The organism is Bradyrhizobium sp. FW305-F6, assembly GCF_058782905.1.
Genome location: NZ_JBYSYD010000002.1, coordinates 673,979 through 715,074 on the forward strand (window position 1 = coordinate 673,979; position 41,096 = coordinate 715,074).

Genomic DNA, 41,096 nt, shown 5'->3' on the forward strand with positions numbered 1-41,096 from the left:
CCGGAATGAGCGCGGACTCATCGGTAACAACGGAAGCGGTGATGCCGGTCGTAATAGCCGCGGCAGCCGCGGCGATAATGGCGGTGGGGAATGCCGAGCGCCCCCTCGACCGCGCCGACTGCGCCGCCGACGCCTGCCCCGACCACGCCACCGACTGCGCCGCCCACGGGCCCCCCAATCCGATTACCCTCATAGGCCCCCTCCCGGGCGCCGCGCACGATGCCCTGGGCGTGACCCGCTTGGGGCAGCGACAACAGCGCGAACAAGAGTCCGGCGGTTGCGAACAGCAGGCGGACGGGCAAACCGGCCGGCAGCGCGGCGACATGGACTTTGTTCATCTTCGATTCCAGGGCTGAGGTGCTTGGCGGCATGCGCCGGTGCAGGGTGAACACGCTCAACGTTCGACGCGCCGGAATGGTTGCGCCTTTGCGACCAATTGTCGGAGATGCAAGCGCACGCCCGGCTCGCGAAAATGTCAGCGCCGCCGCACCTTCTCGGCACAAGGCGGGCTTGCTTACATCAGGCGGCGCGTTAACGATGGGTGGCCAGGCCGCTGGAACGAAAGCCGGATTGCAGGCATATTGCACGCCGGGGACGGAGAGCCGCGGTGCCTAGCGTGAACAGGCCGGAGGCCAGGACTCGATGCGTTTCCAGATGCGTACCTTTTTCATCGCTTTCTCCGCAGTGCTGGTTTTGGGCGCGGGCGCCGCGCAGGCCAAGGTCGAGATCACCGTCGACAAGGACAATCAGCAGATGACCGTCGCGGTCGACGGCGTCGCGCGCTATCACTGGCCGGTCTCGACCGGCGTCCCCTCGCGCGAGACCCCGAACGGCGCGTTTCGCGCCTTCCGGATGGAAGAGGACCACTATTCCAAGGAGTTCGACGACGCGCCGATGCCGCACGCGATCTTCTTCACCAAGGTCGGGCACGCCATCCACGGCACGGACTCGGTCGGCCGGCTCGGCTCGCCCGCCTCCCATGGCTGCGTGCGGCTGTCGCGCCAGAATGCCTCGACGCTCTATGCGCTGGTGCAGCAGCAGGGCGTGCTCAACACCACGGTGACGCTGACCGGCTCGGCGCAGGTGGCAATGGCGCGCAATCCGCGCGGCCGCAATGCCAACGCGGTGGCCCGCGCACCGCAGCCGGCCGAAGAGCAATACGCGACCACTGGCGATCCCGTGAACCTGACGCCGCCGGCGCAGCCTGCGCGCCGCTACATGCCGCAGGACGACAACTACATCTATCCGGCCGACGGCAGCGACACCGGCGCGCGCTATCCGGCGCCGCGCTCGGCCGGTCGCCCGCTCTATGACGCGCAGGTCTACCAGCAGCAGCCGCGCGCCTCCTACGACCAGGGCTACGGCCAGCAGGGCTATTATTATCAGCCGCAGCCACGGCAATATTACCAGCCGCGCGGCTATTATTATCAGAACTGACGCGGCCTCCGGCAGCAGCCCGCGCCGGCCGAGACACCATGCCGCCACGTGCCACGATCATTCTGACTGTGCTCTGGGTTCTGATGGCGGGACCGGCGATGGGATCTGACGTGGCCTTCGACCTCGAGGCGCATCGCGGCGGGCGGGCGCTGTTGCCGGAAAACACCCTGACCGCCTTCGCCCACGCGCTGTCGATCGGTGTGGACACGCTGGAGCTCGACGTCGGCGTGACCGCAGACGGCGAAGTCATCGTCTCGCATGAGCGCGGGCTCAATCCCGATCTCACGCGGGATGTGGCCGGCGCCTACATCACCGCGCCCGGCACGCCTTTCGTGAAGCTGCGGCTCGACGAGGTCAGGACCTATGACGTCGGCCGGATCCGCCCCGACAGTGCCTATGCGAGGCAATTCCCGGACCAGCGTGCCGTGCCGGGGACGCGCATTCCCACCTTGCGCGAGCTGTTCGCGCTGGTGCGCAAATCCGGCAACACGCAGGTGCGCTTCAACATCGAGACCAAGATCAATCCGAACCATCCGGATGAGACGCTGGATCCGCAAGGCTTCGTCGCGAAGCTGCTCGGAGTGATCGAGACCGAGGGATTCTCCGGCCGGGTCACGATCCAGTCGTTCGACTGGCGAACCCTGATTCTCGTCCAGCAGCAGGCGCCGAACATCCCGACCGCGTACCTGACGCTCCAGCGCGGTTCGGCTCCGACCGTGGCACGCGACAAGGCGACCAATTGGACGGCAGGTTTCGACCCGGCCGATCACGGCGGCTCGCTGCCTCGCACGATCAAGGCTGCCGGCGGCGCGATCTGGTCGCCCTATTTCGGCGACGTGACCGCAGCACTGGTTTCCGAGGCCCATGCGCTCGGACTGCGCGTCGTGGTGTGGACGGTGAACAAGCGTGAGGACATGGCGCGCATGATCGAACTCGGCGTCGACGGCGTCATCTCGGACAGGCCGGATCTGTTGCGCGAGGTGGCCGGCGCAAAGGGGATTGCGCTGCCGGCGGGGACACCGGTCGAGCCTTAGATCTCGTGTCCCGGACGCGACGCAGCGTGCAACGCTGCTTCGCAGAGCCGGGACCCAGCAGGCCGCGCGATGGGCCCCGGCTCTGCAGCGCACCGCTGAAGGAGCGCTGCGCTGCGTCCGGGGCACGAAACCATCCGAAGCGTCCCCTACTCCCCGTTCTTCCAACGCCGATGCAGCGCGCCGAGGATGTTGGAATAGTCGTCGGTCCAGACCCGCGCCCTGTCGTCGGCTTCGGTCTGTTCCCACTGCTTGGAGGACGCAAGCCGGCCGATGTCGGCGTCCTCGCGCGCAGAGATGACGACGTCCGTCGAGAAGATGTAGTCGGAATCGCGGCCCGAATCCTCGTTGAAGACCCAGCTCTTGAGATCGTTGGCGTCGGCGATGCCGACCACGACGGTCTCGAGATCGAGATGCCGGTTGGAGACGTGCATCACCACGGCGCCGTGCGGCGCAAGCTTGTCCTTGTAGATCTTCATCGCCTCTTCGGTGGCAAGATGGATCGGGATCGCGTCGGACGAATAGGCATCGACAATGACCAGGTCATAGGCGCCGTCGGGCTCCTTGGCGAAGGTGAGGCGCGCATCGCCGATGACGGGCTTCATGTCCGGCATGCAGCTCGAGATGTAGCGGAAATTCCTGGGATCACGCGCCGCATCGACCATGGACTGGTCGATCTCGAAGAAGGTCCAGTCCTCCCCTGGCGCGGCGGCGCAGGCGAGCGTGCCGGAGCCGACGCCGATCGCGGCGACCTTGAGCGGCGCGCCCTTGCGCTCCCGCATCGCGCTGACGGCCTGACCGATGCCGCCGTCCGCGTGATAGTAGGTGATCGGCTCGGGACGGCCGGTCACGGGCGTGCCGTCATTGTTAAGGAAGCGCTCGGCGCCGTGGATGGTGGTGCCGTGCATCAGCACGTGGAAATAGCCGCCGGGCGTCACCACGATCTTGTGCACGCCGAAGAAGCTGCGCACGGTCGTGACGCGGCCCTCGTCGGCGGGATAGACGCGGATCAACACCAGCGCGAGCGCGACGGTGGCGAAGATCTTCCAGCGGTCGGCATTGAGGATGAGGGCGAGCAGGGCGGCGAGCCCGCCGACGGCGCCGGCGACCCAGACGCGATGATCCTCGAGCCAGGTCGAGATGTCGCCCGTCACATAGGACGGCGCGACGAGCGCCACCGCGAGCGCGGCGAGCGCCAGCCAGTACCATCTGACGATGACTGCAAAGCGTTCGGTCGCGGACGGACGGCACAGCGCGGCGAGCGCGATCAGGATCGGATATTCGGCGATCCACGAGAACGTGTAGGGCGCAACCAGCCCCGCGAACAGGCCGCCGACCATGCCGCCGAACGACAGCGCAACATAAAACCCGGTGAGATATTTCGCCGGCGGCCGTGTCCGCGCCAGTTCGCCGTGGCAGGCCATGGCGATGACGAAGAAGCACAATTGATGCCCGCCGAGCGTGAGCAGCAGGTTCTGCTCGCCGCCGAAAGCCAGCAGGCAGACGACACCGGCGATCGCGACCGGCTGGAGCATCAGCATCCATTTGTGCGGCAAGAGCGGACGCGACTGGAACACCACCACCCATGTCAGCAGATACAGCGACAGCGGCAGCACCCACAGCAGCGGCGCTGCCGCGACGTCGGTCGAGATGTGCGCGGTGACGGCGATGAGCAGGCCCGACGGCACTGCGGCGAGGAAGATCCAGCGCAGCCGGGTCAGCAGACCCGGTGCCGGCGCAGTCACCTCCTCGTCCCGCGCATTGGCCATCGCCGGCTTCGGCGAACGCAACAACAGCACGCCGCAAGTACCGATCAGCAGGATCAACAGGCCGTAACCGGCGGCCCAAAACCGGTTCTGCGTCTGCAGCGTGAACATCGGCTCGAGCAGGAACGGATAGGACAGCAGCGCCAGGAAGCTGCCGATGTTGGAGGAGGCATAGAGGAAATAGGGATCGTGCGCAGCGGGATGGCCGGTGCGGACGAACCAGGCCTGCAGCAGCGGATTGTTGGCGGCGAGCGCGAAGAACGGCAGCCCGATCGAGACCACGAACAGGCCGAGCAGCCAGAACGCATAGCCCGAAGCCGGCGGCTCGCCATAGGCCGAGGCGATGCCGAGCGGCAGCGTGGCGAAGGCCGCGAGCAGCAGCAGCAGATGCACCGCCACCGGAACGATCCGATTCCTCGCCTGCATCAGCAAATGCGCATAGGCATAGCCCGCCAGCAGCAGCGACTGGAAAAACACCATGGCCACCGACCACACCGCCGGCGAGCCGCCCAGCCGCGGCAGCACCATCTTCGTGAACAGCGGCTGCACCGAGAACAGCAGCAGCGCGCTGACGAAGATCGCCGCGGTGTAGACCGTCAGCAGCAGCCGGTTGCGCGACGACGAGGGCTGCTCCGTGGCGGCGGGTTGCACGATCGAATCCATGAAAGCTCCGGCTAAAGCGTTTTCCAGCGAAGTCGGCACCGGTTCGCGCCAGGAAACGCATCGGACAATGGCCCCGGCGGGCGCCGGACCGCGCGCAATGGAGCACAAGGCGCCTGAACGGGCAATAAAGTGTGACGTGATGTTGCCGTGGGGAATGCTTGATATAAGGAGGTCGTTCCGGGGCGATGCAAAGCATCGAACCCGGAACCTCGAGATTCTCTGGTGCGGAGCCCGCACCTTAGTTCGCGCTTCGCGCGCCCCGGAATAACAGAACACTGGATCTTGCATTCTTCATGACCGAAACCGACGTCGTCATCATCGGCGCGGGCCACAACGGCCTCACCTGCGCGGCCTATCTCGCGAAAGCGGGCTTGCGGGTGCGCGTGGTCGAACGGCGCAATGTGGTCGGCGGTGCCGCGGTCACCGAGGAGTTTCACCCCGGTTTCCGCAACTCGGTTGCAGCCTACACCGTGAGCCTGCTCAATCCGCAAGTGATCCGCGACCTCGATCTTGCCGGGCAAGGCCTGCGGGTGGTCGAACGCCGCGCCCAGAATTTCCTGCCCGCTCCCGACGGCAACTATCTTCTCACCGGCGAGGGGCGGACGAAGGCGTCGGTCGCGCGGCTCAGCGCGCACGATGCGGAGGCCCTCGACGGCTTCTCGCGCGAACTGGAAGACATCGCCGACGTGCTCAGACAATTCGTGCTGCGCGCGCCGCCGAACCTGCTCGACGGATTTGGCACGAGCGCGATCCGCGAAGCCGTGAACGCGCTGGGAACGGCCAACATCCTGCGCGGCCTCACGCTGGAGAGGAGCCGCAGCCTGCTGGATCTGTTCACCCGTTCCGCAGGCGAGATGCTGGACGAGCGTTTCGAACACGATCTGGTCAAGTCGCTGTTCGGCTTCGATGCCATCGTCGGCAACTATGCCAGCCCCTACGCCGCCGGTTCGGCCTATGTCATGCTGCATCATGCCTTCGGCGAGGTGAACGGCAAGAAGGGCGCCTGGGGCCATGCCGTCGGCGGCATGGGCGCGATCACGCAGGCGATGGCGCGCGCTGCGCGCGATCGGGGTGTGGTGATCGACACCGATGCCGGCGTCCGCGAGGTCATCGTCGAGCGCGACCGCGCGGTCGGCGTGGTTCTGGAGGACGGCACGCCGATCCGCGCGACATACGTGGCGGCCAACGTCAATCCAAAGCTGCTGTATACGCGCCTGATTGCGGCGGATGCGCTGCCAAAGGACTTCCTTGCCCGCATCCGGCATTGGAAGAACGGCTCCGGCACCTTCCGCATGAACGTGGCGCTGGACCGCCTGCCCTCCTTCGCGGCGCTGCCCGGTGATGGCGATCATCTCACCTCAGGCATCATCCTGGCGCCGAGCCTTGCCTACATGGACCGCGCCTATGCCGATGCACGGGCGCAAGGCTGGAGCCGGCAGCCCGTCGTCGAGATGCTGATCCCCTCGACGCTCGACGACACGCTGGCGCCCGCCGGCAAGCATGTCGCGAGCCTGTTCTGCCAGCACGTCGCGCCTGAGCTTTCAGATGGAAGATCGTGGGACGACCACCGCGAGGAGGTCGCCGACCTCATGATCGCGACGGTGGATGACTACGCGCCCGGCTTTGCCGCGAGCGTGCTGGGCCGTCAGATCCTGTCACCGCTCGACCTCGAACGGCAGTTCGGTCTGCTCGGCGGCGACATCTTCCACGGCGCGCTGTCCTTGAACCAACTGTTCTCGGCGCGGCCGATGCTGGGACACGCCGACTATCGGGGTCCGTTGCGGGGCCTCTACCATTGCGGCTCCGGCGCCCATCCCGGCGGCGGCGTCACCGGCGCCCCCGGCCACAATGCGGCGCAGGCGATCCTGAGGGATCACCGCGCGCTGTTCAGAAGCCGTTGATAAGCCTGGGGATGGCCTGTTGACAGGCTGTTGAAAGGTCTGTGGCCGGTTCGGGGGATACGGGCGAATTTGGCAGGGTCGATCGAGGGGAAAAGCCTGTGGAGACCCGCAGGGTAATTCCGGGAAGACCGGTGGGCAGGATGCCTATAGGTAGGCGGACAATCTGTGAATATCCCGGGAGAACGCATCCGCACAAAATGACCGCCCGCAAGGGGAGGTCCCCTCGCGGGCGGTGATCAGGAATAGCCTTCTGAAGAAATTAGCCCCCGCTGGGAAATGGAGGCGGAAATTACTTCAAGGAGGTGCTAATCGACGAGAACTTCTCGTTCAGGGAGGTACCCAGGCCGTTCACCACGGTGATGATCGCCAGGGCGATACCCGCGGCAATCAGGCCATACTCGATCGCGGTTGCACCAGACTCGTCCAACCAGAACTTCTGAACCATGCTCTTCAAGACTCGCCTCCGTTTCAATTTCAAGATGTGTTGGCTTCACTCGACATCCCAAAATGTACGGGGCACAACCTTCAGTCCGGTAAACCCGGGAACCGCAAATTTGCGGAACATTGGGAACAAAAGTTCCAAAAATTGAACTCAACGGAACCCTGAATGCAGCCTTCTCCTACTCATCGCGCGAGCTTTTCGATCGGCGGCGAAGCCGAGGCAAGGCGCGTGGTCGACGTGCTGACCGAGGTGTTTTTCGATGGCGATGCGGCGGTCGCCGCGTTCGAGCGGCCGGACGGACAATGGGACGTCACGCTCCATTTCGCCGCGGCGCCGGATCAGGCCTGGCTGCGCGAACTCGTTGCAATGTCAGCAGGAATTGAGACCGCCGCGGCGCTTGCGTTCGACACGGTCGAGGCCAGGGACTGGGTCAAGGCCAGCCTGGAAGATCTGGTCCCGGTCCCGGCCGGGCGGTTCGTCGTGCACGGCAGCCATGACCGCGCCCGCGTGGCACGTAACAAGCTCAGCATCGAGATCGAGGCGGCACTTGCCTTCGGCACCGGTCACCACGGCACGACCCGCGGCTGTTTACTCCTGCTTGACCATGTCCTGAAGAGTTCCAGTCCGCGGAACCTGCTCGACCTCGGCACCGGAACCGGCGTGCTGGCGATCGCGGCGGCGAAGGCGCTGCATCGCGCGGTGCTCGCCTCCGACATCGATCCACCCTCGGTGCGGGTGGCGGCCGAGAACGCCGCCCTCAACGAAGTCGGCAACCGCGTGCGGGTGATCCGCGCCACCGGCTTTGCCGCTCCGGATTTTGCGCGTGCGCGACCGTTCGACCTGGTGCTCGCCAACATCCTTGCCAATCCGTTGCGGCAACTGGCGAGCCCCATGGCGCGGCATCTTGCGCCGGGCGCCCGTGTCATCCTCTCCGGCCTCTTGACGCACCAGGCGCCCGCCGTGATCGCCGCATACCGCGCGCGCGGGCTCGTACCGGTGAAGCATCTCAAGATCGAGGGATGGAGCAGTCTGTTATTGCGGAAGCTCTCGTAGAGCGCGTGAGCGGAGCGTAACCCGCCTGTTCAGTCACCCCAGGAAGAGACGTGGCGGGTTACGCCATCGGCTAACCCACCCTACCGCGTGATGGGACCGCGCTACTCCGCCGGCTTCTCGTCGCGGCGTGCCGCGCGCTGCCCTTGCAAGGCGCTCTTTGCGCGGCGCTCGGCGATCCGGTCGATCATCTGGCTGATGACGCCGCGCGGCTTCTTCGGTGGCATTGCAGCCGGGCCGCGGCGCGGCGGCGGCGAAATCTTCTCAAACGTGAACGCTGGCATCGTGTGTCCCCTCGCCGTTGAGATGAACCACCTGCTCGAATTTCCCTGCTATCCGGACGAAGCGCAACTGCCGCATCCTTTACTCCACTCAATTCGAATGGAACTATTTCAAGCACAGTCCATGCCAGATGCGGCGCAAATGCGACCAGATTGCGGACCGATCCCCATGATCCTAAAGTGATCCACATGTTCGAAGCACACTTCCAAACATTCGAGGAGCCCGAGGCCGGCGTCGCATTGTCGGCGCGGCTGGCCGCGCTTCGTGAAGAGCTCGCCCGTCGCAAGCTGACCGGCTTCGTCGTTCCGCGCGCCGATCAACAGCAAAATGAATATGTGCCGCCATCGGAAGAGCGACTGGCCTGGCTGACTGGCTTTACCGGCTCGGCGGGATTGGCGGTGGTTCTGTCGCATCAGGCCGCACTGTTCGTCGACGGCCGCTATACGCTGCAGGCCGCCAAGCAGGTCGACGCCAAGGCATGGGCCGTGGAATCCCTGATCGACCCGCCGCCGGAGAGCTGGGTGGCCGCGCATCTGAAGGCCGGCGACCGCCTCGGATTCGATCCGTGGCTGCACACTTTTTCGGCAGCCGAACGCCTGTCCGCGGCCTGCGCCAAGGCCGGCGCCGAGCTGGTCGCCGTCGACGGCAATCCCATCGATGCCATCTGGCAGGACCGGCCGCAGCCGCCGCTCGCCCCCGTCGCCGTGCACGGCCTCCAGAATGCCGGTGTCGCCGAAGCCGAGAAGCTGACGCAGATCCGGGGCGCGATCGCCAAGCTCGGCGCCGATGCGCTGGTGCTGTCGGACAGCCACGCGGTGGCCTGGACCTTCAACATCCGCGGCGCCGACGTCGCCCATACGCCGCTGCCGCTGTCCTATGCGTTGGTGCCCAAGGACGGCCGTCCCACCATCTTCATCGACCATCGCAAGCTCTCCAACCTCACGCGCGACCATCTCGAGCAGTCCGCCGACGTGCGCGAGCCCGATGCGATGGCGCCGACGCTGATGGCGCTGGCCAAGAGCGGCGCGGCCATCGCGCTCGACAACGCCACCGCGGCCGACGCGCTGAGCCGGCTGATCGCGGGCGCCGGCGGCAAGCCGGTGCGCGGCAGCGATCCGGTTGCGCTGCTCAAGGCGGTCAAGAACGCGACCGAGATCAAGGGCACCAAGACGGCGCATGTGCGAGACGCCGTGGCGCTGGCGCGCTTCCTCGCATGGGTCGATCGCGAGGCGCCAAGCGGCAAGCTCACCGAGATCGACGCGGTCGAGGCGCTGGAGACCTTCCGCCGCGACACCGGCGCGCTCAAGGACGTGTCGTTCCCGACCATCTCCGGCACCGGCCCGAACGGCGCCATCGTGCATTACCGCGTCACCCGCAAGAGCAACCGGCGGATCGCGCCCGGCGACCTCCTGCTGATCGATTCCGGCGCGCAATATGAGGACGGCACCACCGACGTCACGCGCACCATGGCGGTCGGAGAGCCCACGGACGAGATGCGCGACCGCTTCACCCGCGTGCTGCGCGGCCATATCGCGATCGCGCGCGCGGTCTTTCCGGACGGCACCACGGGCGCCCAGCTCGACACGCTGGCGCGGCAATATCTGTGGGCCGCGGGCCTCGATTTCGAGCACGGCACCGGCCACGGCGTCGGCAGCTATCTCTCGGTGCACGAAGGACCGGCGCGGATCTCGAAGCTCGGCACCACGCCGCTGAAGCGCGGCATGATCCTCTCCAACGAGCCCGGCTACTACAAGACCGACGGCTTCGGCATCCGTATCGAGAACCTCGAGCTGGTCGTCGAAGCCAGCATCGAGGGCGCCGAGAAGCCGATGAACGCGTTCGAGACGCTGACCCTCGCGCCGATCGACCGCCGGCTGATCGATGTCGCGATGCTGAGCCGCGACGAGCTCGACTGGCTCAATGCGTACCACGCGCGGGTGCGTGCCGAAGTACGGCCGGCCCTCGACGAGGCGACCCGGGCGTGGCTCGATCAGGCCACGGCGGAGCTGAAGGCCTAGTGCGCATGGCGCCACGCGCGCTACGCAACTCTCCTCGCCCCACCGAGCGGTCATGCCCCGCGAAGGCGGGGCATCCAGTACGCCGCGGCTTCTCCGCATAAGCGACTGCTCTGGAATACTGGATTCCCCGCCTTCGCGGGGAATGACACCTATGCTGCCGGACGGGTAGCGCGCCCAATCGGTCGCCATCGCGCCGTTATTATCACCCTCCCGAAATCCGTATAGCCGCATTCCGAAACGCCGATATCCGTCTTGCGCCGGCGCGCTACAGTCGATTCGAACGCGAAAGATGGACACGCATGCACGGCATGATCAGCAAGCCGCCGGGAGCGGCCGGCAACCTCGCGACCTCGCGCGTGGTGTTGCTGCTGCTGGTCGTCATGACCGGGATCGCGCCGATCTCGCTCTACATGCTGGTACCGGCGCTGCCGGTGCTGGCAACGAACTTCGGCAGCGACATCTCGATCGCGCAGATGACGGTGTCGCTCTACATGGTCGGCATCGCGCTGTCGCAGCTGATCATGGGACCGTTGTCGGACCGGTTCGGACGGCGCCCGGTGCTGCTCGGAGGACTGGCACTGATGGTCGTGGCCAGCATTGCCTGCATCTTCGCGCAGACCTTGCCGCAGCTGATTGCCGCGCGCTTCTTCCAGGCCCTCGGCGGCGCATCCGGCATGGTGATCAGCCGCGCCATCATCCGCGACATCTACGAACGCGACCGCGTCGCCTCGATGATCAGCCTCGTGGTCGCGGCCCTGATGATCGGGCAGATGGTCTCGCCGCTCACCGGCGGCCTGATCGAGATCGCCTTCGGCTGGCGCGCGATCTTCTACGCGATGACGATCGCCGCGATCCTCGTCGCCGTCGGCATCGCGGTGGCGCTGCCCGAGACGCGCCGCAGCCGCCCCGCCGGCAGCGGCTTCCGTGGCGACATCGGGGTGCTGATCCGTAACCGCGCCTTCGTCGGCTATGTGATGTGCCAGGTGCTGGCCTCGCAGATCATCTTCACCTTCGCCGGCGGCGGCCCCTACATCGTCGTGACGCAGATGGGCCGGACCACTGCCGAGTACGGCGCCTGGTTCGCGACCACGGGCTTTGCGTTTCTCGTCGGAAATCTGCTCTGCGTGCGCTTCGCGCCGCGGCATTCTTTGGAGAAGCTGATCTGGTTCGGGCTGGGCTTGCAGCTCTGCGGCAGCCTGTTGAACCTAGTCTGGAGCTTCACCGGCTGGAACGAAGCGCCCGCGTGGCTGTTCGGCACGCAGATGATCGTGATGGTCGGCAATGCCTTCGTGATGGCGAACTCCGCCGCCGGCGCCATCAGCATCCGCCCCGAGGCGGCCGGCACCGCGTCGGGCGCGATGGGCTTCCTCCAGCAGGGCATCGGCGCGCTGATGTCGCAGTTCGGCGCCTATCTCGGCGGCCACTCGGCCACCACGCTGCCGCTGACCTCGGCCGTCCTCGCGATCTCGCTGCTCTGCGCCTGCACGATGATCTTCGTCGTCCCTCGGCGCGAGGTGACGGTGAGCGAGACACTGATCGAGAAGGCGGAGGAGGAAGAGGGCGGGATGATGTAGGGGTTCTGCGGCAGTTGTCCCCTCTCCCATTGTGGGAAAGGGTGGCTCGCCGCATAGCCGCGAGACGGGTGAGGGGTCTCTCTCCGCTAGCACGACTCTCGACGCCGTCGCGCGCCGAGACAACCCCTCATCCGGCGCTTCGCGCCACCCTCTCCCACAAGGGGAGAAGGAAAGAAACCCTCACTCCCCGATCAGCTTCAGCCACTCGTCCTCGGTCAGCACCTTGACGCCGTGCTTGTTGGCCTCGGCGAGCTTGGAGCCCGCGCCGGGACCGGCGACAACGAGATCGGTTTTTTTCGACACCGAACCCGAGACTTTCGCACCCAGCCGTTCCGCGGTTGCCTTGGCTTCGTCCCGCGTCATCTTCTCCAGCGAGCCCGTGAACACCACGGTCTTGCCGGCGACCGGCGAATTGCTCTTCGGCTTCTCGGCGTCGATGATCTCGACCTCTTCGGTCAGCCGCTCGACGATGCCGCGATTGTGGCTCTCGCCGAAATAATCGGCGATGCTCTTGATCACGGTGTCGCCGATCTGGTCGAGCGCGTCCATCTCGGCGATTGCCTCCTCGTCGCCCTTGGCGACCTTGAGGCAGGCGTCGTGGAAGGCGTCCCAGGAGCCGTAGCCGCGCGCCAGCGCCAGCGCGGTGGTCTCCCCGACATGGCGCATGCCGAGCGCGTAGATGAAGCGCTCCAGCGCGATTCTGCGCCGGCTCTCGATGGCGCCGAACAAATTGCGCACCGAGGTCGCGCCGTAGCCCTCGACCTCCTCCAGCTTGATCTTGGAATTGCGCTTCTCCAGCGTGAAAATGTCGGCGGGCTCCTTGACCCACCCCTCGTCGAAGAAATACTGCAGCTGCTTCTCTCCGAGCCCATCGATGTCGAAGGCGCGGCGCGAGACGAACAGCTTAAGATGCTCGATCTTCTGATAGGGACAGGCAAACTCGCCGGTGCAGCGGGCGCGCGATCCCTCCTCGCCCGTCGCCGTCTCCTCGCGCACCACGTCGGTGTGCAGCGGACACGGGCACTTCTTGGGGAGGTGAAATTCCTTGGCGGTCTTCGGCCGCTTGTCCAAGACGACGTCGACGACCTGCGGGATGACGTCGCCGGCACGCTGGATCACCACGGTGTCACCGATCCTGATGTCGCGGCCATCGCGCAAGCTCTCGCCCTTGTTGCCGATGCCCTTGATGTAGTCCTCGTTGTGCAGCGTCACGTTCTGCACGATCACGCCGCCGACGCCGACCGGCTCGAGCTTGCCGACCGGCGTGAACGAGCCGGTGCGGCCGACCTGGATCTCGATGTCGCGCAGCACCGTCATGGCGCGCTCGGCGGGAAATTTGTGCGCGATGCCCCAGCGCGGCGTGCGCGAGACGAAGCCGAGCCGCTCCTGCCAGTCGATGCGGTCGACCTTGTAGACGACGCCGTCGATGTCGTAGTCGAGCCGCGCGCGCTGCTCCTCGATCGCATGGTGGAAGGCGAGTAGCTCCTCGACGGAATGACAGAGCCTGGTCAGCGGATTGGTCTTGAAGCCGCAGCGCTCGAACCAATGGATCATGCCAGTCTGCGTCTCTTCCGGCATCGCACTCATCTCGCCCCAGGCGTAGGCGAAGAAACCGAGCGGGCGCGAGGCAGTGATGGTGGGATCCTTTTGCCGGAGCGAGCCCGCGGCCGAGTTGCGCGGATTGGCGAAGATGGTGTCGCCTGCCGCCTTCTGCCGCTCGTTGAGCGCGAGGAAGGCCTTCTTGGTCATGTAGACCTCGCCGCGGACCTCGCAGATATCAGGGACGTTGCGGCCCTTCAGCTTCTGCGGCACGTCTTCGAGCGTGCGGATATTGGCGGTGACATCCTCGCCGACCGCACCGTCGCCGCGCGTCGCGGCGGTGACCAATTCGCCGCCCTCGTAGCGCAGCGACATCGAGAGGCCGTCGATCTTCGGCTCGGCGGAGAAGTCGATCTTGTCGTCGTCGAGCTTCAGGAATCGCACGATGCGGCCGACGAAGTCGCGCACGTCCTCCTCGGCGAAGGCGTTGTCGAGCGACAGCATGGGAACGGCATGCCGGACCTTCCTGAAGCGGCCCGACGGCGCCGCGCCGACCTTCTGCGAAGGCGAGTCCGCGGTGACGAATTCGGGAAAGCGCTTCTCGATCGCGTTGAAGCGCTGCCGCAGCGCGTCGTATTCGGCATCCGTGACGGTGGGCGCGTCCTCCTGATAGTAGCGCTCGTTGTGCCCCTCGATCTCGAGCGCGAGCCGCATGTGCTCCACCTTGGCCTGCGCCTTGGTGAGATCGGCGACGTCGCGAAGCGGTGCTGCTTTGGATTTTGCTGCTCTGGCCATTATACTTAAGGTTGCGATTGTCGTTCCGGGATGGTCCGAAGGACCAGACCCGGAACCTCGAGATTCCGGGTGCGCAATTCGTGCGCCCCGGAATGACGTGATCGTGGGAGGGGCTGTGGCGTACTACGTCTATATCCTAGCAAGCCGGCGCGACGGGGCAATCTATGTCGGGATCACCAACGATCTTGTGCGTCGCGTCCACGAGCATCGAATCAAGGCGGTCCAGGGATTCACAGCCAGATACAACATCGCGCAACTGGTCTGGTTCGAGATCTATGATGACCCTGTCTCGGCAATCTCTCGCGAGAAGGAGCTCAAGAAGTGGAAGCGGGCTTGGAAAACCCAGCTGATCGAGAAGGACAATCCGAACTGGAATGATCTCTACGAGTCGATCTGCAGATGAGGAGTCATTCCGGGGCGGCTCGAAGAGCCGAACCCGGAATCTCGAGATTCCGGGTTCGATGCTTCGCATCGCCCCGGAATGACGGCGGATTTAACTAAGCCGTCGCCGCCTTCAGCAGCCTGTCCGCCGCCGCCCTCGCCTCGGCCGTGATCTCGGCGCCGGCGAGCATCCTCGCGATTTCCTCGCGGCGGTGGTCGGCGGCGAGTGCGTTGACGCGGGTGGCGACGCGCTTGCCCTTGTCGAGGGCGTCCTTGGAGATCAAGAGGTGCTGGTCGGCGCGGGCGGCGACCTGCGGGGCGTGGGTCACGGCCATGACCTGGACCTTGCCGGCCAGCCGCGCCAGGCGCCCGCCGATGGCATCCGCGACCGCACCGCCGACGCCGGTGTCGATCTCGTCGAAGACGAGCGTCGGCGCCGAGCCGCGATCGGACAACACGACCTTGAGCGCGAGCAGGAAGCGCGACAGCTCGCCACCGGAGGCGACCTTCATCAGGGGGCCCGGCTTGGTGCCCGGATTGGTCTGCACCCAGAACTCGACGCGATCGAAGCCTTGCGGACCGGGCGCGGCCTCGTCGGTTTCGACCTGGGTCATGAATTTCGCGCGTTCGAGCTTGAGCGGGGCGAGCTCGGCATTGACGGCCTTGTTGAGCTTCTCCGCCGATTTCTGCCGCACCAGCGACAGCTTCTTGGCGGCCGCGGCGTAACGACTGTCCGCCTCGATCGCGGCCTGCTCCAGCTTCTTCAGGCGCGAGGCGCCGGCGTCGATCAGGACGACGTCGGCCGCATATTTGGCGGCGAGCGCGGCGAGCCCGTCGACCGGGGTCGAATATTTGCGCGAGGCGGCGCGAAGGGCGAACAGCCTCTCCTCGATGCGTTCGAGCTCGGCCGGATCGAAATCGGTGGCGGCCAGCGCTGCCTGGAGATGTTGATCGGCCTCCTCCAGCGCATTGATGGCCGCGTCGATCGCCTTCACCGCCGGCTCCACCAGCGCCGGCGAATTGACGCCGCGGCGCTCCAGCCGGCGCACCGCCGCCGACAGCGTGGCGACCGGCGAATGATGGCCGCCGACCGCCTCCTGCGCCTCGCGCAGGTCGGAGGCGATCTTCTCGCCCTGCATCATGGTGGTGCGGCGCGCGGCCAGCGCAGTCTCCTCGCCGTCCTTGGGCGCGAGCTGCTTCAGCTCGTCGGAGGCGTGGCGCAGATAATCCGCCTCGCGCGCCGCGCTCTCCATGGCGGCGCGATGCTCCTCCAGGGCGGTGTTGGCGGTGCGGCGCGCGTCCCAGAGCGCCTCGACCGCCGCGACGTCCTTCTCGAGGCCGGCAAACGCGTCGAGCAGGCGGCGGTGGGTGGCGGCATCGACCAGCGCGCGCTCGTCATGCTGGCCGTGGATCTCGACCAGGGCGGCGCCGACCGCCTTCAGCGTCTGCACGCTGATGGACTGGTCGTTGATGAAGGCGCGGGTGCGGCCGTCGGCGAGCTGCACGCGGCGCAGAATCATCTCACCGGTATCGTCGAGGCCGTTCTCGGCCAGGATCTTCGCCGCAGGGTGATTCTTCGGGATATCGAACACGGCAGTAACCTGCCCCTGCTCCGCGCCGTGGCGCACGAGGCCGGCGTCGCCGCGGCCGCCGAGCGCCAGCGCAAAGGCATCGAGCAGGATGGATTTGCCCGCACCGGTCTCGCCGGTCAAAACCGCGAGGCCGGAGGCGAATTCGATATCGAGCCGTTCGATCAGGACGATGTCACGGATCGACAGACGCGCCAGCATGGGACCCTATTTCCTAGCCGAGACCCATTCTCTTGAAGGTCTTGCTGATCCAGGACCCCTGATTCTCGCTCGGCTCGAGACCGCCGGATTTTACAAGATTATAGGCGTCCTTGTACCAGCGGCTGTCAGGAAAATTGTGGCCAAGCACGGCCGCGGCGGTCTGCGCCTCCCCGACGATGCCGATCGCCATATAGGCCTCGGTCAGCCGGTAGAGCGCCTCCTCGACATGGCGCGTGGTCTGGTACTGGGTGACCACGGTCTTGTAGCGGTTGATTGCCGCCGTGTAGTCGCGCTTCTGCGCGTAGTAGCGGCCGACATTCATTTCCTTGCCGGCGAGCTGGTCGCGCGCGCCCTCGATCTTGGCCTTGGCGGAGGTCGCGTATTCGGAGGTCGGATATTTGCGCACCACCTCTTCCAGCGCGGCGATCGCCTTCTCGGTGCGGGTCTGGTCGCGGCTGATGTCCGGGATCTGGTCGTAGTGGGAGGCCGCGATCAGGTATTGCGCATAGGCGGCGTCCGGGCTGCCGGGATGCAGCGTGACATAGCGAGTGGCGGCGCCGATGCAGCCGTCATAGTCGCCGCCCTGATAGGACGCATAGGCCGACATCAGCAGCGATTTACGGGCCCAGTCGGAATAAGGATGCTGGCGGTCGACCTCTTCGAACTTCTTGGTCGCCGCCTTCATGTCCTTCTTCTCGTTCATGAGGTACAGGCCCTCATTGTAGATCTTGTCGGCGGGCTCCTCGACGAACGTGTCGTCCTTGGCGGTGAACTTGTCCCACAGCGCGCCGGTGCCGCAGCCGGCGAGCGGCAGCGCGAGCATGATGAAGGTGGCGGCCTGAAGCAGCCCGCGGGCTCGCAGCCAGACCGAGAAATATCCGCGCGTCATACGCTGTGCCGACATGAGTTTACGCCCTGACGCCCTGTGATCGGTGTCCGCCAGCCCATGACCCGGTCATGGGCGCGAAAGGTAACCGTGGTGCCTGCCATGCGACCACGCCGATGGATCCGAAAAACGATCGTTAACAACCGGATAGGCAGGCATTTCGCCCGGATTAAGGCGAAACCGCCGCAATCCTAGTCGATCATGGTTACCAGGAGTTTCCCGGGGGAAGCCGCCGACCAGAATGCCGAGGGGCAACAGGTGTCTTCAGGACACATCCGGCCCGAACGCCGCGGCGACCCGGCCGCCGACGATGCCACGGCCGACCTCGCCCACGGGACGCGTCGTGCGGCGGGCGGCCTCGCCCTCCACCACCCGCCAGGCTGTACGGTCGGCGAGCAGCGCGGTCAGGACGGCATGGTTCAGCTTGTGGCCGCCGCGCACCGAGCGATAGACGCCAAGCAGCGGCAGGCCGGCCAGCGCGAGGTCGCCGATCACGTCCAGCACCTTGTGGCGGGCGCATTCATCGGCGTAGCGCAGGCCCTCGGTGTTGAGCAGCCGCTCGTCGTCGAACACGACGGTGTTGTCGAAGGAGGCGCCGAGGGCATAGCCCGCGCTCCAGAGCCGGGCGACATCGCTCATCAGACCGAACGTCCGGGCCCGGCCGACTTCGCGGCGGAAACCTTCCGGGTTGAGGTCGAAGGCGTAAGCCTGCTGGCCGATGACGGGATTGGTGAAATCGATCTCGACCTCGACGCGGAACCCATTGGCGTGGGGCCTGATCTCGCCGAAGGAGTCGCCGATCTTGACCGAGATCGGCTTCAAGACCTGGATGAAGCGGCGCTGCGCTGATTGGGTCACGATGCCGGCCTGGTCGATCGCGGCAATGAAAGCCGCGGCGCTGCCGTCCATGATCGGGACTTCGGGACCGTCGACCTCGATGGTGGCATTGTCGACGCCCATGCCTCGCAGTGCAGCAAGGACGTGCTCGGCGGTGGAGACCAGGGGACCGTTGCGATCGCCGAGGACGGTGGCAAAGTCGGTCGCAATCACCTGCTCGGCGGTCGCCTGGACCTCGCGGTCACTTCCCTCAAGTCCAGTCCGGACAAACACAAGACCCGCGTCGATAGGCGCAGGCCCCAGCGTGAGAGTGACGGGAAGACCGGAATGAACGCCCACACCTGCCACAGAGGCTTGCGCACGAAGCGTTGTTTGCCGGCTAAATTTCATCAGGAACCCGCCCCGCTACGACCCAATGCGACTTATACGAGACCCACCCGGCCGGCCAGCGCCGACGCTCTGCGAATCTGCGTATCCCCAAGTCACGGCAAACCATAGTTGCTGCCTGAAACAGCGCCAACTCACGGTTTTTTACCGATTGTTACCCCAAACCCGCCGTATTCGCGCCAAGGCTTAACCAAATTGCGCCGACGTTGGGGACCATTGCCGGCAGTTTTAGTGAACCACCGAATGCGTAATTAATGATTTAAAATCAGTTGCTTGGCAGCGCAATTCGGGCATGCACGGGACAAAAGGAAAGGTCCCGGCAAGCTTCCCGCCGGGACCTTTTTCGGTCTGCCTTATCGTAACAATTCTCAGGTTGCCTGCCGCCGCAGGAACGCCGGGATATCAAGATGGTCGTCACCCTGTGGCGCCGGCGCAACAGGCGCCGGGCGGCCATGCATGTCGAGCCCCTGCGGCGCGGGACGGCGGGCGTATTCTGATACCGGATCACTGGACGCGATCTGCTGCGCCACGGTCTTCTGGGGCCGGCGTTCGGGGAGCGGCGGCATGGCGGGACCGGCGGTGCGGGCCGCAACCGGCGGCTCGCTTTCCTCGTCGCGACGGCCGAGGCCGACATTGGCGAGGCGCTGCAGCAGCGACAGGCGGGTCTTCTGCGGGGTCTCGTCCTCGACCTCGCCCCGAGCCTGCCGAATCTCGGCCTGGGCCGGCATCGGCAGCTCCTCGATTCGCGGCATCCGCGGCCCACGGGCCGGACGCTCGGCCTGCGGCGGGATGAAGGTTTCCGGCGTCATCGGCTCCTGCACCGCCACCGGGGCCATGTCAGGCTCCGGGAATAGGGTCGGCTTCTGCGCGATCGGGCGCACGGTGACGTCGCCATAGGTCTGCGTTGGCGCGGGGGCCTGCGGGACGTCGGCAACGGCGGCGGCGATGGCGGCAAGCGCAGCGCGCTCGACGTTCGGACGCGGCGCGCTAGCCGCCGGAGCCGCGGCGGCAGGGGCCTGCCCCTCCAGCTTCTGGGCGCGTTCGGCCAGACGCTGGTTGTCGGCACGGAGCCGGGCGGTGAGGTCTGCGAGACGGCTCTCGGCAGCGGCGGCCGGGGCGGCAGCCTGCTGCATCTGCGGTGCCGGGTTAGCGACGGGAGCGGAGGTCGCCTGGCTGTTGCGGGCGATCGCGGCCTGCTCGATGCCGGTCGCAACCACCGAGACGCGGATCAAGCCGTCGAGCGCCTCGTCGAAGGTGGCGCCGACGATGATGTTGGCGTCCTGGTCGACTTCCTCGCGGATGCGGGTCGCGGCCTCGTCGACCTCGAACAGGGTGAGGTCCTTGCCGCCGGTGATGGAGATGAGGAGGCCCTTGGCGCCCTTCATCGAGCTGTCGTCGATCAGCGGATTGGCGATCGCAGCTTCCGCGGCGGTCAGCGCGCGCTTGTCGCCGGAGGCCTCGCCCGTGCCCATCATCGCCTTGCCCATCTCCCGCATCACCGCTCTCACGTCGGCGAAGTCGAGGTTGATCAGGCCTTCCTTGACCATCAGGTCGGTGATGCAGGCGACACCCGAATAGAGCACCTGGTCGGCCATCGCGAAGGCGTCGGCGAAGGTGGTCTTTTCGTTGGCGACCCGGAACAGGTTCTGGTTCGGGATGATCAGCAGCGTATCGACGACCTTGTGCAGTTCGTTGATGCCGGCTTCGGCGGTGCGCATGCGGCGGCCGCCCTCGAAGTGGAACGGCTTGGTCACGACGCCGACGGTGAGGATGCCCATGTCGCGCGCGGTCTTGGCGATGACGGGAGCTGCACCCGTGCCGGTGCCGCCGCCCATGCCGGCGGTGACGAACACCATGTTGGCGCCCGAGAGATGGTCGCGCAGCTCGTCGATCACCTCTTCCGCCGCCGCGGCGCCGACGTTCGGCTGCGAGCCGGCACCGAGGCCTTGCGTGACCGCCGTGCCCATCTGCACGATGCGCTGCGCCTTCGACATCGTCAGCGCCTGCGCGTCGGTGTTGGCGACCACGAAGTCGACGCCCTGCAGGCCCGCCGTGATCATGTTGTTGACGGCGTTGCCGCCGGCGCCGCCGACGCCGAACACGGTGATCCGGGGCTTCAGTTCGTGAATATCAGGAACATTGATGCTGATGGTCATGTTTGCCTCTCGATCACGCGCGCGTGGGTTCGCCCCGGCCGGCGGCCGCGGGAGTTGGTGAAATCAGGGAATTGCGGAAATGAATCATCAGAAGCCCTCGCGTAGCCATCGTCCGACCTTTCCGAAATAGCCGCCGGTCCCTGTCTTGACCTGCTGCCGCGTATGCCGCGGTTCGACATGTTCGAGGTGAACATATTGCGGGTAGACGAGAAGTCCGGCCGGGACCGCGAACGCGGCGTTCTTCGCCTCATTGGGCAGCCGGCCGAAACCGAGCGGACGTCCGACCCGCACGGGCCGGCCGAGTATCCGGGTGCCGAGATCGACCAGGCCGGTCAGCTGCGAGGCGCCGCCCGAGAGCACGACGCGGCCGTTGGGCTCTGCGGCGAAGGGCGAATCCTTCAGTTTGTCCCGAACCATTTCGAAGACTTCCTCGGCACGGTGCTTGACGATGTTCGCGATGGTGGCGCGGGAGACGATCTGCGGCAGATCCTGCTCGTCACCGGCTGTCGGCACAGACATCAGCTCACGCGAGTCCGATCCGCCGGTGATGACGGTGCCGTATAAGGTCTTGATTCGCTCCGCATCGGCAATGGTCGCCGAGAGTCCGCGCGCAAGATCCATCGTGATGTGTTGCCCGCCGACCGCAAAACCGGCCGCATGCACGAAGCGCCCGCCCGAATAGACGGCAATCGTGGTGGTGCCGGCGCCCATCTCGACGACGGCCGCGCCGAGATCGGCCTCGTCGTCGGTCAGCACCGACAGGCCGGCCACATAGGGGCTCGCCGCCATCGCTTCGACATTGATGTGACAGCGTTCGACCGCAAGCATCAGGTTGCGCGCCACGGTGGCATCGCAGGTGACGACGTTCATGTCGACGCCGAACTGGTGCGCAACCATGCCGCGGGGATCGCGGATGCCCTTGACGCCGTCGAGCGTGTAGCCGACCGGCAGCGCATGCAGCACGGTGCGGCCGTCGCCGGTGGCGTGGCGCATGCCGGTGGAGGTGACGCGGCTGACATCGGCCGGCGTCACGGCGCCGCCGCGGATGTCGGCTGCGGCTTCGACCAGCTGGCCGGCGAGCCGGCCGCCGGAGACCGACAGCAGCACGGACTCGACCCGCACCTTGGCCATCTTCTCCGCGAGCCCGACGGCCTGGCGCACAGCCTGCTCGCATTCGGTAAGATCGACCACAGCCCCGGCCTTCATGCCGCGCGACTGGATCTGGCTGTAGCCGATCAATTCCACCGCATGGGTGCGGCCGCGCAGCGCATCGCTCGGCGGCGACGGCTTCAGCCGCGCGATCATGCAGGCGATCTTGCTGGTGCCGATGTCGAGGCAGGCGACGAGACCGCCGCGCTTGTGCGGCATCGGGCGCGTCTTCGGCGTCTGGGTGCGATCGAGACCGGTCATGCGGAATCCCCGGCCTTCTTTTTCTTCTTGTCCTTGAACAGCTCCTCGCGCGCCTTGGCGGCGTCCTCGGACAGCTGCACCACCAGCCGGTCAGGCAGGCGCATGTCGACGGCGACGATGTCGCGGGAGAACAGGCGGTCTTCCTTGTCGAGCTTCGACAGCATCGCAAGGGCGTTGCCGACGTCCTGCTCGGGCAGGCGGATGTCGAGACCATCCTTGAGCCGCAGATTCCAGCGCCGCTCGCCGACGAAGATCGCGGCCTTCGTGACCGAATTGACCTGCGGGTAGCGCGCCAGCAACGCCAGGAAATCGCGCGCCTGGGTGTCGGCGCCCTTGCCGACCACAAGCGGCAGCGACAGGAAGCGGCGTGAGACATAGGGTTCGAGCACGGCGCCGTCGTCGGCGATGACGGAGAGCCGGCCGGCCTCCTGCCACAGCGCGAACGCCTTGCGCTCGGTGAGCTCGATCATGAGCTGGCCCGGATAGAGCTTCAGCACGGTCGCATCCGCGATCCAGGGATTGGCCTTGAGCTTGTCGCGCACGGCGTCCGCATCGAGGAACAGCAGCGAGGAGCGGCCGCTGACTCCGCCGATGGCGAGAATTTCGTCCTGGGTCAGCTGCTTGCGGCCGTTGATCACGACGGAAGTGATGCGGAAGCCGGCGGAATTGGCCAGCGCGTTGCGGGCATCGCTGACCGCAGTGACGAAATCCTGCAGATGGCCGCCCTTGACGATGCCGAAGCCGCAGCTGCCGATCAAGAGCAGCACGGTCATGCTGAGGCCGACACGGCGCGGCAGATAGCGCTCGACCAGCGCGACGACGCGCGGCGGCGGCTCGCGCGCGACGTCGACCTTGGCTTTGGCCTTGATCTTGGCGGCAGCGCGCTTGCGGGCGAGCGTCTCTTGCACCCACTCGCGCAGAAGCACGACCGCTCCGATAGCAGCCGCCTTCAGATCAGCTTGGGGCCTCAGCGATCTTACAAGCGATCGGGTGAGACTTCCTGCACCATCCATTGCACGAGCTCGTCAACAGTTTCCCCGCGACACTGCGCGGATCCTGGCGAACATGACGTCTCGGGCATGCCGGGCCGGGTGCTGGTCTTCAGCAGAAGAAAACCTCTCCCCTTCAAAGCGTTCGCTGGAGGTGACATCACCCGCGACAGCTCACGCGCCGGCAGCCAAAGCGCCATATGCGCCGCCAGCGTTAACCTTCGGACGTCCTGGTAAACAAAAGGTAAAATTCGTTAACGAATTGCGGATTTTGCCTCGCGCTGTGAGGCATTTGCGCCGCGATGTCCGGCATTTTACCGGTTTTGGCCGCCAAACCAGGCCCTTTCGGCCGTTGGGCCGTTAACCACCCCTGACGATCTCCGGGACGCGCCGGCAGGCGAGCTCGACCAGGCCGCGGAGGAAGTCGACGAATTCGATACCCTCGGCTTTCAGCGCCTTGGGGTAGAGCGAGGACTTCGTCAGCCCGGGAAGCGTGTTGGTCTCGAGATAGACGAGGCCCTTGTCCGAGACGATGAAGTCCGAACGGGAATAGCCGGTGCAGGACATTGCGCGATGAGCCAGCATCGCCTGCTGCTTGAGCGCGGCGGTGATCTCGGGTGCGAAACGGCCGGGGCAGATCTCCTGGGTCGATTTCAGGAGATATTTCGCCGCGTAGTCAAAATTGCCCTCGCCCGGAATGATCTCGATCGGCGGCAGCGAGATGATGGAGCCGTCGGTGCGCTCCAGCACGCCGCATGTTGCCTCGACGCCGGCGATGTAGGGCTCGATGACGTACTCTTCATGCTTCGCCGCGTTGCGGACGGCGATCAGGTCCTGCTTGGCGTTGACGAAGATCAGGCCGTAGCTCGAGCCGTCGCGGGCCGGCTTCGCGATCAGTCGTCCGTATTCGGCGAAGGCTTGGTCGATGTCGTCGAGCGCAACATTTTCCGTCGGCGTCACACCGCCCAGCGCGGCAAACCGCTTGGCCGCGAGCTTGTCGAAGGCGAGATGCGAGGAGGCCGAGCCCGAGCCGGTGAAGGGCACGCCCCGCGCCTCGCACATCACCTGCAATTCGCCGTTCTCGGCCCGCCCGCCATGCAGGCCGAGCACCAGCACGCGTCCCTCGGCCTTGGCCCGGTCGAGCGCCTGCTCCAGCGGGACGCCACGCGTCCCCGGCTTGAACTCGTCCTCGAACGGACGGGCATGTTCGAGCAACTGCGTGGACTGCACGACGTGCACCTTGTCCTCGACGTCCCACCACCACAGGTCGGCCTCGGGCAAGGCCTGATGCAGGGCCTGGGCCGAGGCAACCGAAACCAGACGCTCCCGGTTGGAGCCGCCGAAAAGGATGGTGATGCGCATTCGCTGCCTCTGTTACTTTGTCATTCCGGGGCGCGCAAAGCGCGAACCCGGAATCTCGAGGTTCCGGGTTCGGTGCTTCGCGCCGCCCCGGAATGACACTCACGCCGAAACCCCGACCCGCTTGATTTCCCAGTGTAGCTCGATTCCGGAATTTGCCTTCACCCGTTCGCGCACGGTCTCGCCCAGCGTCTCGATGTCGTGCGCGTTGGCATCGCCGGTGTTGATCAGGAAATTGCAGTGCATTTCCGAGACCTGGGCGCCGCCGACGCGGAGGCCCCGGCAGCCGGCGGCGTCGATCAGTTTCCAGGCCGAGTGTCCCGGCGGGTTCTTGAAGGTCGAGCCGCCGGTCTTCTCGCGGATCGGCTGCGCGGTCTCGCGGTGGTTCTGCACTTCCGCCATGCGGGCGCGGATCGCCTCCGCGTCCCTGATCTCGCCGCGGAAGCGCGCGGAGGTGAAGATGATGGAGGGATCGACGCCGCTGCTGCGGTAGACGAACTTCATGTCGGCGTTAGAAAAGACGTGCTTCGTGCCGTCGCGCCCCACGCCCCTCGCCTCGATCAGCACGTCTTTGGTCTCGCCGCCATTGGCGCCCGCATTCATGCGCAGCGCCCCGCCGATCGTGCCGGGAATGCCGAAATAGAATTCGAGCCCGCCGATATTGGCGGCGGCGGCGACTTCCGCCACCCGCTTGTCCAGCGCGGCGGCGCCCGCGGTGACAACGTCGCCGTTCGCGGTGGCCTCGCCGAAGGCGCGCGGCGCCAGGCGGATCACGACGCCAGCAATACCGCCATCTCGGACGATGAGGTTGGAGCCGACGCCGACGACATAGAGCGGGATGTCGGCAGCGAGATGCGCGAGGAAATACGCGAGGTCGTCCTCGTCCGCCGGCGTAAACAGCGCCTGAGCCGGCCCACCGACGCGAAACCAGGTGAGCTCGGCGAGCGACTGGTTCGCCAGCAGCCGGCCGCGAAGCTCCGGCATCGCGGCTTTGAGGTCTGGCATGATGTCCGGAAAGCTCATGCCGCCTCCGAGAGTGAGGTAGGCAAGCTGCTTCCGTTCCCTCCCCCCTTCTGGGGGAGGGGCAGGGAGGGGGGTAGCCCCAAGCGAGGTCGGAGTTTGTAGCTACCCCTCTCCCCCACCCTCCCCCACAAGGGGGGAGGGAGCGCAGTGCGCCGTGCGGCAGCCTGCAAGTCCCTAAGCATGCTCACCCCAAGCCTTCAATTCGCCGGGCAGCGCATACGCCCATTGCGTGATGTTGCCGGCGCCGAGGCACACGACGAGATCGCCGCTCTTGGCGATGCCATGGACGATCTTGGCCAGCTCGCCTGCATTGGGCAGCGGGATCACCTCGCGATGGCCGTGGGCGCGCAGGCCCGCGACGAAATGATCGCGATCGATGCCTTCGATCGGCGCTTCGCCTGCGGAATAGACATCGGCGACAACAACCGCGTCGGCATCGTTGAAGCAGGTGCAGAATTCCTCGAACAGGGATTGCAGGCGGGTGTAACGATGCGGCTGCACAACGGCGATCACCTTGCCCGTGTAGGAATCGCGCGCCGCTTTCAGCACCGCCGCGATCTCCACGGGATGGTGGCCGTAATCGTCGATCACGGTGACGCCGTTCCACTCGCCGGTCTTGGTAAAGCGGCGCTTGACGCCGCCGAAGCCTGCGAGCGCCTTGCGGATCGCATCGTCGGAAACGCCGAGCTCGTGCGCGACCGCGATCGCCGCCGTCGCGTTCGAGGCATTGTGCCGGCCCGGCATCGGCAGGGCGAGGTCGGCGATCTCGTGCACGGCCCCGCTCTTGCGGTCACGGATCACGACTGTGAATTTCGAGCCGCCGCCGCCGGCGGTGAGATCGACCAGCCGCGCATCGGCCTGCGGATTCTCGCCATAGGTGATGATGCGGCGATCCTCGATCCTGCCGACGAGGCTCTGCACCACGGGATGATCGATGCACATCACGGCAAAGCCGTAGAACGGCAGGTTCTCGACGAAGTGGCGGAAGGCGTCCTGCACGGCCTCGAAGGTCTTGAAGTGGTCGAGATGCTCGGGGTCGACATTGGTCACGATGGCGACATCGGTCGGCAGCTTCAGGAACGTGCCGTCGCTCTCGTCGGCCTCGACCACCATCCAGTCGCCGGCCCCCAGCCGCGCGTTGGAGCCGTAGGCGTTGATGATGCCGCCGTTGATCACGGTGGGATCGAGCCCGCCGGCATCGAGCAGCGTTGCGACCATCGTGGTCGTCGTGGTCTTGCCGTGGGTGCCGGCGATGGCGACGCAGCTCTTCAGCCGCATCAGCTCGGCCAGCATCTCGGCGCGGCGCACCACGGGAATGCGACGTTCGCGCGCCGCCATCAGTTCCGGATTGTCGCGCTTGATCGCGGAGGACACCACCACGACCTCGGCGCCGTCGACATTCTCGGCCTTGTGGCCGACCGAGACCTTGGCGCCCTTCTTGCGCAAACGGTCGAGATTGTAATTGTCGGAGGCGTCCGAGCCCTGCACCGCATAGCCGAGATTCACCAGCACCTCGGCAATGCCGCTCATGCCGATCCCGCCGATCCCGACGAAGTGGATGGGTCCGATCTCGCGCGGCAGTCTCATGCTCTATCCCGTCGTTCGGCCGTCATGCCCAGGCTTGTCCCGGGCATCCACGAATCCTAACGTCCTTCTTGCAAGACGTGGATGGCCGGGACAAGCCCGGCCATGACGGCAAAAGTACGAAATTTGGTACGTTTCTCGTCAGAGTCCCGCGACTTTCACCACGAGATCCGCCAGCCGTTCGGCGGCATCAAGCCTGCCTGCCCCCTTGGCGGCTTCCGCCATGGCGGCAAGGCGCGCGGGCTCGGCGGCGAAGGCCGAGATCTCGGCGGCAAGACGGTCGGAGGTGAATTCGGTCTGCGGGATGCGGACGGCACCATTGACCTGGGCCAGCACGCCGGCATTGGCGAACTGGTCCTGATCGATCGAGCCGGGCAGCGGCACCAGGATGGAGGGCCGGCCGATCGCGGCGAGCTCGGCCACGGTGCCCGCGCCGGAGCGCGACACCACGAGGTGATTGGAGGCGAGCCGCGCCGGCAAATCGGTGAAGAACGGCGCGAGCTCCGCCTTGATCTTGAGCTTGTCGTAGACCGCGCGCACGCGGCTCATGTCCTCTTCACGCACCTGCTGAGTGAGGACCAGGCGGCTCCACAGCGCAGGCTCGAGCCGCTCGATCGCACCGGGCACGATGTCGGCCATGATGCGCGCGCCCTGGCTGCCGCCGACGACGAGCAGGCGCAGCGGGCCGTTCACCTCGGGCGCGACGTACGTCGCCGCAGCAGCCGCAAGGATCGCCGGCCGCATCGGCGTGCCGACGGTCGTGGTCTTGCTCGCCAGCGCCGGATCGCGGTCGAGCACGCCGGGCAAGGACGTCGCGATGGCGCGCACGTGCCGCGACAGGAACCGGTTGGCGCGGCCGAGCACGGCATTGGCGTCATGGATGATGCCGGGCACGCCGGCGAACCTGGCCGCGACCAGCGGCGGCAGCGTCGGATAGCCGCCGAAGCCGACGACGGCGACGGGCTTCAGGCGCTTGATCAGGGCGTAGGCGGACAGCGTTCCGGCCGCGAGCGTGAGCCCGGCATAGGCGAGCTGCAACGGATTGCGGCCGCGCGCGGTCTCGCTTCTGACGACGTCGATCATGTCCTTGCTGAACAGCCCGCTGTAGCGCAGCGCGCGCTCGTCGGTGACGAGGCGGACGCGAAAGCCGCGCTGGATCAATTCGACGCCGAGCGCCTCGGCCGGAAACAGATGGCCGCCGGTGCCGCCCGCGGCGAGAAGAATCAGGGGGGACGTGTCCATGGTGGGGAAGTTTTACAGGGAGTTCTTCGTCATTGCGAGCCGGCTACTTGATGCTCGTGCCCCGGGCGCAGCGCAGCGCGCCGCTCTTCGGCGTGGTGCGCTGCTGAACCGGGGCCCATATCACGCGTAGCTGCGCATCGCCTCGGCGTGGCCGCTCGCCTCGACCTCGGTGCGCGGGCGCAGCCGCGTCAGCGCCAGCATCATGCCGACGCCATAGGCCAGCGAGATGATCGATGAGCCGCCATAGGAGATGAACGGCAGCGTCATGCCCTTGGCGGGGATGAGCTGCAGGTTCACCGACATGTTGATCGCGGCCTGCACGCCGAACAGGATCGCAAGGCCAGAGGCTGCAAAGCGCGAGAACATGTCCTCATTGGCATAGGCTCGCGACAGCGTGCGCATCACGACAAAGGCGAACAGCGCCAGCATGACCAGGCACAGGATGATGCCGAACTCTTCGGCGGCGACCGCGAACACGAAATCGGTGTGGCTGTCGGGCAGGCTGCGCTTGGCAATGCCCTCGCCCGGCCCGAGGCCGAACCAGCCGCCGTTGTAGAAGGCTTCCATGGCGGTATCGACCTGGAAGGTGTCGCCGGAGGCCGGATTCATGAAGCGCCTGATGCGACCCGCGACGTGCGGAACGAACAGGTAGGCGCTGAACAGGCCCGCCGCTCCGAGGCCCGCGAGGCCGAATACCCAGATCATGCGCATCCCTGCGATGAAGAACAGCGAGCCCCACACCATCAGGATCAGCATGGTCTGGCCGAAGTCAGGCTCCATCACCAAGAGCGCGACCAGCATCAGCAGCAGCACCACCGCCATCGAAGTCGCCGGCATCTCCGGCCGCCGCGTCGATTCCGCAAACAGCCAGGCGGCGATGACGACGAAAGAGGGCTTGGCGATTTCGGAGGCCTGAATGTTGACGCCGAGCAGCGTGATCCAGCGCCGCGAGCCCTTCACCTCCGGGCCGAAGGCGAGCGTGAGCACGATCAGGACGATGCTCGCCGCGAAGATGAGCAGGGCCGAGCGGCGGATCGACCGCGGCGACAGGAAGGAGACGCCGAGCAGCACGATGCAGGACGGCACCAGGAACATCACGTGGCGGCTGAAGAAATGAAAGGGATCAAGCCCGATGCGGGTCGCAACCGGCGGGCTCGCCGCCAGCGACAGGATCACGCCGGTCAGCATCAGCGCCAGGATGGCGCCCATCAGCGGCTTGTCGACGGTCCACCACCACTCGGAAAAGGGGGTGCGTTCTTCACGGGAGAGCATGGGCGGCCGCTTTCGGACGGAGGTCGGTCCATTGGTCGCCGAGGTTGGTTACCGGAGGGTTAACATGATGGATCAAGTTGTGGAGAGTCTCGTGCCCCGGACGCAGCGCAGCGCGCCGCCTCTTCGCGGCGTGGTGCGCTGCAGAGCCGGGGCCCAGCTCTCAACGAGTACCGTGTCGCATTCTGGGTCCCGGCTCGCGCTACGCGCGTCCGGGACACGAGAGCGCTGTCACACCACCGGCTGCACACCCGGCAGCGCCTGCACCAGCTCGCGGAACTTGGTGCCGCGGATCTCGAAATTGCGGTACTGGTCGAAGGAGGCGCAGGCGGGCGACAGCAGCACGACGGCATCGGTGAGGCTAGAGGCTTCCGCATCGCGCGCGGCGTGCTCGACAGCGACGTCGAGCGTCTGGCTGATCTCGTGCGGCACCTCGCTGCCGAGCGTGCCCGAAAATTCCTGCGCAGCCTCGCCGATCAGATAGGCTTTGCGGATGCGCGGGAAGAAGCCGGTGAGACCAGTGATGCCGCCCGCCTTGGGCTTGCCGCCGGCGATCCAGAAAATGTCGGCAAAGGATGACAGCGCGTGCGCGGTGGCGTCGGCATTGGTGCCCTTGGAATCGTTGACGAACAGCACGTTGCCGCGGCGGCCGACCTGCTCCATGCGGTGCGCCAGGCCGGGAAAGCTGCGCAGGCCGTTCTGGAGCACATCGAGGCTGATGCCCATCGCGAGCGCAGCGGCGGCGGCGCAGGCCGCGTTCTGCGCATTGTGGAGGCCGCGCAACGAGCCGATACCGCCGAGCGCGGCGACCTCGCTGCGGGCGCCGCCCGAGGCGCTCACGATATTGCCATGCTCGACATAAATGCCGGAGGCGAGCGGATTCTTGACGGAGATGCGCACGACGTTCTTGCCGGCGCGGTCGAGCCGGTCGGCGATGTCACGGCAGAAGCCGTCGTCGACACCGACGATCGCGGTGCCGCCGTCCTGCACGCCGGCAACGAGACGCTCCTTCACCGCGGCGTAATGCTCGATGGTGCCGTGGCGGTCGATGTGGTCCTCGCTGACATTGAGCAGGATGCCGACGGAGGGATCGAGCGAGGGCGTGAGGTCGATCTGGTAGGACGACATCTCGATGACGTGGACGCGCCCCATGCGCGGCGGCTCCAGCGACAGGATCGCGGTGCCGATATTGCCGCCCATCTGAGTGTCGTAGCCGGCGACTTTCGTCAGGTGCGCGATCAGCGCCGTCGTGGTCGACTTGCCGTTGGTGCCGGTGATGGCGACGAACGGCGCGTCTGGCGCGTGCCGGCGCCGCTCGCGGCAGAACAGCTCGATGTCGCCGATGACCTCGACCCCGGCCTCGCGCGCCTTCAGCACGCTCCAGTGCGGCACCGGATGAGTGAGCGGCACGCCGGGCGCGAGCACGAGCGCGGCGAGATTGGCCCAGGAAACGTTGCGCAAATCCGCACTGATGAAACCGGCCTGCACCGCCTTGGCGACGTTCTCGGCATTGTCGTCGGCGGCGATCACCTCGGCGCCCCCCGCCTTCAAGGCATGGCAGGAGGCGAGCCCCGAGCCGCCGAGGCCGAACACCGCGACCGTCTTGCCGGCGAAGGAGGTGACGGGGATCATGATCCCTCCTCTGTCATTCCGGGGCTCGCGAAGCGAGAACTATGGTGCGCAATTGCGCACCAGAGAATCTCGAGATTCCGGGTTCTCGCTTCGCGAGCCCCGGAATGACGGTGCTGGGCAGTCATCCCCATCACCGCAGCTTCAGCGTGGAGAGCCCGGCGAGCGCCAGCATCACCGAGATGATCCAGAAGCGGATCACGATCTGCGGCTCGGTCCAGCCCTTCTGCTCGAAATGGTGATGGATCGGCGCCATCCGGAACACGCGCTTGCCTGTGAGCTTGAAGGACACGACCTGCACGATGACCGAAACCGCCTCGAGCACGAACAATCCGCCGATCACCGCGAGCACGATCTCGTGCTTCACCGCGACCGCGATGGCGCCGAGCATGCCGCCCAGCGCGAGCGAGCCGGTGTCGCCCATGAAGATCGAGGCCGGCGGCGCGTTGAACCAGAGGAAGCCCAGGCCCGCGCCGAGCAGCGCGCCGCAGAGCACCGCGAGCTCGCCGGTGCCGGCGACATATTTGATCTGGAGATAGTCCGCGAACACGGCGTTGCCGGCGAGATAGGCGATCATCGCAAAGCTCGCGGTCGCGATCATCACGGGCACGATGGCGAGGCCGTCGAGACCGTCGGTGAGGTTCACGGCATTGCCCGCACCGACGATGACGAAGGCGCCGAACACGACGAAGAACCAGCCGAAATGCAGCACTGTGTCCTTCAGGAACGGAACAGTCAGCGCGGTCGAGGCGGGATCGCGGTTCAGCCGCACCAGCGCGTAGCAGGCCACCAGCGCGATCACCGCCTCGATCAAGAGGCGCAGCTTGCTGCCGAACCCGGTCGTGGTTTGCTTGGTCACCTTGAGGTAATCGTCGTAGAAGCCGACGAAGCCGAAGCCGAGCGTCACCGCCAGCACGATCCAGACATAGGGGTTGAGCGGGTTGGCCCACAGCACCGTTCCGACGGTGAGGCCGGACAGGATCATCAACCCGCCCATGGTGGGCGTGCCCTTCTTGGCGAGATGCGATTGCGGACCGTCGGTGCGGATCGGCTGCCCCTTGCCCTGGCGGATGCGCAAATGATCGATGATCCAGGGTCCGAACAGGAAGACGAACAGCGCGCCGGTGACGACGGCACCGCCGGTGCGGAAGGTGATGTAGCGGAAGACGTTCAGGAAGGTACGAACGGCACCGAAGCCCGGAAATGTGTTTGAAAGTTCGATCAGCCAGTAAAACATTCAGAGGGTCCTATGACGCCTTTGCACATTTGGCCTCGGCCATATCGCGGCCTCAACGTGCCTCACGCGCATTCGCTGGTCTTCATCATCGGGTCGGGCGCGGCCTCAGGAAAGCGGAAGGCCTCGTACCGCAAAGGGTGGGATTCGGGAACGGCGCCTTCCAAGCAGTTTACGCCTTTGCCTGCAAGGCGGCCACCAGCCCCGGCACAAACTTGTTGACCCAGAACATCTTCTTGCTGCCCTTGACAACCACGACGTCGCCTGCCTTCAACAGGCTCGCGACCTCGCTGGGCTTTAGCGTGGCCGGATCGTCGTGCCAGCCGAGACCCTTGCCTGGCGGCAGCAAGTCGAACAGATGCCGCATCAGCGGTCCGACGCAATAGACGCCATCGATGCCTTCGAGATATTCGGTGAGGCCGGTGTGGTAGCTCGGTGCGCCCTCGCCGAGCTCGAGCATGTCGCCGAGAACCGCGATGCGGCGGCCGCCGCTCATGTGGCGCGCCTGGAGGCTCTGCAGCGCAGCCGCCACGCTGGCCGGATTGCCGTTGAAGCTGTCGTCGATCACGGTGATGTCGCCGACCGCCTGCTCGACGCCGCGCCCGGTCATGATGCCGACACGGTCGAGCTTGATCGCCAGTGTCGCGACGTCGAGATGCGCGGCATGAACGCAGGCGAGCGCGGCCAGCGCATTGTGCACCCGGTGCGGCGCGCCGGGGGTCAGGCTGAAGGCGATCTCCTTCTTGCCGATAGCGGCCACGACCTGCCAGCTCTCGCCGTGCGGCGCGTGCGCGACCTCGTGCACCTCTGCATGCTCGCTGCCGAAGCGCACGACCTTGCCCTTCCATTCGGGTGCCTTGATTCCGGCCGGCAGCACCAGCACGCCAGTCTCGGGCAGGCCGAGCGCAATCGACACCTTCTCCCGCCTGATGGCCTCGAGCGAGCCGAGCTTTTCCAGATGCACCGGCTGGACGTTGACGACCAGCGCGACGGTCGGCTGCGTGAGCTCGCTGAGGCGGGCGATCTCGCCTTGCTGGTTCATGCCCATCTCGACCACCCAGAGGCTGGCATCTCGCCGGGCATTGCACAGCGTCAGCGGCACGCCCCAAAAATTGTTGAAGCTCGACGGGCTGGCATAGGCGTTCGGATAGGCGGCGAGAAATTCCTTGGTGCTGGTCTTGCCGGCGCTGCCGGTGAGCCCGATCACCGGACCGCTGAAGCGCGCGCGTGCTGCGCGCGCAAGGGCCCAGAGACCGTCGATCAGCGTGTCCTTGACGACGATCTGGGGAATGCGGATGTCCGGGATCTCGTGCGGCACGATCATCGCCACCGCACCTGCCGCTTCCGCCTTGTCGGCGAACTCCCAGCCGTCGCGCGCGCTGGCGAAAGCGGAGACGAAGCCGCCGCTCGGCGTGCCGCTCAGCGCCACGAACAGGCTGCCCGGCTTCACCAGGCGGCTGTCCTGTGTGACGAGATCGATCGGCGTCTCCGGAAACGATCCGGCCACACCAAGCGCACGCGCGACCTCGGCAATTGTCCATATCGGCGCGCTCATGAGACCCTCGATGCTAGTGCGGCGGCGACCGCCTCGTGATCACTGAAGGGCAGCACTTCGCTCCCGACGATCTGTCCGGTCTCATGGCCCTTGCCGGCGATGAGCAGTGCATCGCCCTCCCGCAAATCCTCGATCGCGGCGCGGATCGCCTCGGCGCGGTCGCCGATCTCGCGCGCGTCCTTGGCGGCGGCGAGGATCGACGCGCGGATCGCTTCCGGCTTCTCGCTGCGGGGATTGTCGTCGGTGATGATGACGCCGTCGGCATTTTTGGCCGCGATCTCGCCCATGATCGGCCGCTTGCCGGCATCGCGGTCGCCGCCGGCGCCGAACACGACGACCAGCCTGCGCTTCGCGTAAGGCCGCAGCGCCTGCAGCGCCTTCGCGAGCGCGTCGGGCTTGTGCGCGTAATCGACGAAGATCGGCGCGCCGTTGCGCTCACCGACGCGTTCGAGCCGGCCCTTGGCGCCTTCGAGATGCTCGAGGCTTGCGAACGCGTCGGCTGCATCGCTGCCGGTGCCGATCGCAAGGCCGGCCGACACCAGTGCGTTCTCGATCTGGAATTCGCCGACCAGCGGCAGCCGGATCGCGTAAGTCCTGCCGTGATGTTCGACCGTCAGCCTTTGCGAGAAGCCTTCGACCACAGCCTCTTTGAGGCGGATACCCTCGCCTGCCCCGTCGCCGTTGCGGCCCACCGCCATCACGCGAAGGCCACGCGATGTCGCCGCAGCGATCGCCTCCGCCGAGCAATCATGATCGGCCGAGATCACCGCGGCGCCACCCGGCTGCACCAGCTCCCGGAACAGGCGGAGCTTCGCCGCGAGATAATGCGCAACGGTCGGATGGTAATCCATGTGGTCGCGCGACAGGTTGGTGAAACCGCCTGCGGAGATGCGGACGCCATCGAGACGGTACTGGTCGAGCCCGTGCGAGGAGGCCTCGAAGGCGAGATGCGTGACACCCTCGCGCGCGATCTCATCCAGCTGCCGATGCAGCGCGATCGGGTCCGGCGTCGTCAGCGAGCCATAGACGGTGCGCTTTTGCGAGACGAGGCCGATGGTGCCGATGCTGGCCGAGGCCTGTCCCAACCGTTCCCAGATCTGGCGCGTGAAGGCCGCGACCGAAGTCTTGCCGCTGGTGCCGGTCACTGCCGCAATCGTCGCGGGCTGCGCGGGGAAGCACCTTGCCGCGGCCAGCGCCAATGCGCGGCGTGGATTGGCGACAGCGATGAACGGCACCTTGCAGGCGGCCGGAGCATGGTCGCCGACGACGGCCACCGCGCCCGCAGCGACGGCAGCATCGATGAAGCGCGCGCCGTCGGTCTTGCTGCCCGCGAGGGCGAAGAAGAGATCGCCCGGCTTGACCACGCGGCTGTCGAGCGCAAGCCCGCTCACCTCGAGCGCCGCAATGGCGGGCTCGATTGCGGCATCATGGCCCAGAACATCCTGACCTAAGAGGTCGCGCAGCTTCATGGTCTTCCAGTCGACATGCCGGAAAGGCGGACCTTCGGAAAAGCCCGACTCACTGGCGTTGGCGGCCCACCCCGCTGATTACTGGGTTGTCCTGGATGCTGCAAGAATAAGGCGCTCCGCAGGCGGCAGGTCGAACCGCGGCTCGACGCCCAGGAGCGGCGCGATGCGCTCGATCACCTTGCCGCCGGTCGGCACCGCGTTCCATCCCGAGGTGATGAAACCATGGGTTTCGGGCAGGGCTTGCGGCTCGTCCAGCATGATCAGGACGTGATATTTGGGATCGTCGCAGGGCAGGATGGCGGTGAACGAGTTGAGCACGCGCTTCTTGGCGTAGCGGCCGTTGATGACCTTTTCGGACGTGCCGGTCTTGCCGCCGACGTAATAGCCCTTGACGTCCGCCTTTCTCGCCGAGCCGACTTCGGCATTGAGCCGCATCAGGAACCGCATCTTGTCGCTGGTGTCCTGCTTGATCACGCGCTTGGCCAGCGCCGCAGCTTCGGATTCGCTGCGCTTCATGAACGTCGGCGGAATCAGATACCCGCCGTTCACCAGCGCGTTGATGCCCATCACCGCCTGGAGCGGCGCCACCGACAGTCCCTGGCCGAATGCGGCGGTGACCGTGTTCAATTCGCTCCAGCGCCGCGGCAGCAGCGGCGCCGCGCTCTCCGGCAGTTCGGTGCGCAGCCGCGTCGTCTGGCCCAGCTTGGCGAGGAACGCCTTGTGCGCCTCGACGCCCTGGTTGAGCGCGATCCGCGCCGCGCCGATGTTGGAGGAGTAGGTGAACACTTCCTTGGTGTTGATGAAGCGCCCGAGCGGATGGCTGTCGTGGATGGTGAACTTGCCGTAGTGCAAATTGCCGCGCGCGTCCCACATCGAGTTCAGATTGATCTTGCCGGAATCCAGCCCCATCGCCAGCGTGAACGCCTTGAACGTCGAGCCCATCTCGTAGACGCCGGTGGTCAGGCGGTTGATGCGATCAGGGTCGTGCGCTTCCTTCGGATTGTTCGGGTCGAAGTCCGGCAGCGACACCATCGCGACGATCTCGCCGGTCTTGACGTTGGAAACGAGGCCGGAGGCGGCCTTGGCGTGGAACTTTTCCTTGGCCTTCAGCAGTTCGTCGCGCAGCGCGTGCTCGACGCGCAGATCGACCGAGAGCTCGATCGGCTTCTGCAAGCGGTCGGTGGCAAAGCCGGCGCGATGGAGATCGGCGAGCCCTTGATTGTCGAGCCACTTCTCGAGGCCGGCGATGCCCTGGTTGTCGATGTTGACGAGACCGATGAGGTGGGCGACCTCGTTGCCGGTCGGATAGACGCGCTTGTTCTCGCGCAGGAAGCCGATGCCGGGAAGACCGAGCTTGTGGATGGCCTGCTGCTGCGCCGGCGTGACCTCGCGCTTGAGCCAGACGAAGCCCTTGCGCGTCCTCAGGCGCTCGCGCACCTCGGCCTCGTCGAGGTCAGGAATGGTCGCGGTGAGAAGCTCGATCGCCTCGTCCTTGTCGATGATGCGGCGCGGCTCGCCGAACAGGCTCGACGCCTTGACGTCGGTCGCGAGGATCGCACCGTTGCGGTCCACGATGTCGGGCCGCGCGGTCGCGACCACCTCCTGTGCCGCGGCGCGGCGGGCACCGTGTGCGTCGGCACCGATCGCGAACATCACGAGGCGGCCGCCGATGAGGGCGTAGACCGAGGCGAAGGCGAGCATGGCAAGGCCGACGCGTGCGCGCGCCTTCGCGACGCGATCGACGTTGCGCCCGTAGAGCAGGCTGCGGATCAGCCGCCGCCGCCAAGGCTCCGTCGACTTCTCGTTTGGTTTTGCGGGCGTCCCCACGCTCATGGCTTGTCCTCGGGCTGAGTTACGGAGCCCGTCACCGTATCGGGGTCGCTCGCGGCTTCGATGGTCTTGAGCATGGCCCCGATCGGATCGGGCTCGCCCGGCCTGAACATCCGCGGCGGACGCTCCGGCAGGTTCTTCAGCGAATCATATTGCGTGCCGTTGACCGGCTTGAGGTGCAGATGCCGGTCGGACACGCCTTGCAGCCGCAGCGGCGCATCGAGCTTGGCCCATTCCGCCCGCAGCGCGGCGATCGCGTCGCGCTCCTCGCGAATCTCTGCGCGCAGCCGCAGCACCTTCTCGGTGCGCGCCGTGGAATCCATCTTGATCCGGTAGACATGGGCCGCCGCGAAGATCAGCGCGCCGATGACGAGGAGGTGGATGATGCGCATGCGCTAGCCGCCCCTCACCACGTCGGCGAGCCTCGGCCAGGACGATGCCTCGTCGGCCGCGTGCGCCGGCGCAGAGGTGCGCTCGGCGGCGCGCAGCTTTGCGGAACGCGCGCGCGGGTTATGCGCGACTTCGTCCTCGCCGGCGACGACCGGCCGCCGCGTCAAGAGCTGGAAGCTCGGAGGAACTTGCGCGACCTCCGGCAGATGCCGCGAGCCGCCGCCGGTCTTGGAACGCTCGGACAGGAAATTCTTGACGATGCGGTCTTCCAGCGAATGGAACGAGACCACGACGAGGCGGCCGCCGGGCTTGAGCACGCGCTCGGCCGCGGCGAGCGCCGTCTGGAGTTCTTCCAGCTCTTCGTTGACGAAGATGCGCAGCGCCTGGAACGTCCGTGTCGCGGGATGAATCTCGCCGGGCTTCGACCGCACCACCCTGCCGACGAGATCGGCCAGCGCACGCGTGGTCGTGAACGGCGTCTCCTGCCGGTCGGCGACGATGGCGCGGGCGATGCGGCGCGACTGTCGCTCCTCGCCGAAGAGATAGATGATGTCGGCGAGATCGCCTTCGGAGGCGCTTGCGACCACGTCGGCGGCGGTCGGCCCCGACTGCGCCATCCGCATGTCGAGCGGACCGTCGAGACGGAAGGAGAAGCCGCGGCCGGCCTGGTCGAGCTGCATCGAGGACACGCCGACGTCCATCACAACACCGTCGATCGCCGCGCCCCCTTGCGCGTCGCAGACCTCGGCAAGGTTGGAGAAGCGGTCCTCGACCAGCGTCAGCCGGCCCGCGGAGCGTTCGACCAGCTCGGCACCGCCGGCAATCGCGCTGCGGTCGCGATCGATGGCAATGAGGCGGGTTCCCGGCACCTCCAGGATCGCGCGGCTATAGCCGCCGGCACCGAAAGTGGCATCGACATAGACGCCGCCCTCGCGCGGGGCGAGCAGCGCGATGGCCTCAGGGCCGAGAACGGGGATATGCGGAGCCGAGCTCATGCGCGACGCCAGCCGACTGCCGAACCTGACCAGGCGAGATCGGGGTCGAACAAGCCCATAACGCCTCGTATCGTTGCGCGTTGCGGCGGTTCCACGACAAAGCCCCTGTCCAACATGGTTACCGAGCCCGATCGTCCCGGGCCACAGACCCAGTGTTCCCATTGGAATTTGTCGGGCAGCCATGGGATTTCGAGCCAAAATACGCTTTGGCCGCCTCCGGACGCAGGTCGGCTCTTCATCCCTCAGTAACGGCCCTTAGCGTTAAGAAAGCGTTGCGCGACTCGCTACAAGTCGAAAAGGTGGCGGTGCGGTGATGCGTCATCCACACACATCACCAAAATGGATCCGTTAACCGCACCACGCGATTGCGCACGGTGGAGGGTAAAGGAATAGTAAAGAGAAGGGCTTGCCCTACTCTCCGTTGCCTCGAGCTGCTCATGCCCTCCGGTTCGTCCATGCAGTCTGGATCCGATTCGAAGCGTCACCGCGTTCTCCCGGTTCCCAAAGCCGTGGCGAACCTGCGGACGTTCGAGCCTGACTCCTCGACCGTCTCGGACATCATCCCCTCGCCCAATTTCGGCGAGCGCAACAAGGGACGGCAGCCGGACATGATCGTGCTGCACTACACCGGCATGCCCGACGTCGAGGGCGCGCTGGCACGGCTGTGCACCGCGGGCACCGAAGTGTCGGCGCATTATGTCGTGCTGGAGGACGGCCGCATCGTGCAATGCGTGCCCGAGGCCAAGCGGGCCTGGCATGCGGGCGTCTCCTCCTGGGCCGGCGAGGACGACATCAACTCCTGCTCGATCGGCATCGAGATCATCAATCGCGGTCATGACTGGGGCTATCCGGAGTATCCGCTGCGCCAGATCGCGGCCGTGATCGCATTGTGCCGCGGCATCATGCTTCGCCGCAAGGTGCCGGCGCACCGGGTGCTCGGCCATTCCGACGTCGCGCCTGCGCGCAAGAAGGACCCCGGCGAGAAGTTTCCGTGGCATTCGCTGGCCAATTCCGGCGTCGGCCATTGGGTCACCCCCGCCCCGATCGTGCGCGGCGAGAGCCTGATGCTCGGCACCATCAGCGACGCCGTGCTGAGCATGCAGCAGGCGCTCGCCAAGTACGGCTATGGCGTGCCCCTGAACGGCAAATACGACGCCGCGACGATGGAGGTCGTCACCGCCTTCCAGCGGCATTTCCGTCCGGCACGGTTCGATGGCGTCGCGGATCACTCGACGCTGTCGACATTGCAGGCCCTGCTGGCGAGCTTGCCGCCAGAGGGAACGACGGTGGCGTCGAAGTGACGGCGTAGCAGCACACGCCGTCGTGACGAGACGCTCTTGCAACGGCGACGCGGGCGTCGCGATCTCGGCTTGACGAAACCGTCACAAATGCCCCATGCGTTATCAGTCAGTCGGCCGGACGGCCGCTCCGGCAGGCGCCGAAAGGCCGCCGGGGAGGAAAGTCCGGGCTCCCTTGACATGCGGTGCCGGATAACGTCCGGCGGGGGTGACCCCAGGGAAAGTGCCACAGAGAACGAACCGCCCGCCTTCGCCCTTCGGGGCTTCGGCGAGGTAAGGGTGAAAAGGTGCGGTAAGAGCGCACCGCGGTTCCGGCAACGGAGCCGGCATGGCAAACCCCACCGGGAGCAAAACCGAATAGGGACGGCATAGCGGGCTGTTCGCGAAAGCGATAACGCCGCGGGGCGATGTCAGGCCCGCCGTCCGGGTAGGTTGCTCGAGACCATTTGCAAACATGGTCCCAGAGGAATGGCCGTCACGTATCGCGCGCGCAAGCGGGCGGTACCCTACAGAACCCGGCTTACAGGTCGGCTGATGTGCGACGAGGGGTTCGGTGCCAACGCATCGGACCCCTCACCATTTTGGCGGGCGCCCCGCCACTCACCGCCGTCATTCCGGAGCTCACGAAGCGAGAACCCTGAATCCATCGTGCAGCAGAGACGGAGGAGAAATGGATTCCGGGTTCGTGCTGCGCACGCCCCGGAATGACGAGCGAGACTTTGGCCGGCGCCCCACTACTCACCCGCTGTCATTCCGGGGCTCGCGAAGCGAGAGCCCGGAATCCATCGGACGGCGCAGAGGGAGGAGGAATGGATTCCGGGCTCGTGCTGCGCACGCCCCGGAATGACGAGCGAGACTTTGGCCAGCGCCCCACTACTCACCCGC

At 66.3% G+C, this 41,096-nt stretch carries 31 protein-coding genes and 1 other RNA gene; 9 read left to right on the forward strand and 23 right to left on the reverse strand.

Going from position 1 to position 41,096, the window contains the following annotated elements:
• Positions 1–17: 17 nt before the first annotated feature.
• The gene (locus AC3WLX_RS14515) at positions 18–338 is read right to left on the reverse strand and encodes a hypothetical protein (protein ID WP_492336450.1); all 321 of its coding nucleotides are present in this window, start codon (positions 336–338) and stop codon (positions 18–20) included.
• A gap of 316 nt (positions 339–654) precedes the next feature.
• Here AC3WLX_RS14515 and AC3WLX_RS14520 point away from each other — a divergent pair, with 316 nt between their 5' ends.
• Together AC3WLX_RS14520 and AC3WLX_RS14525 are read left to right on the forward strand one after the other, a co-directional pair.
• On the forward strand, positions 655–1,437 hold the full coding sequence (locus AC3WLX_RS14520) for a L,D-transpeptidase (RefSeq protein ID WP_492336451.1): 783 nt from the start codon (positions 655–657) through the stop codon (positions 1,435–1,437).
• A gap of 38 nt (positions 1,438–1,475) precedes the next feature.
• Complete coding sequence (locus tag AC3WLX_RS14525; protein WP_492336452.1) at positions 1,476–2,471, forward strand: glycerophosphodiester phosphodiesterase; 996 nt, start codon at positions 1,476–1,478, stop codon at positions 2,469–2,471.
• 146 nt (positions 2,472–2,617) lie between these two features.
• Here the strand turns inward: AC3WLX_RS14525 and AC3WLX_RS14530 are convergent, their stop codons facing one another.
• A complete protein-coding gene (locus AC3WLX_RS14530; RefSeq protein ID WP_492336453.1) occupies positions 2,618–4,897 on the reverse strand; it encodes a spermidine synthase in 2,280 nt (759 codons plus the stop codon).
• 293 nt (positions 4,898–5,190) lie between these two features.
• Here AC3WLX_RS14530 and AC3WLX_RS14535 point away from each other — a divergent pair, with 293 nt between their 5' ends.
• On the forward strand, positions 5,191–6,798 hold the full coding sequence (locus AC3WLX_RS14535) for a phytoene desaturase family protein (RefSeq protein ID WP_492336454.1): 1,608 nt from the start codon (positions 5,191–5,193) through the stop codon (positions 6,796–6,798).
• Between the two features lie 289 nt (positions 6,799–7,087).
• On the opposite strand, the gene AC3WLX_RS14540 is transcribed toward AC3WLX_RS14535, so the two are convergent.
• Entirely contained in the window at positions 7,088–7,243 is a 156-nt protein-coding gene (locus AC3WLX_RS14540; protein ID WP_152033707.1) for a Flp family type IVb pilin, read from the reverse strand.
• Between the two features lie 162 nt (positions 7,244–7,405).
• Here AC3WLX_RS14540 and AC3WLX_RS14545 point away from each other — a divergent pair, with 162 nt between their 5' ends.
• Positions 7,406–8,293, forward strand: coding sequence for a 50S ribosomal protein L11 methyltransferase (locus tag AC3WLX_RS14545; protein WP_492336455.1), 888 nt, complete (start codon positions 7,406–7,408; stop codon positions 8,291–8,293).
• Between the two features lie 101 nt (positions 8,294–8,394).
• Here the strand turns inward: AC3WLX_RS14545 and AC3WLX_RS14550 are convergent, their stop codons facing one another.
• On the reverse strand, positions 8,395–8,574 hold the full coding sequence (locus AC3WLX_RS14550; RefSeq protein WP_492336456.1) for a hypothetical protein: 180 nt from the start codon (positions 8,572–8,574) through the stop codon (positions 8,395–8,397).
• 186 nt (positions 8,575–8,760) lie between these two features.
• Here AC3WLX_RS14550 and AC3WLX_RS14555 point away from each other — a divergent pair, with 186 nt between their 5' ends.
• Together AC3WLX_RS14555 and AC3WLX_RS14560 are read left to right on the forward strand one after the other, a co-directional pair.
• A complete protein-coding gene (locus tag AC3WLX_RS14555; RefSeq protein ID WP_492336457.1) occupies positions 8,761–10,590 on the forward strand; it encodes an aminopeptidase P family protein in 1,830 nt (609 codons plus the stop codon).
• A gap of 299 nt (positions 10,591–10,889) precedes the next feature.
• Positions 10,890–12,164, forward strand: coding sequence for a multidrug effflux MFS transporter (locus tag AC3WLX_RS14560; RefSeq protein ID WP_492336458.1), 1,275 nt, complete (start codon positions 10,890–10,892; stop codon positions 12,162–12,164).
• A gap of 180 nt (positions 12,165–12,344) precedes the next feature.
• On the opposite strand, the gene ligA is transcribed toward AC3WLX_RS14560, so the two are convergent.
• The gene (ligA, locus tag AC3WLX_RS14565; protein ID WP_492336459.1) at positions 12,345–14,498 is read right to left on the reverse strand and encodes an NAD-dependent DNA ligase LigA; all 2,154 of its coding nucleotides are present in this window, start codon (positions 14,496–14,498) and stop codon (positions 12,345–12,347) included.
• A 115-nt stretch (positions 14,499–14,613) separates the two neighbouring features.
• On the opposite strand from ligA, the gene AC3WLX_RS14570 reads away from it, so the two are divergent.
• The gene (locus tag AC3WLX_RS14570; RefSeq protein ID WP_492336460.1) at positions 14,614–14,901 is read left to right on the forward strand and encodes a GIY-YIG nuclease family protein; all 288 of its coding nucleotides are present in this window, start codon (positions 14,614–14,616) and stop codon (positions 14,899–14,901) included.
• A gap of 94 nt (positions 14,902–14,995) precedes the next feature.
• Here the strand turns inward: AC3WLX_RS14570 and recN are convergent, their stop codons facing one another.
• The 18 genes from recN to rsmH form a co-directional block, all read right to left on the reverse strand.
• A complete protein-coding gene (gene recN, locus AC3WLX_RS14575) occupies positions 14,996–16,669 on the reverse strand; it encodes a DNA repair protein RecN (protein WP_492336461.1) in 1,674 nt (557 codons plus the stop codon).
• A gap of 13 nt (positions 16,670–16,682) precedes the next feature.
• Positions 16,683–17,573: an outer membrane protein assembly factor BamD gene (locus tag AC3WLX_RS14580; protein ID WP_291629172.1), complete on the reverse strand. Its 891-nt coding sequence runs from the start codon at positions 17,571–17,573 to the stop codon at positions 16,683–16,685.
• 246 nt (positions 17,574–17,819) lie between these two features.
• Positions 17,820–18,782 (reverse strand): UDP-3-O-acyl-N-acetylglucosamine deacetylase, encoded by a 963-nt coding sequence (lpxC, locus tag AC3WLX_RS14585; RefSeq protein WP_291629170.1) that lies wholly within the window; start codon positions 18,780–18,782, stop codon positions 17,820–17,822.
• Between the two features lie 365 nt (positions 18,783–19,147).
• A complete protein-coding gene (gene ftsZ, locus AC3WLX_RS14590) occupies positions 19,148–20,935 on the reverse strand; it encodes a cell division protein FtsZ (RefSeq protein ID WP_492336462.1) in 1,788 nt (595 codons plus the stop codon).
• An 87-nt stretch (positions 20,936–21,022) separates the two neighbouring features.
• Positions 21,023–22,345 (reverse strand): cell division protein FtsA, encoded by a 1,323-nt coding sequence (gene ftsA / locus AC3WLX_RS14595; RefSeq protein ID WP_492336463.1) that lies wholly within the window; start codon positions 22,343–22,345, stop codon positions 21,023–21,025.
• Entirely contained in the window at positions 22,342–23,358 is a 1,017-nt protein-coding gene (locus AC3WLX_RS14600; protein ID WP_492336464.1) for a cell division protein FtsQ/DivIB, read from the reverse strand. The genes ftsA and AC3WLX_RS14600 overlap by 4 nt, the downstream gene beginning before the upstream one ends.
• A 336-nt stretch (positions 23,359–23,694) precedes the next feature.
• On the reverse strand, positions 23,695–24,696 hold the full coding sequence (locus AC3WLX_RS14605) for a D-alanine--D-alanine ligase family protein (protein ID WP_492336465.1): 1,002 nt from the start codon (positions 24,694–24,696) through the stop codon (positions 23,695–23,697).
• Between the two features lie 99 nt (positions 24,697–24,795).
• Positions 24,796–25,716: a UDP-N-acetylmuramate dehydrogenase gene (murB, locus tag AC3WLX_RS14610; protein WP_492336466.1), complete on the reverse strand. Its 921-nt coding sequence runs from the start codon at positions 25,714–25,716 to the stop codon at positions 24,796–24,798.
• Positions 25,717–25,890: 174 nt separating this feature from the next.
• Positions 25,891–27,303 carry a UDP-N-acetylmuramate--L-alanine ligase gene (gene murC, locus AC3WLX_RS14615; protein WP_492336467.1) on the reverse strand — a complete coding sequence of 471 codons (1,413 nt, stop codon included), beginning with the start codon at positions 27,301–27,303 and terminating at the stop codon, positions 25,891–25,893.
• A 138-nt stretch (positions 27,304–27,441) separates the two neighbouring features.
• On the reverse strand, positions 27,442–28,542 hold the full coding sequence (gene murG, locus AC3WLX_RS14620) for an undecaprenyldiphospho-muramoylpentapeptide beta-N-acetylglucosaminyltransferase (protein WP_492336468.1): 1,101 nt from the start codon (positions 28,540–28,542) through the stop codon (positions 27,442–27,444).
• A 120-nt stretch (positions 28,543–28,662) separates the two neighbouring features.
• Positions 28,663–29,814, reverse strand: coding sequence for a putative lipid II flippase FtsW (ftsW, locus tag AC3WLX_RS14625; RefSeq protein WP_492336469.1), 1,152 nt, complete (start codon positions 29,812–29,814; stop codon positions 28,663–28,665).
• Between the two features lie 228 nt (positions 29,815–30,042).
• Positions 30,043–31,443, reverse strand: a complete 1,401-nt coding sequence (murD, locus tag AC3WLX_RS14630) for a UDP-N-acetylmuramoyl-L-alanine--D-glutamate ligase (RefSeq protein WP_492336470.1) — start codon at positions 31,441–31,443, stop codon at positions 30,043–30,045.
• Positions 31,444–31,573: 130 nt separating this feature from the next.
• Positions 31,574–32,677, reverse strand: coding sequence for a phospho-N-acetylmuramoyl-pentapeptide-transferase (gene mraY / locus AC3WLX_RS14635; protein ID WP_291628975.1), 1,104 nt, complete (start codon positions 32,675–32,677; stop codon positions 31,574–31,576).
• A 169-nt stretch (positions 32,678–32,846) separates the two neighbouring features.
• Complete coding sequence (locus tag AC3WLX_RS14640) at positions 32,847–34,229, reverse strand: UDP-N-acetylmuramoyl-tripeptide--D-alanyl-D-alanine ligase (RefSeq protein WP_492336471.1); 1,383 nt, start codon at positions 34,227–34,229, stop codon at positions 32,847–32,849.
• Positions 34,226–35,698, reverse strand: a complete 1,473-nt coding sequence (locus tag AC3WLX_RS14645; RefSeq protein WP_492336472.1) for a UDP-N-acetylmuramoyl-L-alanyl-D-glutamate--2,6-diaminopimelate ligase — start codon at positions 35,696–35,698, stop codon at positions 34,226–34,228. Before AC3WLX_RS14645 ends, AC3WLX_RS14640 begins: the two co-directional genes overlap by 4 nt.
• Before the next feature lie 78 nt (positions 35,699–35,776).
• Positions 35,777–37,531 carry a peptidoglycan D,D-transpeptidase FtsI family protein gene (locus AC3WLX_RS14650; protein WP_492336473.1) on the reverse strand — a complete coding sequence of 585 codons (1,755 nt, stop codon included), beginning with the start codon at positions 37,529–37,531 and terminating at the stop codon, positions 35,777–35,779.
• Positions 37,528–37,920 carry a cell division protein FtsL gene (ftsL, locus tag AC3WLX_RS14655; protein ID WP_492336474.1) on the reverse strand — a complete coding sequence of 131 codons (393 nt, stop codon included), beginning with the start codon at positions 37,918–37,920 and terminating at the stop codon, positions 37,528–37,530. Before ftsL ends, AC3WLX_RS14650 begins: the two co-directional genes overlap by 4 nt.
• Positions 37,921–37,923: 3 nt before the next feature.
• Positions 37,924–38,913 (reverse strand): 16S rRNA (cytosine(1402)-N(4))-methyltransferase RsmH, encoded by a 990-nt coding sequence (gene rsmH, locus AC3WLX_RS14660; protein WP_492336475.1) that lies wholly within the window; start codon positions 38,911–38,913, stop codon positions 37,924–37,926.
• A gap of 437 nt (positions 38,914–39,350) precedes the next feature.
• On the opposite strand from rsmH, the gene AC3WLX_RS14665 reads away from it, so the two are divergent.
• The gene (locus AC3WLX_RS14665; RefSeq protein WP_492336476.1) at positions 39,351–40,214 is read left to right on the forward strand and encodes an N-acetylmuramoyl-L-alanine amidase; all 864 of its coding nucleotides are present in this window, start codon (positions 39,351–39,353) and stop codon (positions 40,212–40,214) included.
• Between the two features lie 106 nt (positions 40,215–40,320).
• Positions 40,321–40,750, forward strand: an RNA gene (rnpB, locus tag AC3WLX_RS14670) — RNase P RNA component class A.
• The last annotated feature ends 346 nt before the right edge of the window (positions 40,751–41,096 follow it).

What these genes read in the sequence shown, in the direction of transcription:
- AC3WLX_RS14555 (WP_492336457.1), top strand. Translation starts at nt 8,761, where the DNA reads ATGTTCGAAGCACACTTCCAAACATTCGAGGAGCCCGAGGCCGGCGTC.
- AC3WLX_RS14650 (WP_492336473.1), bottom strand. Translation starts at nt 37,531, where the DNA reads ATGAGCGTGGGGACGCCCGCAAAACCAAACGAGAAGTCGACGGAGCCT.
- AC3WLX_RS14545 (WP_492336455.1), top strand. Translation starts at nt 7,406, where the DNA reads ATGCAGCCTTCTCCTACTCATCGCGCGAGCTTTTCGATCGGCGGCGAA.
- AC3WLX_RS14645 (WP_492336472.1), bottom strand. Translation starts at nt 35,698, where the DNA reads ATGAAGCTGCGCGACCTCTTAGGTCAGGATGTTCTGGGCCATGATGCC.
- rsmH (WP_492336475.1), bottom strand. Translation starts at nt 38,913, where the DNA reads ATGAGCTCGGCTCCGCATATCCCCGTTCTCGGCCCTGAGGCCATCGCG.
- lpxC (WP_291629170.1), bottom strand. Translation starts at nt 18,782, where the DNA reads ATGAAATTTAGCCGGCAAACAACGCTTCGTGCGCAAGCCTCTGTGGCA.
- murD (WP_492336470.1), bottom strand. Translation starts at nt 31,443, where the DNA reads ATGATCCCCGTCACCTCCTTCGCCGGCAAGACGGTCGCGGTGTTCGGC.
- AC3WLX_RS14600 (WP_492336464.1), bottom strand. Translation starts at nt 23,358, where the DNA reads ATGGATGGTGCAGGAAGTCTCACCCGATCGCTTGTAAGATCGCTGAGG.
- ligA (WP_492336459.1), bottom strand. Translation starts at nt 14,498, where the DNA reads ATGGCCAGAGCAGCAAAATCCAAAGCAGCACCGCTTCGCGACGTCGCC.
- ftsW (WP_492336469.1), bottom strand. Translation starts at nt 29,814, where the DNA reads ATGCTCTCCCGTGAAGAACGCACCCCCTTTTCCGAGTGGTGGTGGACC.
- murG (WP_492336468.1), bottom strand. Translation starts at nt 28,542, where the DNA reads ATGGACACGTCCCCCCTGATTCTTCTCGCCGCGGGCGGCACCGGCGGC.
- ftsL (WP_492336474.1), bottom strand. Translation starts at nt 37,920, where the DNA reads ATGCGCATCATCCACCTCCTCGTCATCGGCGCGCTGATCTTCGCGGCG.
- AC3WLX_RS14580 (WP_291629172.1), bottom strand. Translation starts at nt 17,573, where the DNA reads ATGTCGGCACAGCGTATGACGCGCGGATATTTCTCGGTCTGGCTGCGA.
- AC3WLX_RS14530 (WP_492336453.1), bottom strand. Translation starts at nt 4,897, where the DNA reads ATGGATTCGATCGTGCAACCCGCCGCCACGGAGCAGCCCTCGTCGTCG.
- mraY (WP_291628975.1), bottom strand. Translation starts at nt 32,677, where the DNA reads ATGTTTTACTGGCTGATCGAACTTTCAAACACATTTCCGGGCTTCGGT.
- AC3WLX_RS14550 (WP_492336456.1), bottom strand. Translation starts at nt 8,574, where the DNA reads ATGCCAGCGTTCACGTTTGAGAAGATTTCGCCGCCGCCGCGCCGCGGC.
- AC3WLX_RS14605 (WP_492336465.1), bottom strand. Translation starts at nt 24,696, where the DNA reads ATGCGCATCACCATCCTTTTCGGCGGCTCCAACCGGGAGCGTCTGGTT.
- murB (WP_492336466.1), bottom strand. Translation starts at nt 25,716, where the DNA reads ATGAGCTTTCCGGACATCATGCCAGACCTCAAAGCCGCGATGCCGGAG.
- murC (WP_492336467.1), bottom strand. Translation starts at nt 27,303, where the DNA reads ATGAGACTGCCGCGCGAGATCGGACCCATCCACTTCGTCGGGATCGGC.
- AC3WLX_RS14665 (WP_492336476.1), top strand. Translation starts at nt 39,351, where the DNA reads ATGCCCTCCGGTTCGTCCATGCAGTCTGGATCCGATTCGAAGCGTCAC.
- ftsA (WP_492336463.1), bottom strand. Translation starts at nt 22,345, where the DNA reads ATGACCGGTCTCGATCGCACCCAGACGCCGAAGACGCGCCCGATGCCG.
- AC3WLX_RS14560 (WP_492336458.1), top strand. Translation starts at nt 10,890, where the DNA reads ATGCACGGCATGATCAGCAAGCCGCCGGGAGCGGCCGGCAACCTCGCG.
- recN (WP_492336461.1), bottom strand. Translation starts at nt 16,669, where the DNA reads ATGCTGGCGCGTCTGTCGATCCGTGACATCGTCCTGATCGAACGGCTC.
- AC3WLX_RS14540 (WP_152033707.1), bottom strand. Translation starts at nt 7,243, where the DNA reads ATGGTTCAGAAGTTCTGGTTGGACGAGTCTGGTGCAACCGCGATCGAG.
- AC3WLX_RS14535 (WP_492336454.1), top strand. Translation starts at nt 5,191, where the DNA reads ATGACCGAAACCGACGTCGTCATCATCGGCGCGGGCCACAACGGCCTC.
- AC3WLX_RS14525 (WP_492336452.1), top strand. Translation starts at nt 1,476, where the DNA reads ATGCCGCCACGTGCCACGATCATTCTGACTGTGCTCTGGGTTCTGATG.
- AC3WLX_RS14515 (WP_492336450.1), bottom strand. Translation starts at nt 338, where the DNA reads ATGAACAAAGTCCATGTCGCCGCGCTGCCGGCCGGTTTGCCCGTCCGC.
- AC3WLX_RS14640 (WP_492336471.1), bottom strand. Translation starts at nt 34,229, where the DNA reads ATGAGCGCGCCGATATGGACAATTGCCGAGGTCGCGCGTGCGCTTGGT.
- ftsZ (WP_492336462.1), bottom strand. Translation starts at nt 20,935, where the DNA reads ATGACCATCAGCATCAATGTTCCTGATATTCACGAACTGAAGCCCCGG.
- AC3WLX_RS14520 (WP_492336451.1), top strand. Translation starts at nt 655, where the DNA reads ATGCGTACCTTTTTCATCGCTTTCTCCGCAGTGCTGGTTTTGGGCGCG.